The organism is Streptomyces sp. NPDC007346, from assembly GCF_040703535.1.
In the GTDB taxonomy this organism is placed as follows: domain Bacteria; phylum Actinomycetota; class Actinomycetes; order Streptomycetales; family Streptomycetaceae; genus Streptomyces.
The window spans coordinates 1-57,671 of sequence record NZ_JBEYKR010000003.1; the positions used below are offsets into that span (position 1 = coordinate 1).

Annotated in this window: 36 protein-coding genes and 4 pseudogenes (1 of these 40 running past the window's edge); 20 read left to right on the forward strand and 20 right to left on the reverse strand. The window is 69.8% G+C overall.

The window, feature by feature from the left end:
• The first annotated feature begins 89 nt into the window (after positions 1-89).
• The 4 genes from AB0917_RS01525 (at position 90) to AB0917_RS01540 (ending at position 4,710) form a co-directional block, all read left to right on the forward strand.
• Positions 90-2,627, forward strand: coding sequence for a DUF4118 domain-containing protein (locus AB0917_RS01525; RefSeq protein WP_366817515.1), 2,538 nt, complete (start codon positions 90-92; stop codon positions 2,625-2,627).
• A 103-nt stretch (positions 2,628-2,730) separates the two neighbouring features.
• Positions 2,731-3,423, forward strand: coding sequence for a response regulator (locus AB0917_RS01530; RefSeq protein ID WP_366817408.1), 693 nt, complete (start codon positions 2,731-2,733; stop codon positions 3,421-3,423).
• A 75-nt stretch (positions 3,424-3,498) separates the two neighbouring features.
• Entirely contained in the window at positions 3,499-3,915 is a 417-nt protein-coding gene (locus tag AB0917_RS01535; RefSeq protein ID WP_366817409.1) for an OB-fold nucleic acid binding domain-containing protein, read from the forward strand.
• A gap of 3 nt (positions 3,916-3,918) precedes the next feature.
• The gene (locus AB0917_RS01540; protein WP_366817410.1) at positions 3,919-4,710 is read left to right on the forward strand and encodes a DUF3159 domain-containing protein; all 792 of its coding nucleotides are present in this window, start codon (positions 3,919-3,921) and stop codon (positions 4,708-4,710) included.
• Between the two features lie 134 nt (positions 4,711-4,844).
• Here the strand turns inward: AB0917_RS01540 and AB0917_RS01545 are convergent, their stop codons facing one another.
• Both AB0917_RS01545 and AB0917_RS01550 read right to left on the reverse strand, forming a co-directional pair.
• Positions 4,845-5,525: a TrkA family potassium uptake protein gene (locus tag AB0917_RS01545; RefSeq protein WP_366817411.1), complete on the reverse strand. Its 681-nt coding sequence runs from the start codon at positions 5,523-5,525 to the stop codon at positions 4,845-4,847.
• Complete coding sequence (locus AB0917_RS01550; RefSeq protein WP_366817412.1) at positions 5,525-6,193, reverse strand: TrkA family potassium uptake protein; 669 nt, start codon at positions 6,191-6,193, stop codon at positions 5,525-5,527. The genes AB0917_RS01545 and AB0917_RS01550 overlap by 1 nt, the downstream gene beginning before the upstream one ends.
• A gap of 321 nt (positions 6,194-6,514) precedes the next feature.
• Here AB0917_RS01550 and AB0917_RS01555 point away from each other — a divergent pair, with 321 nt between their 5' ends.
• Complete coding sequence (locus tag AB0917_RS01555) at positions 6,515-8,563, forward strand: APC family permease (protein WP_366817413.1); 2,049 nt, start codon at positions 6,515-6,517, stop codon at positions 8,561-8,563.
• Positions 8,564-8,713: 150 nt separating this feature from the next.
• Positions 8,714-10,042: a class I SAM-dependent RNA methyltransferase gene (locus AB0917_RS01560; RefSeq protein ID WP_366817414.1), complete on the forward strand. Its 1,329-nt coding sequence runs from the start codon at positions 8,714-8,716 to the stop codon at positions 10,040-10,042.
• A gap of 556 nt (positions 10,043-10,598) precedes the next feature.
• On the opposite strand, the gene AB0917_RS01565 is transcribed toward AB0917_RS01560, so the two are convergent.
• The 4 genes and pseudogenes from AB0917_RS01565 to AB0917_RS01580 all read right to left on the reverse strand — a co-directional run bounded on the left by AB0917_RS01565 (position 10,599) and on the right by AB0917_RS01580 (position 13,533).
• The gene (locus AB0917_RS01565; RefSeq protein ID WP_366817415.1) at positions 10,599-11,255 is read right to left on the reverse strand and encodes a contact-dependent growth inhibition system immunity protein; all 657 of its coding nucleotides are present in this window, start codon (positions 11,253-11,255) and stop codon (positions 10,599-10,601) included.
• A 16-nt stretch (positions 11,256-11,271) separates the two neighbouring features.
• Positions 11,272-11,572, reverse strand: a pseudogene (locus AB0917_RS01570) (RNase A-like domain-containing protein).
• A 50-nt stretch (positions 11,573-11,622) separates the two neighbouring features.
• Entirely contained in the window at positions 11,623-12,183 is a 561-nt protein-coding gene (locus AB0917_RS01575; RefSeq protein ID WP_366817416.1) for a hypothetical protein, read from the reverse strand.
• Positions 12,184-12,324: 141 nt separating this feature from the next.
• A pseudogene (locus tag AB0917_RS01580) lies at positions 12,325-13,533 on the reverse strand (IS701 family transposase).
• Between the two features lie 475 nt (positions 13,534-14,008).
• Here AB0917_RS01580 and AB0917_RS01585 point away from each other — a divergent pair.
• The 7 genes and pseudogenes from AB0917_RS01585 (at position 14,009) to AB0917_RS01615 (ending at position 29,051) form a co-directional block, all read left to right on the forward strand.
• Positions 14,009-17,680, forward strand: coding sequence for a LamG domain-containing protein (locus AB0917_RS01585; protein ID WP_366817516.1), 3,672 nt, complete (start codon positions 14,009-14,011; stop codon positions 17,678-17,680).
• 363 nt (positions 17,681-18,043) lie between these two features.
• Positions 18,044-24,475 (forward strand): RHS repeat-associated core domain-containing protein, encoded by a 6,432-nt coding sequence (locus tag AB0917_RS01590; RefSeq protein ID WP_366817417.1) that lies wholly within the window; start codon positions 18,044-18,046, stop codon positions 24,473-24,475.
• Positions 24,472-24,894 (forward strand): Imm10 family immunity protein, encoded by a 423-nt coding sequence (locus AB0917_RS01595; protein WP_366817418.1) that lies wholly within the window; start codon positions 24,472-24,474, stop codon positions 24,892-24,894. Before AB0917_RS01590 ends, AB0917_RS01595 begins: the two co-directional genes overlap by 4 nt.
• A 316-nt stretch (positions 24,895-25,210) precedes the next feature.
• On the forward strand, positions 25,211-25,960 hold the full coding sequence (locus tag AB0917_RS01600; protein WP_366817420.1) for a transposase family protein: 750 nt from the start codon (positions 25,211-25,213) through the stop codon (positions 25,958-25,960).
• 153 nt (positions 25,961-26,113) lie between these two features.
• Positions 26,114-26,527 (forward strand): annotated as a pseudogene (locus AB0917_RS01605) (transposase family protein); the annotation flags it as partial.
• Positions 26,528-26,674: 147 nt separating this feature from the next.
• Positions 26,675-27,483 (forward strand): IS5 family transposase gene (locus tag AB0917_RS01610; RefSeq protein ID WP_366817421.1). Its coding sequence is split into 2 segments (ribosomal slippage): positions 26,675-27,008 and positions 27,008-27,483, totalling 810 coding nucleotides; the frame shifts between segments, so codons are not numbered across the junction.
• 819 nt (positions 27,484-28,302) lie between these two features.
• Positions 28,303-29,051: pseudogene (locus AB0917_RS01615) on the forward strand (transposase family protein).
• Positions 29,052-29,375: 324 nt separating this feature from the next.
• Here AB0917_RS01615 and AB0917_RS01620 read toward each other — a convergent pair.
• From AB0917_RS01620 to AB0917_RS01630, 3 genes are all read right to left on the reverse strand, one after another.
• Positions 29,376-29,651, reverse strand: coding sequence for a helix-turn-helix domain-containing protein (locus AB0917_RS01620; RefSeq protein ID WP_366817422.1), 276 nt, complete (start codon positions 29,649-29,651; stop codon positions 29,376-29,378).
• Entirely contained in the window at positions 29,648-30,331 is a 684-nt protein-coding gene (locus AB0917_RS01625; RefSeq protein ID WP_366817423.1) for a hypothetical protein, read from the reverse strand. The genes AB0917_RS01620 and AB0917_RS01625 overlap by 4 nt, the downstream gene beginning before the upstream one ends.
• A gap of 365 nt (positions 30,332-30,696) precedes the next feature.
• Positions 30,697-30,855 carry a hypothetical protein gene (locus tag AB0917_RS01630; RefSeq protein ID WP_366817424.1) on the reverse strand — a complete coding sequence of 53 codons (159 nt, stop codon included), beginning with the start codon at positions 30,853-30,855 and terminating at the stop codon, positions 30,697-30,699.
• Positions 30,856-31,363: 508 nt separating this feature from the next.
• On the opposite strand from AB0917_RS01630, the gene AB0917_RS01635 reads away from it, so the two are divergent.
• Positions 31,364-32,374, forward strand: coding sequence for an AAA family ATPase (locus tag AB0917_RS01635; protein WP_366817425.1), 1,011 nt, complete (start codon positions 31,364-31,366; stop codon positions 32,372-32,374).
• Positions 32,375-33,850 carry a tetratricopeptide repeat protein gene (locus AB0917_RS01640; RefSeq protein WP_366817426.1) on the forward strand — a complete coding sequence of 492 codons (1,476 nt, stop codon included), beginning with the start codon at positions 32,375-32,377 and terminating at the stop codon, positions 33,848-33,850. It begins immediately after the preceding gene.
• 24 nt (positions 33,851-33,874) lie between these two features.
• Here the strand turns inward: AB0917_RS01640 and AB0917_RS01645 are convergent, their stop codons facing one another.
• On the reverse strand, positions 33,875-34,777 hold the full coding sequence (locus tag AB0917_RS01645) for a serine/threonine-protein kinase (protein WP_366817427.1): 903 nt from the start codon (positions 34,775-34,777) through the stop codon (positions 33,875-33,877).
• Between the two features lie 39 nt (positions 34,778-34,816).
• On the opposite strand from AB0917_RS01645, the gene AB0917_RS01650 reads away from it, so the two are divergent.
• Genes AB0917_RS01650 through AB0917_RS01670 form a run of 5 tightly spaced genes read left to right on the forward strand, consistent with a single transcriptional unit; the run spans position 34,817 to position 43,799 of the window.
• A complete protein-coding gene (locus AB0917_RS01650) occupies positions 34,817-36,382 on the forward strand; it encodes a PD-(D/E)XK nuclease family protein (RefSeq protein ID WP_366817428.1) in 1,566 nt (521 codons plus the stop codon).
• Positions 36,379-37,539, forward strand: a complete 1,161-nt coding sequence (locus AB0917_RS01655; protein ID WP_366817429.1) for a hypothetical protein — start codon at positions 36,379-36,381, stop codon at positions 37,537-37,539. Before AB0917_RS01650 ends, AB0917_RS01655 begins: the two co-directional genes overlap by 4 nt.
• A complete protein-coding gene (locus AB0917_RS01660; protein WP_366817430.1) occupies positions 37,532-40,750 on the forward strand; it encodes a hypothetical protein in 3,219 nt (1,072 codons plus the stop codon). Before AB0917_RS01655 ends, AB0917_RS01660 begins: the two co-directional genes overlap by 8 nt.
• Positions 40,751-40,753: 3 nt before the next feature.
• The gene (locus AB0917_RS01665) at positions 40,754-41,041 is read left to right on the forward strand and encodes a hypothetical protein (RefSeq protein WP_366817431.1); all 288 of its coding nucleotides are present in this window, start codon (positions 40,754-40,756) and stop codon (positions 41,039-41,041) included.
• 31 nt (positions 41,042-41,072) lie between these two features.
• The gene (locus AB0917_RS01670; protein ID WP_366817432.1) at positions 41,073-43,799 is read left to right on the forward strand and encodes a DUF3962 domain-containing protein; all 2,727 of its coding nucleotides are present in this window, start codon (positions 41,073-41,075) and stop codon (positions 43,797-43,799) included.
• Positions 43,800-44,485: 686 nt separating this feature from the next.
• Here AB0917_RS01670 and AB0917_RS01675 read toward each other — a convergent pair.
• From AB0917_RS01675 to AB0917_RS01720, 10 genes are all read right to left on the reverse strand, one after another.
• Positions 44,486-45,742 carry an ATP-grasp domain-containing protein gene (locus AB0917_RS01675; RefSeq protein WP_366817433.1) on the reverse strand — a complete coding sequence of 419 codons (1,257 nt, stop codon included), beginning with the start codon at positions 45,740-45,742 and terminating at the stop codon, positions 44,486-44,488.
• A 143-nt stretch (positions 45,743-45,885) separates the two neighbouring features.
• A complete protein-coding gene (locus AB0917_RS01680; protein ID WP_366817434.1) occupies positions 45,886-47,115 on the reverse strand; it encodes a hypothetical protein in 1,230 nt (409 codons plus the stop codon).
• 3 nt (positions 47,116-47,118) lie between these two features.
• Positions 47,119-47,616: a flavin reductase family protein gene (locus tag AB0917_RS01685; RefSeq protein WP_366817435.1), complete on the reverse strand. Its 498-nt coding sequence runs from the start codon at positions 47,614-47,616 to the stop codon at positions 47,119-47,121.
• Positions 47,613-48,965, reverse strand: coding sequence for an LLM class flavin-dependent oxidoreductase (locus tag AB0917_RS01690; RefSeq protein ID WP_366817436.1), 1,353 nt, complete (start codon positions 48,963-48,965; stop codon positions 47,613-47,615). The genes AB0917_RS01685 and AB0917_RS01690 overlap by 4 nt, the downstream gene beginning before the upstream one ends.
• 49 nt (positions 48,966-49,014) lie before the next feature.
• Entirely contained in the window at positions 49,015-49,974 is a 960-nt protein-coding gene (locus AB0917_RS01695) for a D-2-hydroxyacid dehydrogenase family protein (RefSeq protein ID WP_366817437.1), read from the reverse strand.
• Positions 49,971-50,984 (reverse strand): enolase C-terminal domain-like protein, encoded by a 1,014-nt coding sequence (locus tag AB0917_RS01700; protein WP_366817438.1) that lies wholly within the window; start codon positions 50,982-50,984, stop codon positions 49,971-49,973. Before AB0917_RS01700 ends, AB0917_RS01695 begins: the two co-directional genes overlap by 4 nt.
• Positions 50,981-52,357, reverse strand: coding sequence for a DUF6025 family protein (locus AB0917_RS01705; RefSeq protein WP_366817439.1), 1,377 nt, complete (start codon positions 52,355-52,357; stop codon positions 50,981-50,983). The genes AB0917_RS01700 and AB0917_RS01705 overlap by 4 nt, the downstream gene beginning before the upstream one ends.
• Entirely contained in the window at positions 52,354-54,894 is a 2,541-nt protein-coding gene (acnA, locus tag AB0917_RS01710; protein ID WP_366817440.1) for an aconitate hydratase AcnA, read from the reverse strand. The genes AB0917_RS01705 and acnA overlap by 4 nt, the downstream gene beginning before the upstream one ends.
• A complete protein-coding gene (locus AB0917_RS01715; protein WP_366817441.1) occupies positions 54,891-56,351 on the reverse strand; it encodes a citrate/2-methylcitrate synthase in 1,461 nt (486 codons plus the stop codon). Before AB0917_RS01715 ends, acnA begins: the two co-directional genes overlap by 4 nt.
• A gap of 47 nt (positions 56,352-56,398) precedes the next feature.
• On the reverse strand, positions 56,399-57,671 hold the 3' portion of the coding sequence (locus AB0917_RS01720; RefSeq protein WP_366817442.1) for an amino acid adenylation domain-containing protein. Its footprint extends 290 nt past the window's final position; the window shows 1,273 of its 1,563 coding nt (coding positions 291-1,563); its start codon lies beyond the right edge, outside the window; the stop codon is at positions 56,399-56,401.

A 57,671-nucleotide genomic window follows, 5' to 3' on the forward strand; every position in this document is an offset into this window, starting at 1 on the left:
TCAAGTATGACCTGGGCAAGGCCCTGAACCTGGGCGAAAAACAGCTGTACGTCGGTTTCGAATACGACTACTGGAAAGACAAGTACGGTATCAAGACACTCCGGATCTACCTCGGCGCGGCACCGGGCGTCGGCAAGACGTACGCGATGCTCTCCGAGGCCCACCGCAGGGTCGAGCGCGGCACCGACTGCGTGGTGGCCTTCGTGAACCACCACGGCCGGCCGCGCACCGAGGCGCTGCTGGACGGGCTGGAGCAGGTCCGCCGCAGCGAGATCACCTACCGCTCGGCCACCTCCACCGAGATGGACGTCGACGCGGTCCTGGAGCGCGCCCCCGCCGTCGCCCTGGTGGACGAGCTGGCCCACGCCAACGTGCCCGGCTCCCGCAACGCCAAGCGCTGGCAGGACGTCGAGGAGCTCCTGCGGGCCGGGATCGACGTCATATCCACGGTCAACATCCAGCACCTGGAGTCGCTGGGCGACGTCGTCGAGTCGATCACCGGCGTCCGCCAGCAGGAGACCGTCCCCGACGAGGTGGTGCGCCGGGCCGACCAGATCGAGCTGGTCGACATGTCGCCCCAGGCGCTGCGCCGCCGGATGGCGCACGGCAACATCTGCCGGCCCGACGAGCTGGACGCCGCCCTCTCGAACTACTTCCGCCCCGGCAACCTCACCGCCCTGCGCGAGCTGGCCCTCCTGTGGACCGCCGACCGGGTCGACGAGTACCTCCAGCAGTACCGGGGCGAGCACAACATCCGCACCACCTGGCAGGCCCGCGAACGCATCGTCGTCGGCCTCACCGGCGGGCCCGAGGGCCGCACGCTCATCCGCCGCGCCTCCCGGATGGCCGCCAAGGGCTCCGGCAGCGAGATCCTCGCCGTCTACATCGCGCGCAGCGACGGGCTGACCTCCGCCTCGCCCAAGGAACTGGCCGTCCAGCGCACCCTGGTCGAGGACGTCGGCGGTACGTTCCACCACGTCATCGGCGACGACATCCCCGCAGCCCTCCTGGAGTTCGCCCGCGGGGTCAACGCCACCCAGATCGTGCTGGGCTCCAGCCGCCGCAAGACCTGGCAGTACATCTACGGCCCCGGAGTCGGTGCCACCGTCGCCCGAGAGTCCCGGCCCGACCTGGACGTCCACATCGTCACCCACGAAGAGGTCGCCAAGGGCCGCGGACTGCCCATCGCCCGCGGCGCCCGGCTCGGACGGGCCCGGATCATCTGGGGCTGGCTCGTCGGCGTCGCCGGCTCGGTCCTGCTCTCCCTGCTGCTGCGGAGCCTGGAGAGCGGCCCCGGCCTTGCCAACGACGTCCTGCTCTTCCTCTTCCTGACCGTCGCCGCGGCCCTGCTGGGCGGACTGCTGCCCGCCCTCGCCTCGGCCGCCGTCGGCTCCGTGCTCCTGAACTACTGGTTCACCCCGCCGACCCACACCCTGACCGTCCAGGACCCCGAGAACTTCGTCGCCATCGTGATCTTCTTCGCGGTGGCCGTGGCGGTCTCCTCGGTGGTGGACCTGGCGGCCCGGCGCACCCACCAGGCCGCCCGGCTGCGCGCCGAGTCGGAGATCCTCTCCTTCCTGGCGGGCAGCGTGCTGCGCGGCGAGATGGCCCTGGACGCCCTGCTGGAGCGGGTCCGCGAGACCTTCGCGATGGAGTCCGTCGCGCTGCTGGAGCGGGCCAGCGACGTCGACCCGTGGACCTGCGCCGGATTCGTCGGGCCCGCGCCGGTCGCCCGACCCGACGACGCGGACGTGGACATGCCGGTCGGCGACAACATGGCGCTCGCCCTGTCGGGCCGGGTGCTGCCCGCCGAGGACCGCCGGGTGCTCGGCGCTTTCGCCGCCCAGGCGGCCGTCGTCCTGGACCGCCGGCGGCTGGTCTGGGAGGCCGAGCAGGCCCGCAGGCTCGCCGAGGGCAACCGCATCAGGACCGCGCTCCTCGCCGCCGTCAGCCACGACCTGCGCACCCCGCTCGCCGCGATCAAGGCCGCCGTCAGCTCGCTGCGCTCCGACGACGTCGCCTGGTCGCCGCAGGACGAGGCCGAGCTGCTGGCAGGCATCGAGGACGGCGCCGACCGGCTCGACCACCTGGTGGGCAACCTGCTGGACATGTCCCGCCTCCAGACCGGCACCGTGACCCCGCTGATCCGCGAGATCGACCTCGACGAGGTCGTGCCGATGGCGCTCGGCGGGGTCCCCGAGGGCAGCGTCGACCTGGACATCCCCGAGACGCTGCCCATGGTCGCCGTCGACCCGGGGCTGCTGGAGCGGGTCGTCGCCAACATCGTCGAGAACGCCGTCAAGTACAGCCCCGCCGGGGAGCGCGTCGCGGTGGCCGCCAGCGCGCTCGGCGAACGCGTCGAGCTACGGGTCGTCGACCGCGGGTGCGGCGTCCCCGACGAGGCCAAGGAGGGGATCTTCGAACCGTTCCAGCGGTACGGTGACGCCCCGCGCGGCGCCGGCGTGGGCCTCGGCCTGCCCGTCTCCCGGGGCTTCGCCGAGGCCATGGGCGGCACCCTGGACGCCGAGGACACCCCCGGCGGCGGGCTGACCATGGTCCTGACGCTCACCGCGGCACCGGGACGGGACCAGGCCCCGGCGGTCCTCCCGGCCGAGGCCACCTCATGACGGCCCCGCCCCGCGTGCGGCCCACCCACTCCCCGTACGGCCGGAACACCCCGTACAGCCGGCACAACCGGCACAGCCCGTCCAGCAGAAAGGCAGGTCCGCGATGACCCGGGTGCTTGTGGTCGACGACGAGCCGCAGATCGTACGCGCCCTCGTGATCAACCTGAAGGCCCGCCAGTACGAGGTCGACGCCGCGCCCGACGGGGCGACCGCCCTCCAGCTCGCCGCCGCCCTCCACCCCGACGTCGTCGTCCTCGACCTCGGGCTGCCCGACATGGACGGGGTCGAGGTGATCAGGAGCCTGCGCGGCTGGACCCGGGTCCCGATCCTCGTCCTCTCCGCGCGCCACACCTCCGACGAGAAGGTGGAGGCCCTGGACGCGGGCGCCGACGACTACGTCACCAAGCCGTTCGGCATGGACGAGCTGCTGGCCCGGCTGCGCGCCTCCGTACGCCGCTCGGAACCGGTCGGCCAGGACGTCACCGAGGACGTCGCGATCGTGGAGACGGCCGGCTTCACCGTCGACCTGGCGGCCAAGAAGGTGCACCGCGCGGGCCGCGACGTACGGCTCACCCCCACGGAGTGGCACCTGCTGGAGGTGCTCGTCCGCAACGCCGGCCGCCTGGTCGGACAGAAACAGCTCCTCCAGGAGGTCTGGGGGCCCTCCTACGGCACCGAGACCAACTATCTGCGGGTCTACATGGCCCAGCTGCGCCGCAAGCTGGAGACGGACCCCTCGCACCCCCGGCACTTCGTCACCGAGCCGGGCATGGGCTACCGCTTCGAACGCGGCTGACCCCCGTCGGCTCACCCTTTCGAGTGGTCCACCCAGAGCTCCGTACCCGGCCCGCGGGACCGGTACCCTTCGGGTATGAGTGCTGTTCCCCGACGCGAGAAGGCCGGCAGGGCGGAGAGGCCGTCCGGCCGCTTCCGCCGTATGCTCGACCGGCTCTCCAGCTCCCGGGAGGACCTGGATTCCCAGGAGCTGCGGGAGGACACCCGGGCCACCGGCTGCACCCGGATATCCGAGTGCTCCGACCGCCAGATCGTGAAGGTGGCTGGTACGTTGCGGACCGTCACCCTCCGTCCCCGGGCCGGAGTGCCCGCCCTGGAGGCGGAGCTCTTCGACGGCACCGAGCCGCTGGACGTGGTCTGGCTGGGCCGGCGCTCCATCGTCGGCATAGAGCCCGGCCGCAGGATCATCGCCTCGGGCCGGGTCGCCATGAGCCACGGGCGCCGGGTGCTGTTCAACCCCACATACGAACTCCGACCGCTCGGCAAGGAGTAGCCGGTGACGTCTCTCGACAAGCCGACGTCCGATACGGACCAGCCCCACCGCACCGAACAGCAGGACGACGGCGGGAGGCACGCCGCTCAGCAGGACGCCGAGTCGAAGGCGGTCACCGAGGCCGCCCTCTTCGAAGCCTTCGGCGGCGTGCGCGGCATGGTGGAGACAGTCCTGCCCGGACTGCTCTTCGTCACGATCTTCACCATCAACAAGGACCTGCACACCTCGGCCATCGCCGCCCTGGCCGTGTCGCTGGCCCTGGTCGCCGTCCGGCTGATCCGCCGGGACACCGTGAAGCACGCCTTCAGCGGCGTCTTCGGGGTGGCCTTCGGTGTCGTCTTCGCGATGATGACGGGCAACGCCAAGGACTTCTACCTGCCGGGCATGGTCTACACCCTGGGGCTGGCCATCGCCTACCTGGGCACCGCCGCCGCGGGCGTACCGCTGATCGGACTGATCCTGGGCCCGGTCTTCAAGGAGAACCTCTCCTGGCGGACCCGTAACCCGGGCCGGAAGAAGGCGTACACCAAGGCCAGTTACGCCTGGGGCCTCATCCTGCTCGCCAAGTGCGCGATCCTCTTCCCGCTCTACTGGTGGGCCGACACCACCCAGTTCGGCTGGGTGCTGGTCGCGCTGAAGATCCCGCCGTTCCTGCTCGCGGTCTATCTGACCTGGGTCTTCCTCGCGAAGGCGCCGCCGCCCATCGACGTCTTCGCCGAGATGGAGGCCGAGGAACAGGCCGAGAACGACCGCAAGGCGCAGGCCGCGGCAGCGCTCCGCAACCCGGAGGCGTAAGGCACAAAGGAGGGGCCCGGGACCGCTGTCGGTCCCGGGCCCCTCTTTATGCTCACGCGTCAGCCTTTACGTCCACGCGTCAGCCCCTACGTTCACGCGTCGGCTTCCACGTGCACACGTCACACGTTCACACGTCAGCTGTCGGACGTCGGGGTGCGGCGGACCGACAACAGGTCCTCCAACTGCTCCTCGCGCGCCTGGGCCGCCACGAACAGCAGCTCGTCACCGGCCTCCAGGGACTCCTGCGCACTCGGCGTCAGCACCCGCGTCCCACGGATGATGGTGACCAGCGAGGTGTCCTCGGGCCACGCCACGGCACCGACCCGGGTGCCGGCCAGCGCCGACTCCGGCGGCAGGGTCAGCTCCACCAGGTTGGCGTCGCCGTGGCTGAAGCGCAGCAGCCGGACCAGATCGCCGACGCTCACCGCCTCCTCCACCAGGGCCGACATCAGCCGCGGGGTCGAGACCGCGACATCGACGCCCCAGGACTCGTTGAACAGCCACTCGTTCTTCGGGTGGTTGACCCGCGCCACCACCCGCGGCACGCCGTACTCGGTCTTCGCCAGCAGCGAGACGACCAGGTTCACCTTGTCGTCGCCCGTCGCCGCGATCACCACGTTGCACCGCTGCAGCGCCGCCTCGTCCAGCGAGGTGATCTCGCAGGCGTCCGCGAGCAGCCACTCGGCCGAGGGGACCCGCTCCACCGAGATGGCGCTCGGCGCCTTGTCGATGAGCAGCACCTCGTGCCCGTTCTCCAGCAGCTCGGCGGCGATGGAACGGCCCACCGCGCCCGCCCCCGCAATCGCCACACGCATCAGTGACCACCCTCCTCGGGACCGTTGGCGAAGGCCTCCTCGACCTTGGCGATCTCGTCCGTACGCATCATCACGTGGACCAGGTCGCCCTCTTGCAGGACCGTCTGCGAGGTCGGCAGGATCGCCTCGCCCAACCGGGTGAGGAAGGCGACGCGGACGCCGGTCTCCTCCTGGAGCGTGCTGATCCGGTGGCCGATCCAGGACGGCGTCGTGTGCACCTCGGCGAGCTGCACGGCCCCGCTCGGATCGCGCCACAGCGGCTCCGCGCCCGACGGCAGCAGCCGGCGCAGCATCTGGTCCGCCGTCCAGCGCACCGTGGCCACGGTGGGGATGCCGAGCCGCTGGTAGACCTCGGCCCGCTTCGGGTCGTAGATGCGGGCGGCGACGTTCTCGATGGAGAACATCTCGCGGGCCACCCGGGCCGCGATGATGTTGGAGTTGTCGCCGCTGCTGACCGCGGCGAACGCCCCGGCCTCCTCGATGCCCGCCTCGCGGAGGGTGTCCTGATCGAAGCCGACCCCGGTGACCCGGCGGCCGCCGAATCCGGAGCCGAGACGGCGGAAGGCCGTGGGGTCCTGGTCGATCACCGCGACCGTGTGCCCCTGCTGTTCCAGGGTCTGCGCGAGAGCGGCTCCGACGCGCCCGCAGCCCATGATGACGATGTGCACCGTTCGCCTACCCCGCCGTCCTGGTCATCCCGCTGACCTGCGAAAACACGCTGCTCACACTTCTCTCTCGGCTTGCCGGGCAAACAACGGGGCAACCACCTTCGGCGTTGCCCGGAGATGAGCTTAAGCCGCCCTGCGGCCATCCCCTCATACGAGTGTGCGTTCGCCCGGACACCTGGGCAAAGGGGGAGTAAAGGAACAGTGCCGGCCGCAAGGATTCCGTCAAGAATCGCGGCCGGTCCCCGCTCCCACCACGGAAGAGCGGGGGCCACGGCGAACAGGCGTCCACGGCCCGTACGGGCTCGGCTTACGATCCTCAGCGTGTCCAAACTGACCGACCTGCCCAAAAGGATCCTGATCGGCCGGGCGCTGAGCAGCGACAAGCTGGGGGAGACCCTCCTCCCCAAGCGCGTCGCGCTCCCCGTCTTCGCGTCCGACCCGCTGTCCTCGGTGGCGTACGCGCCCGGAGAAGTCCTCCTCGTGCTGTCCGTCGCGGGCGTGTCGGCGTACCACTTCAGCCCGTGGATCGCGCTGGCCGTCGTGGTCCTCATGTTCACGGTCGTCACCTCCTACCGGCAGAACGTCCGCGCCTACCCCAGCGGCGGCGGCGACTACGAGGTCGCCACCACCAACCTCGGCCCCAGGGCCGGACTGACCGTCGCCGGCGCGCTGCTGGTCGACTACATCCTCACCGTGGCCGTGTCGATCTCCGCCGGCGTGGAGAACCTGGGCTCCGCGATCCCCTTCGTCATCGAGCACAAGACCCTCTGCGCCATCGGCGCCATCGTCCTGCTCACCCTGATGAACCTGCGCGGGGTCAGGGAGTCCGGGAGACTGTTCGCCGTCCCCACCTACCTCTTCGTGGCGGGCATCTTCCTGATGCTCGTGTGGGGCGCGTTCCGGGGCCTGGTCCTCGGCGAGACGATGCACGCCCCGACCTCCGAGTTCGAGATCAAGCCCGAGCACCAGGGCCTCGCCGGCTTCGCGCTGGTCTTCCTCCTCCTGCGCGCCTTCTCCTCCGGCTGCGCCGCCCTCACCGGCGTCGAGGCGATCAGCAACGGGGTGCCCGCGTTCCGCAAGCCGAAGAGCAGGAACGCGGCGACCACGCTCGCCATGATGGGCCTGCTCGCCGTCACCATGTTCTGCGGGATCATCGCCCTGGCGATGGCCACCGGCGTCAAGATGGCCGAGAACCCGGCGAAGGACCTGATCCGCGACGGTGTCCCGGTCGGCGACGGCTACACCCAGCACCCGGTGATCGCCCAGGTCGCGGAGGCGGTCTTCGGCCACGGCTCGTTCCTCTTCCTGGTCCTGGCCGTGGCCACCGCGCTGGTCCTCTTCCTGGCCGCGAACACCGCGTACAACGGCTTCCCGCTGCTCGGCTCGATCCTCGCCCAGGACCGCTACCTGCCGCGCCAGCTCCACACCCGCGGCGACCGGCTCGCCTTCTCCAACGGCATCGTGCTGCTGGCCGGCGCCGCCATCCTGCTGGTCTGGGTCTACGGCGCCGACACCACGCGCCTGATCCAGCTCTACATCGTCGGCGTCTTCGTCTCCTTCACCCTCAGCCAGACCGGCATGGTGCGGCACTGGAACCGCCACCTCGCCGCCGAGCGCGACCGGGCCAGGCGCCGCCACATGATCCGCTCGCGCGCCATCAACGCCTTCGGCGCCTTCTTCACCGGCCTGGTCCTGGTCGTGGTCCTGGCCACCAAGTTCACCCATGGCGCGTGGGTCGCCCTGCTCGGCATGGTGATCTTCTACGGCACGATGACCGCGATCCGGAAGCACTACGACCGGGTCGCCGCCGAGATCGCGGCCGACGAGACCCCCGAGGACGAGACAGTCCGCCCCTCCCGGGTCCACGCGATCGTCCTGGTCTCCAAGCTCCACCGCCCGACCCTGCGGGCCCTCGCCTACGCCCAGCTGATCCGCGCCGACCACCTGGAGGCGCTCTCCATCGGCGTCGACCCGGCCGAGACGAAGGCGCTGCGCGCGGACTGGGAGCGGCGCGGCGTCGACGTCCCGCTCAAGATCCTCGACTCGCCCTACCGCGAGGTGACCCGCCCGGTCATCGAGTACGTCAAGGGGCTGCGCCGCCGGAGCCCGCGCGACGTGATCAGCGTCTACATCCCGGAGTACGTGGTCGGCCACTGGTACGAGCACCTGCTGCACAACCAGAGCGCCCTGCGCCTCAAGGGCCGCCTGCTCTTCACGCCGGGCGTCATGGTCACCTCCGTCCCCTACCAGCTCCAGTCCTCCGAGGCCGCGAGGAAGCGGGCCCGGAAGCGGGCGGAGTGGAACGCTCCGGGTTCGGTGCGGCGAGGCCCGGTGGAACGCCGGCACAAGGAGCCCGACCGGAAGGGCTGAGACGCCGGCACCCACGTGGGTCCGGGGCCGACACGGGAGGAACGGCTCGTGGTAACCACCCCGACCGCACCCACGTAGACTGGTGGGCTGTCGTCCGGGCACGCACGCACGCCCGGCTCCCCCCTTTCCTTCTCCCTGGAGCCTCCCCTCATGCAGAACGAACCCACGTCGTCGCTGGTCGGGGAGGAGTACGAGGTCGAGGTCGGTCCCGTCGCACACGGCGGCCACTGCATCGCCCGTACCGCCGAGAACCAGGTCCTCTTCGTACGCCACACGCTCCCCGGCGAGAAGATCATCGCCAAGGTCACCGAGGGCGACGCGGACTCCCGCTTCCTGCGGGCCGACGCCGTACGGATCATCGAGCCGTCCAAGGACCGCGTCGAGGCCCCGTGCCCGTACGCCGGCCCCGGCATGTGCGGCGGCTGCGACTGGCAGCACGCCAAGCCCGGCGCCCAGCGCCGCCTCAAGGGCGAGGTGATCGCCGAGCAGCTCCAGCGCCTGGCGGGCCTGACCCCCGAGGAGGCCGGCTGGGACGGCACGGTCATGCCCGCCGAGGGCGACAAGCTCCCGCCGGGCGAGGTCCCGGCCTGGCGCACCCGCGTCCAGTACGCCGTCGACGCGGACGGCCGGGCGGGCCTGCGCAAGCACCGCTCGCACGACGTCCAGCCGATCGACCGCTGCCTGATCGCCGCACCCGGTGTCTCGGAGCTCGGCGTCGAGAAGCGCGAGTGGCCGCAGCTGGCCGCCGTGGAGGCGATCACCGCCACCGGCTCCAACGACCGCCAGGTCATCCTCACCCCGAAGCCCGGCGGCCGGCTCCCCCTGGTCGAGCTGGACAAGCCGGTCTCCGTACTCCGCGTCGAGGAGCACGACGGCGGCGTCCACCGCGTCCACGGCCGCGCCTTCGTCCGCGAACGCGCCGACGACCGCACGTACCGCGTCGGCTCCGGCGGCTTCTGGCAGGTCCACCCGCAGGCGGCCAACACCCTGGTCCGCGCGGTCATGCAGGGCCTGCTGCCCCGCAAGAACGACACGGCCCTGGACCTCTACTGCGGCGTCGGCCTCTTCGCCGGAGCCATCGGCCAGCGCATCGGCGAGAAGGGCGCGGTGCTCGGCATCGAGTCCGGCAAGCGCGCGGTCGAGGACGCCCGCCACAACCTCAAGGACCTGGACCGGGTCCGCATCGAACAGGGCAAGGTCGACCAGGTCCTGCCCCGCACGGGCATCACCGAATGCGACCTGATCGTCCTGGACCCGCCGCGCGCGGGCGCGGGCAAGCAGGTGGTCAAGCACCTGTCCTCACTGGGCGCCCGCCGCATCGCCTACGTGGCCTGCGACCCGGCGGCACTGGCCCGGGACCTGGCGTACTTCGCGGACGGCGGCTACAGGGTGCGGACGCTGCGGGCGTTCGATCTGTTTCCGATGACGCATCATGTGGAGTGCGTGGCGATTCTGGAGCCTGCGGCAAAGGGGCTCTGACCTGCAGTTTTCCCGGGGTTCTCAGGCACGGCGATGCGCTCGACATGATTTCCACCGGACACGACGTGGAGCGCGCGGCAGTCCCGGCACACTGCTCTGACCTGCGGTTTCACCCGAAAGTGCAGGGGCAAGCAGTCTGCGGGGATCTTCGTCGGGAATGGTGCACGACTGGCTCGACGCTCATCTGACGCTCGTTCTTATGGCGCGTCAGGTAAGCCTCGAACCCACGGCGCAGTACGGGTCGTCGCGTCATCATGGAGGAGAGGTTTCTAGGCCGCCGCGAGCCATCTGGCCGCCCGGGTGGCAGGTCGGTGTAGCCGTCCTGGCCCCGTTCGGTGCGGTCAGGGCGCTGAGATACATCCGCCTTCGGACTGCGGATCGTCTGCGTCTCCTCCGGGTTGTGCTGTTGAGGCCCTGGCGATGTTCTCAAAGGACTGCGGTCACCGGCCGGACGGACCTTCAGGTTGGGTCTCGCGAGGGCTCGGCCCTGAGGTGCTGTGCACGTTCGTGTCATCCTGCGGCTGTGGAGAGCCCGTCCCGCGACCGCTCAGCCGGATCAGACACCGGAGAGCGTCGCCGCCAGCGACTGGAACCAGGCGCCGTGGGAGAACGGTTCCGGCGGGCCGACCTCCATGCCGAGTTCGGCGGCAGCCAGGGCGTAGTCCCCCTCGTCCAGGGGGAGGGCGAGCAACTCGTGCAGTTCACCCACGAGACGGGCGACCAACTGCGGGTTCGTGGTACCGGCGTAGTCGGCGACTGCGGCGTCGTGGCCGCGAAACTCGTCAACGATGTCCTGCGAGAACCAGCCCCCCAGCAGTTGCGCGGTCTCCGGAAAACGGGCGTGCCACTCCCAGTGCGTCTGCGGGGACGATGGCTCGGGGACGTCGCCCTCCTCGATGCTCCTCTTCAGGTGGTCGGCCAGCACTGTCAGCCAGTCACCGATGTCCGACTGGGGCTTTCCGGTGTCCGGGATCGAGTAGAACTCACCCAGCTCCTGCCGGATGCGACCCGGAGGATTGCGGCTGTACTCGCGCAGCTGTCGCTCCGCCTCTGCGATGGCCGAGGGGCGGGTATGCCAGGTATGGCGGAGATACGCGTCCAGGGCGCGACTGCGTCGCTCCGGGGTGTCGTCGGCCGGCTGACCCAGATACGCGCGCAGGACCTGGTCCAGCTCGCCGTACCGCCGGTCGTGTTCGAGGGGCTTCATGGACATGTGCGTGCAACAACCCCTACAGGTAGAACGGGACGGTTGTGTGGACGACGAAGCCGAGAGGACTCATCGCCTCGCGGCGCAGCACTACGCGCGCCGCGCGCACATCGACGGGGCCGCGCCCGGCCAGCAGGTCGCCCTCCAGCTGGACCCGACCCACAGGCTCCTCACGGGACGGCCAGGCTGCCTCGAGAGTGAGGCGGACCCGGGTGCTCTGGGCGAGCCAGCGGTGGATGACCTGTTCGTTGGCGGTCACCACCTGCTGGGTGGCCCACTGGGCGGTCTCCCGGTCGGGATTAGGAGGCGGAACGGGTCAGCATGGGGCATCCTCTCAAATCACCGGGGCAGGGCCTACGCGCATACGGACTCACTAGTCGGCGAAGCTCCAGACCAGGCCCACCTCGGTGTCCGAGACGATGACGAGGCCACAGTCTTCCATGTAGACACTCAGCGGGCTGTACCCGAGGCTCTCCAGAGTGAAGTCGAGCATGCCGGGCAGGCTGCCCTGCTTGTTGACGTTCGTGTAATACCCGGCCGCGTCTCCGTACCGAGCGAGGATCGTGCTCGCCATGGCCCGCAGTTCGTCCGGGGATTCGTCGAAGTACTGGAGGTTGGCAAGGGTGCACCCGGTCTCCGTGAGGGCTTGGAGCAGGTTCTCGGCGCTGCTCCGGTCGATCTCCTTGAGGCGAGACGCGATGTACTCCGGGGGGTGGTCGGCGAATGGGTGCTTGGGGTCGCCCGCACGTTCCGGGCTCTGCGCCGTGTCGTCGACGCCGGCCCAGCCCCTGGGGTCCGGAACCCGGGCCATCACGGTGAGGACGTCGTGGGCCCAGTCCTTGTGGTGGCGGGGTCCAGTGGCGACGTATGCGGACGCATCCCTGTACAGGTGGCGTACTGCGGCTTCCCAGGACGTCTGGTAGACGGGCGACATGTGGTGCGGCCTTTCTCGGCAGACGGCTAGTAGTGCTTGGTCATGTTGGTGCGGGGTCTGGCATGTCGCGGTGACAGGTGGGGCAGGCGCCGGTCCAGGTCGCGAGGAGTATCTGCAGCTCGCGGACGACTCGGTAGAGGCTCAGGCCGACGCCGTCTCTTTTGGGGATCTGTTCAGTCGCTGCAGGGTGCAGAAGGCGTGGGCGACCGAGACGAGAGTGACGTGGTGGTGCCAGCCTGGCCAGGTTCGGCCCTCGAAGTGGGTCAGACCCAGGGCCTGTTTCATCTCGCGGTAGTCGTTCTCGATGCGCCAGCGGAGCTTCGCGGTGCGCACGAGGACAGACAGCGGGGTGGTATCGGCCAGGTTGGAGAGCCAGAACTGCACGGGCTCGTCCTGGTCGGCGGGCCACTCCGCCAGCAGCCGGCGGACCGGAAGCTCGGCGGTGGTCGTGTCCTGGCGGATCTCGCGCCCGGCGGGCCTGATCCGCAGGGCAACGAAGCGGGAGTACATGCGTTTCACCCCGCTGCGGCCGCTGCCCGGCCGTGATCCCTCCCTCCACTGCACCGGCCGTGCGGAGGATTTGCCGGCCGCGATGACCATGTCCTTCACCCGCTGTGCCGACTCGGGATAGGCAGGGACCGGCCGCTGGCCCCTGCCGGGGCAGGTGGGGGTCGACGGCCGTGCGTCCTCGGGTTGTGCGGTGGTTGTTGTCGAGATGCCCACCACGTAGTCGAGTCCGCGTGTCTCCAGGCCGAGCCGGAAGGCGGCGGTGTCCCCGTAGCCCCCGTCGGCGATGACCTGGGGCATGTCGATGCCCCAGGACCGCGTTTCGTCGATCATGTCCAGGGCCAGCTGCCACTTCTCGACATGGCCCACCTGGGCAGGGATGGCGCACCGCTCACGGCCGGCTACCTTGGCCGGATCGGCCTTCGGCGAGGCGGGATCCCAGCTCCCGGGCTGGAACAGACGCCAGTTCACCGCCGCCGAGGCACCGTAGGAAGCCAGGTGCAGCGAGACTCCGGCCTGGCAGTTGGTGACCTTGCCCGCGGTGCCGGTGTACTGCCTGCTCACGCACGCGGACGCGTCCCCGTCCTTGAGGAACCCGGTGTCATCGATGACCAGCGTGGTGGGCTTGATGATCGGCTGCATGCGCTAGGCCAACCGGGCCCGCACATGCGCCGCATCCCACGGGCTGGAGGTGACGAAGTGGGCCAGGGCCTGCCGGTTACCGTCCTCGCCCAGGCGGGCGGCCATCGGCTCCACCGACTTGCGCTAGCCGTCCAGCAGCAGGCCCCGCAGATACACCCCGCCCCACCGGCGCTGATCCGCCCGCGTGAACGGCTCGAACATCTCCGCCGCGAAGTTCTCCAGATCACACCGGACCGCAGCCAACTCCGCACTCAGCACACCCAGTTAACGACACGACCGATCAAGAAGACACGCCATCACAGATCACACATGACCAAGCGCTACTAGTTGGCGTTCACGTTTCGAAACTCGGTGCGCCGAGGTGTGCCCGCAGCGTCGGACGGAGCGCGCGGCCTGTGCCTTGGACTTGGCTCAGGCCGCTATCAGTTCGGGGGATTTTCCGACTGCAAGGTCTGTTTCTCCCTCGAGCGGCGATCTCTCGTCGGGTGAGATTGCCTAGCTTTGCTATCGCCACTCATAGGGTATGTGATTTGGATCACTCTTGACGGGGTTCGTCCAACCCTCGATATTTGGCTGACTTTTGTGAAGGCCATGTGGAAAACGGGGCGGGTTTGTGAGTGGTGGGATGTGGCGTCGTGCGCGTCACGGTGTGTGCACGACGGCTGTGTTGGCCACCATGTTGAGTGTGTCACCTGCGCTGAACCAGCAGGCCATGGCCTCTTCAGCTACTGCTAGGCAACTGGCCTCGCCGGAGCTCCGGGCTTCAGCCGCCGCGGTGGCGACCGGTGAACGTGTGGAGGTCGTGGAAGAACGCACCGAGCGGGAGACGGTCTTTGCCAACCCGGATGGGGCGACTTTCACGCTGGAGAAGTCGATCATTCCGGTTCGTGTGGCCCCTCAGGGGAAGTGGATCGAACCCGACACTACGCTGGTGCGTCATACAGACGGGTCGGTCGGTCCCAAGGCGGCCGCAGTGGAGCTCTCGTTCTCTGCGGGTGGTGACGGAGCGGACCTCGTCACGATTGCTGAGGGACATCAGCCCGTATCGCTCGGCTGGCCCGGAGTTCTTCCGGCGCCCCGGCTCGCCGGGGAGCGCGCGATTTACGAGAATGTGCTCCCGGATGTGAACCTGATCCTCACAGCGACTGTCGAAGGTTTTCGGCAGGTGCTGGAGGTGAAGTCCCCCGAGGCGGCGGCAAACCCGGCTCTCAGATCCATCGAGTACCGGCTCAGTGCGGAGAATCTGACGGTCCAGCCCGGCGTCGGCGGAGGAGTGGACGCATTGGACGGCAACGGCCGGCCGGTGTTCCGCTCACCCGCCGCCCGGATGTGGGACTCCGCAGGCGACAGCCAGGCCCCTGCTCCCGCCGAGCGTTCGCTCTACATGTCCTTGCCCGCTGAGGCCGGTATGGAGCATCCGGTAGCAGCAGGCCCTGCTGAAGAGGGCGATCCGCTGGCTGGCCCGGGTACCGGTGACCAGTCATCGGTGATGGACCTCAAGCTCACCGACTCGGCGGTGACCGTCGAGCCGGATGCCGATCTGCTGGCCAACACCGACGAGAGGAATTTCCCGCTTTACATCGACCCGTCGGTCGAACTGAACGAGTCTGAGCGCACCGTGCTTTCCTCGGACGGTGACGTGTTCTGGAATTTCTCCGGTGGAACCAACGGGATGAGCGTCGGGAAGTGCGGCTCGGCAGTGATCGGCGGGGTCTCGTACTACTGTGGCAATGGCTATGTGAACAGGATGTACTTCGAGTTCGACCCTGGAAAGTTGAAGGGCAAGCACGTCCTGGATGCCACGTTCCGCGTCACGGAGACCTGGTCGTTCTCCTGCGCCGCCCGTGTGGTCGATCTGGAGCGTACGAACAATATTTCCCCATCTTCGAAGTGGCCCGGACCCGCGAAGCTGGACCAGATGGGTGACCGTAGCGTCTCGGCTGGCCGCGGCAGTAACTGCAGCCCTGCCCAGCCTCGTGCCCCCATTGAGTTCCACGACAATCCGGCGGAGCCCGACGAGAATCTGACGCCTACGGTCCGCAGCTTCGCCGATGGCAAGATCGCACGTCTGACACTGATGCTGATGGCCAACAATGAGTCCGACACGGTCGCATGGAAGCGATTCGACGATGATGCGGTGCTGAGCGTCGAGTATGTCGGCAAGCCGGCCAAGCCCAGCAGCATCGGTACAGTCGCGGGCAAGGTCCATGATTGCAACACGGCCGAGTCTGCCCCGGCGATCGTTACCGACCCGACCCCCGATCTGACGGCTACGGCGCAGACAGCGGCCGGCGGAGAGTCCGGAGCCAAGCTCAGAGTTGCCATGGACGTCGACAAGAAGCAGAGTAACGGCACTTGGGTCAATGCCATGAGTGAGATGGTCCGCCCGAGTTCCGGATACGTGGGCGATAACGTCAAAGTCACCGCTACAGCCCCGACGCTGCCCGAGAACGCCCTTTTGCGCATGCGTGCCTGGACACGTTCCTACTACGGCTCGCAGTGGCTGGAAGGACCTTCCAACGGCTCCACCCCAGGCTGGTGTTACTTCAAGATCGACAGCAAAGCGCCTAAGCCTCCCACGATCACCTTTAATCAGGTCGATCCGGATTCCTACACGCCGTGTACAGCCAATGATTGTGTGCCTCGCGGCAAGCCGGGCAAGGCTGGATCCTTCACTCTCGGTCCGGCATCTGGTGACGTGAACACCGGGTACCGCTACCGGCTGGCGGGCGGATCGTTCGACTCGGGCTGGTCCGCCTATAAGTCGGGAGCCACCGCGACCATTAACCCAATCCCGCCGACTTCGGGGACGATGGTTCTCTATGCGGAGGCGAAGGACAACTACGGATCCGGCGCGGCCAATTCTGTCGAGTTTGTGGTCAAGGAAGGCGACGGCCCGGTGGGTCGCTGGACTTTCCACGAGGCAGCTGGTGCAGCTGTCGACTCCTCGACCAATGATCCCGCGCTCAAGGACAACGCCACGCTGGCGGGCGGAGCAGTCCGTACCGACCAGGGGCGTCGCGGTGAAGTGACGATCATGCCCGCCACGAGCACCACCCCGGCAGTAGAGAGCCCCGATAGCGGCCTCAGGCTGAACGGCACCACCGCCTACACGGCCACTGCCGGCCCGGTCATCGACACCCGTGCTTCCTACACCGTGGCTGCATGGGTCCGCATCGACGATCCGACGCGTAACGCCACGGTGGTGGGTCAGGACGGAGTCAACCGCAGCCCCTTCCTGCTGAGTTATGAGCACACCCTCAAGAAATGGTCCTTCCGGGAGGCCAATGCCGACGCACCGGCGGGGGGAACCTGGTCATACAAGAGCGTCGTCTCCAAGAACCCGGCGGTTCCGAAGGTGTGGACGCACCTCGCCGGTGTCTTCAACGCCGTCGACAACACGATCAGCTTCTACGTCAACGGAGGGCTTCAGGGGACTACCGAGTTCACAACACCGTGGGCAGCTAACGGCCCTCTGCAGATCGGGCGTGTGCACTGGTCGGGCACCTACACGGACTACTTCCCCGGAGTGATCGATGAAGCAGCCGTGTGGCAGGAGGCCCTGACCGGAGTGCAGATCGCGCGAGAGAATGCCCTGCTGGACCCCAGTGGCAAGGCCTCGGCGGAGCTGGTCGCCGCATGGAACCCGGCCGGAACACAAGGATCGTCCCTGATCGATGAGGTGTCGGGCTACGGCCGTCCTCTCACCCTGTCCGCAGGCGCCTCAGTGACCGATGATGAGTTGGTGCTCGATGGCACCACCGGGGCGGGGACGACACCCGGTCCGGTGGTCGACGACACGGGTTCCTTTACCGTGACTACGCAGGCCGTGGTCGACGCGGCCAAGATCCTTGCCAAGCCGAACGGTTACAGGGCTCAGGTTCTCGGCCAGCGCACAGCCACTGGATCGTCCTGGAGTCTGTGGTTCGAGAAGACCGGTACCCGTCAGGAACCCGAGTTCGATGAGAACGGTGACCCGGTTATCGACGGGAACGGCAACCCCAAGACGACGACGGTTCCGGTCGGTCGCTGGCACTTCGGCCGCCTGGAGTCTGATGGCAACGGGGCTTCCGTCCAGAGCATCGACGAAGCTCTGGTAGACACCGAGACCCGCCTGACCGGTGTCTACAACGCACAGGACAAGACGATCCAGCTATACCTGACCTCTGACCAGCAGACCAGCGACGGCATCGGCTACACCGCGCAGGTCGGCGTCGGCGAGTTCGCGGTCGGCAAGGGGTACCTCGGGGCCTGGGGCAACTTCCTCCCCGGGCGCCTCAGCGATATCCGCCTATGGGCCGGGGCGCTGAGCGACAGCGAACAGGTCTCCGATGTCGTCGGCACCTGAGACCCCGCGCCTCTGAAATCGAGCGTGGCCCGCACGACTCGGGTGGTCCACGCTCGCCCCCCTGCACCGCCACATTGCCGTCCCGCCCGCTGGTGGGCTGGCCGCTCCTGGAGAGAAGACGTGTCCGTGTCCCGATCCCGTTCCGCGTTCGCGAGGCTCAGCGCAAGACGCCGCTCCGCCTCCGGTGCACGGAGACTCCGTGCCCCTATGGTCGGGGTACTGGCCCTCATTCTCTCCGTACCGACCGGACTCACCCCGCTGGCGATGGCCGCAGACCCGTTGGGGCGCCCCGATGTGCCTGCACCCCGCGTGAGTAAGGTCAAGGCCATCTCAGCGCTCGGGGCCGAGGAGGCCCGCGAAAGGGTGGCGAAGAACAAGGCCCTCAACAGCCAGCAGGCTGCTCAGGCCCGCAGCGAGCAGGCCGCCCGCTGGCCCAAGGCAGCACAAGGCACCCACGAGATATCAGGGAAGCCGGGTGATTCCGGTACGGCCTTCGTCTCTGTTACCGAGCTTCCGCTCGCGAAAACCACGGCACACAACGGTAGACCGGCTGCGCCCGCCAACGGTATGGCTACGGTGAATGTCCTCGATCAGAAGGCTGCCCGCAGCACGGGCATCACCGGCGTCGTATTCACCGCCGCCGCCGAATTTGCGGGGGACGCCGGGCTCACCGTCGACTATTCCTCCTTCGCCGACGCGATCGGTGGCAACTGGGGCTCCCGCCTCGGGCTGGTGTCCCTTCCCGCCTGCGCTCTGACCAGCCCGCAGAAGCGGGAGTGCCGCACCCAAACCCCCGTGCAGTCCCAGAACGATGCCGGTGCGCAGACCGTCTCCGCGCGGGTCGCCGTTCCGCAGACAACCGAGGCCAAGGGGGGCGCGGTCCCGACCAGCGTGTTCGCCGTGACGGCGGGCGTCGCTCCGGCGTCCGCAGCGGGCGACTACAAGGCAACCCCGCTGGCGACCTCCTCCAACTGGGAGGCAGGCGGCTCCTCAGGCTCGTTCACCTGGTCCTACCCCGTCAGCGTTCCGCCCGCAGCCGCAGGACCGGCGACTTCGCTCTCGCTGTCCTACGACTCGGGCAGCATCGACGGCCGAACCGCGAACACCAACAACCAGGGCTCCATGCTGGGTGAGGGATTCGACCTCACCTCGTCCTACATCGAGCGCAAGTACGGCTCGTGCGACGACGACGGCCAGCACGACAAGTCCGACCAGTGCTGGAAGTACGAGAACGCCTCACTCGTCCTCAACGGCAAGGCCACCGAACTTGTCAAGGACGACACCAACGGCACCTGGCGGCTGAAGAACGATGACGCCTCCCAGGTCACCCACGGGACCGGAGCTGACAACGGCGACGACGGCGACAACATCGTCAAGGGCAAGGGCAAGGGCAAGGGCAAGGGCAAGGGCGACGGCAAGGGCGAGTACTGGAAGGTCACCACTGGTGACGGCACCACCTACACCTTCGGCCTGAACAAGCTTTCCGGCGCCGGCACCGAGCGCACCAACTCCGTCTGGACGGTCCCGGTGTTCGGCGACGACGCCGGCGAACCGGGCCACTCCTCGGGCACCAGCTTCTCCGGCCGCTCCAAGAACCAGGCATGGCGCTGGAACCTCGACCTCGTCACAGACGTACACGGCAACGCCTCCACCTACTGGTACAAGGCAGACACCAACCACTATGCCAAGAACGGCGACAAGACCAAGCTTGCCGCCTACACCCGCGGCGGCTACCTCACGGAGATCAAGTACGGCCAGCGCGCGGATACCCTGTTCACCGGCACCACCTCTGGCAAGGTGACCTTCAGCTACAGCGAACGTTGCACCGCCGACAACTGCTCCTCGTTGACGGAGGACACTGCCAAGAGATGGCCGGACGTACCCTTCGACGCACTCTGCACCGCGAGTGAGACGGACTGCATGCCGACCGGTCCCGCCTTCTTCACCCGCAAGATGCTCACCGGCATCAGCACAAGCGTCTGGTCCACGGCTGCCGAGCCCGCCGCCTACAAGGCGGTTGACAACTACGCGCTCACCTATCAGTTCCTGGACGGCGCGGATATCGGCAACCCGTCCGACAAGACCCTGGTCCTCAAGTCACTCCAGCGCATCGGCAAGAACGGTGGTTCCATCTCTGTACCACCGGTGGAATTCGGCTACCACATGCGGCCCAACCGCGTCGACGCCCCGGGCGACAACATCGTCCCGCTGACACGGCCTCGCATCAACACCATCACCACCGAGACCGGCGCCATCACCACGGTCACCCTCTCCGACCCGCAGTGCGTCCGCGGCAGCAAGATGCCCAAGGCAGAGGACGACAACAACCTCTCCTGCTACCCCGTCTACTGGCCCATCAACGGCGGCGACCCGAAACTGGACTGGTTCCACAAGTACAACGTCACCGCCGTCACCACCTCCGACCCGGCCGGCCAGAACCCCGCAGTGGAAAACTCCTACACTTACGAAAGCCCTGGCTGGCACCGCAACGACGACCCCTTCACCCCCGAGGACGAGCGAACCTGGTCCACCTGGCGCGGCTACCAGAAGGTCACCACCTACACCGGGGACACCAGCCACCCGCAGTCCAAGACGGTCCGCCTGTACATGCAGGGCATGCACGGAGACAAGCGCCTCGACGGGACCACTCGCAGCGTCCAGATTCTTGGGATTGATATCGCGGGGCTGAATGTCACCGATGCCACGGACCTAGACGTCTACGCGGGATTCCTTCGCCAGGAGATCACCTACAACGCCGCAGAGCCCGTCTCCGTCACCTGGCACAACATCTGGTACAAGCAGACTGCGAGTCAGCAGCGCTCATACGCGAACACCAAGGCGAACTATGTTCGTACTGCCCGGACCTACCTGAACACCTATCTACCCGTCAGTAATACCTGGCGGCGTAGCAGCACGACGTATACGTACGACGCCACCTACGGCATGGCTACTCAGGCCGAGTCAAGTGGCGACATGGCGAAGACCGGCGACGAGACATGCAGCCGTACCTGGTACGCCCGCAACCCAGCCAAGGGCCTGACCAGTCTGGTTTCCCGTACCCGCGTTGTCGGCTCCGCCTGCCTGGACTCCGCTGGCGCGACTTTGACCGACGACAAGTTGGACCTCCCCGCGACGTCCAAGACCCGCGGCGATGTCCTCTCCGACACTGCAGCGGTCTACGACAATCTGTCCGCCACCGGCTGGTCCGCCTCACAGACGCCGACCCGTGGTCTTGTCACCTGGTCCGGCAGAGCCAAGGCCTACCCGGCTGCCGCCGGTACCGTCGACCGCCCCCCCAACGTCAACGGCGGCTGGCAGACCGCTGCCAAGACGACCTACGACTCCCTCGGCCGACCGCTCACCGTCACTGACGCCAAGGGATATGTCACTTCCACTGCGTACTACCCCGCTGCTGCCGGCCCGCTGACCGCCATTATTGTCTCCGCGCCCAAGCTCACTTCCTCCAACGGCCAGATCCACAAGACGTACACCTACGTCGACCCGGCACGCGGATCTGTGACGAGCACGCTCGACGCCAACCTCAAGAAGACCGAGAATATCTACGACGCCCTTGGCCGCATCACAGGCACCTGGGCACCCAATCGCACCAAGGGCATCGACACACCCACGGCGAAGTACGATTACAACTTCGCCCGCGGCACTCAGCCCTGGACCTCGGTCGCCACCCTCAAGGCCGACGGCCAGAGCTACAACACCAGCTACGCCATCACCGACGCCCTGCTCCGCCCGCTCCAGACACAGACCGCATCGCCCCTCGGCGGCCGGGTTCTCACCGACACCCGCTACGACTCGCGTGGCCTGGCCTACGAGACGTACGTCGACATCTACGACAACCTCAAGGTGCCGGAAGGCACGTACGCTCGGGCCTCCTACGCCCACACCCCGGCCCTAACCCGGACGGCGTACGACGCGGCGGCCCGGCCCACGAAGACCACGCTTACCGTGTTCGGCGAGGACCGCTGGTCGACCACTACGAGCTACACAGGTGATTCGACGGCCACCACAGCCGTCAATGGCGGCAATGCCATGCGCACCATCACCGACGCGCTGGGACGCACCACGGAGACGCGTACCTACGGTGGCACGGCACCTACCGACACGGCCTACGGCGCTACGACCGGCACCCCCTACACTCGCGTCAAGTACGACTACACCCGTGACGGCAAGCAGTCGGTCATCACCGGCATTGACGACGCCAAGTGGACCTACTCCTACGACCTGTTCGGCCGTCAGACCGGCACGACCGACCCGGACAAGGGCGCCTCCACCACCGAGTACACCGACCTCGACCAGGTCAGCCTTACCACGGACGCACGTAACGCCAAGCTGCTGTACGAGTATGACGAGCTCGGCCGTAAGATCGGCCTGTGGCAGACGGCGAAGGCCGACGCGAACAAGCTCGCCGACTGGACCTACGACACCATTCTCAAGGGCCAGCCCAGCGCCTCCACCCGCTACGTCGGTGGCACCACCGGTAAGAGGTTCACCAAGCGGATCACGGAGCACGACACGCTCGGCCGCCCCATTAGCACTGACCTCGAGCTTCCGGCCGACGACCCGCTGGTCACCTCCGGCGCGGTCACGTCCCCCCTCACCTTCGGAACGGCGTATCTCGCCGACGGGAGCATCGCCAACACCAAGGAACCGGCCGCCGGTGGTCTCCCCAAGGAGATCATCTCGCCCAAGTACAACTCGCTCGGACTGACGACCGAACTCTCCGGCACCAGCACCTACCTCCTCGGTGTCACCTACTCCGCACTCGGCCAGGTCGAACAGCTCACCCTGGGCGCAGGCGCCAAGAACACCTACATCACCAACAAGTACGAGGCGGGCACCGGCCGCCTCACCCGCAGCCACGTCACCAACCAGACGCACCCGTACATGCTGCAGGACCTCAACTTCACCCGGGACGACGCCGGCAACGTCCAGTCGATCCTCGACCCCACCACACTCGGCGGCACCACCAAGGCCGACAACCAGTGCTTCACCTACGACGCGCACCGCCGCCTCACCGAAGCCTGGACCCCCAAGACCGCCGACTGCGCCACCACGGGCCGCTCCACAGCCAACCTGGATGGGGCGGCACCGTACTGGATGAGCTACACGTACAACAACGCCGGCCAGCGCAGCACCGAGACCACCCACACGACCACGGGTGACGCGACCACCGGCTATGAGTACAAGACCCCGGCCAGCCAGCCGCACCCACTCGTCAAGACCACTGGAGCCAGAACCGCGACATACGGCTACGACCTCGCGGGCAACACCACTAGCCGCCCCGGCACTCAAGCCACCCAGACCCTGCTCTGGAACACCGAAGGCCAACTGTCCTCCACCACCGAACCGGCCGTCGGCGCCAGACCCGCCCTCGGCACCACCTACCTGTACGACGCCGACGGGGAACTCCTGATCCGCCGCGCGAGCGGCGACGGCGACACGATCCTCTACCTCGGCTCGACGGAGGTACGCCTCAAGACTAAGGGGACGGCGAAGACGGTCTCCGGCACCCGCTACTACAGCGCGGCCGGCCAGACCATTGCCGTGCGCACGGCCATTCTCGGCACTGCGGGCAGCAAACTCAACTTCCTGGCAGGCGACCACCATGGCACCAGCAGCATCGCCACTGACGCCACCACCCAGGTCGTCACCAAGCGTTTCAGCACCCCCTTCGGAGGAACGCGCGGAATCCAGCCAGCGACCTGGCCCGACGACAAGGCATTCCTCGGTAAGCCAGCTAATTCAGCAACGGGCCTGACCCACATCGGCGCCCGTGAATACGACCCGGCGACCGGTCAGTTCATCAGCGTCGACCCCATCCTCGAACTCGACAAACACCAGACCCTCAACGGCTACAGCTACGGCGGCCAAGCCCCCGCAACTAACTCCGACCCCACAGGTACACGCCTTGACCCGGGCAACGGCCGACCCGGTAACAACAGTGCGGCGCCGGTTCCTCCTGCAGGGCTCAACTGGGATGCGCCGCCTGGGACTGGCTTCACTGGCGGTACGGCTACGGCCGGCAGCGGCGGCAAGGGCGGCTCCAGAGGTGGTGGTAGCGGAGGATCCGGTAGTTGTTCCGTTCTGCAGGGAAACTGCACCCGCGATGCAATGAGCGGAGCGGTAGAGAAGGGTCCTGGACCACTCGAGGCAGCCATTACTGGCCTTGTATCCAACGTTGTCTACGCCATCGATGGGGCTGGCTGGCTCTGGGATGATGGATGCTGGGGCGATGGCGGGTGGGGACAACCCGGTTGCGGGTTCGGTCCCGGATACGACGAACAGATGGCCGAATCGGGGGTGGACACGGCAAGCGGCTACTATCTGGTTCCTGGGGTCCTGGCCTCAGTATTCGCTCACAAGCCAATGGCCAAGTCCGGAAAGCCTACCTATGGAGATAGGAAGGCGCGTGACCGAAAAGGTTCAATAACGGGCAAGACTACCACGAAGACTCATTGGGCCAGGGTTGAGGTGACTCGCGACGGCCAGATGGTAGTCACCTACAGCCTGAGAAGTGGCAGCATGGCCGGCGGGGAGAGTCAATCGAAGTCCCACACGGAGACTCGGGTGATCCGAATGTCCGGCACGACCAGTATGGACATTAACGGCGATCCCTACTCAAATCTGGCGCCCATCAAGTCGGGCGACACAGTTACCATTCATGGGCTGAAGCCGCCGTGCCAGAATTGTCAGGCGCGCATGCAGCAGGCGGCGGAGGAACTGGGGGCGACCTTCGTGTACAGGCAAGGCAAGAGGGAATGGAGTTGGGGTAGGTGACTCAACCATCCACGTACTGGGCGATCACTGCGCTGGTCATCGGAGAAGCGGTGCCAGGTGCAACTTTCACCGTTTTCATTGGGGACGGAGAAGATGCAGAGAGTGATGGCTTTTACTTTGACTTCCAGCGTCCCCTAAGGGACGAGGTGAAAGAGCAAGACGTGCGGAACGAGACCGACAGTTATTGCGTCGTGAACGAGAGCGACGGGGTGCACTACGGCGGCCTTGAGGAAGTTTCTATCCTGCATGGGATACTGCGCCTCCGCTTCGATGACGATGCTGTTGAGGCACTCGAACTGCCGGCCAATGACGTCCCATTGGCCATCTCGCCCGATCTCGACATCCGCAAGCTGGGGGTTGGTCTGAAAAGGGTCTTGTCCTACGGAAACCCTGCCAGGCAACCCAGAATCAACCTCTAGCTTCGCCTTCTGCTCAGGCAGAGAGCTTCGGGCGAAGGGTGAAAATGCCCGCCTGGCAGGCGGGGTCCTTCAATAGGGTTCCCTGGCCCTGACCCGAAGTAAGTAAATGTGCTTCGGGTCAGAGCCGGTCGTTCAGCTATCGGTCTTCGGCCCCACGGTTTCGCCGACGGAACTGGCTATCTCACCGGCCTGATTTTCAGTGAGCTTCTTCGAGTTGGCCACTGATCGGGTTATGGGTCGTGAGGCGCAACGAGCGAGACCCCTGGGCTGTTGATCGAGATGTCTGACGTCTCCATCACGTTGCTCGGGGGCCTCGTTGGTCATCCATCCTGCCGCACTCGACCTGCCGCACGCACTCGTGGAGTGGGTCACTATGCTGATCGTCACCCGTGAGGGCGACCGACGCTGCAAACTCCGCCCGTCACAGCGCGCGATGGTGGCACTGGCGTACCTGCGCGAACACACCACTCCGGCGAAGATCGCCGCCGGGTTCGGGATCAGCGAGTCCACGGCCCATGCCTACACCAGCGCGGTTGTCGACCTGCTCGCCGAACGTGCACCAGGTCTGCTGAAGACGCTGCGCGAGCACGAACCCGAGTTCGTCCTGCTCGACGGCACCCTCGCCGAGTGCGACCGGGTCGGCGACGGCCGGGCCGACTACTCCCACAAACACCGGCGCCACGGTGTGAACGTGCAGGTCGTCACCGATCCCGGCGGCCGGCTGCTGTGGCTGTCACCCGCCCTGCCAGGCCGCACCCACGACCTGACCGCTGCCCGCACCCACCGGATCATCCGGATGTGCGAACGCCAGGGCGTTCCCATTCTGGCCGATCTCGCCTACCAGGGCGCCGGCCCGTGGCTGACCACCGGCATCAAACACAGGCCCCTGCAGGAACTCACCTCCGCCGAGAAGACCATCAACCGGGCCCTGGCCGAAGCGCGGGCGCCGGTCGAGCGCGGTGTCGCGCGACTGAAGTCCTGGCGCATCTTTCGCAGGTCCCGATGCAGCCCCAACCGCATGACGTCAATCGCCAAAGCTGTCCTCACTCTGGAGCGTCACCGCTGAAGAAGCTCAGTGAGCTGTTCTCATCCTGTGACGTGAGGGTGATGGCCGGTGGTGATCGGGGTTCGCAACGAGGCGAGGCTCCTGGTCGTTGCGGTGGTCTTCTCTACGCACCCACGCCACGTCCGAGGAGCCTCGTTGGTCCCGTACTCTGCCATGCTCGATGTCCAGCACGAGGTCGTGGAGCACGTTTCCTGGCTGATCTACGCCCGAAGGCGTGAATTGAACTCCCGGTGGAGCAGGCTGGGTTGCTTTCAGCAGGCTCTGCTCACGCTGGTCCATCTGCGGAAGAACGAGACGCTGGCCCAGGACGGTGCCGGGTTCGGGGTCTCCACTGCGACCGCCGGCCGGTACGTCAACGAGACGGTCGAGATCCTCGCCGACTAGGCGCCTGGCCTCCATGACGCCCTGGCCGCGGTGAAGCCGTGGGAGCACGTCATCGTCGACGGCACCTTGATCCCTGCCGGCCGTGTGGCCGCCGGCGAGCCGTACTACTCGCAGAAGCACAAGCGGCACGGGATGAATGTGCAGGTCATCGCCACCGCGAACGGCACACCGCTGTGGTTCTCCCTGAGGTTCCCCCGAGATGTGGTGGGTGGTGACAGCAGGTCAGATGGATCTCATGAGAGGAACTCTGGCTATGAGCTTGTAACACGATCTTGTTGATGTGGGCTGGTCGAGCGTTACCGGTGTGACGATTCGGCCGTTCGTGATGGTGTGGGTACTCGACCGTGGATCGTGGACGATGAGTTGTGGGCGTTGATCGAGCCGTTGCTGCCGCCGTGGCCGGAGCGGTCGCCGGGGCCTCGGCCGGTGTCGGACCGGCTCTGTCTGCAGGGCATTCTGTTCGTCCTGTACAACGACATAGCCTGGCAACTCCTGCCGCTGGAGCTGGACTTCGGATCGGGGCAGACGTGCTGGCGCCGGCTGGACCGGTGGCAGAAGGCAGGAGCTTTCGACCGGCTGCACCAGGTCCTGCTCGCCGAGCTGAACGCGGCCGGCGAGCTCGACTGGTCGCGGGCCTGCGTGGATGGTTCTCACATCCGCGCGAAAAGGGGGGCGCCGACACCGGTCCGTCGCCGGTCGACCGGCGGAAGGCGGGCAGCAAGCACCACCTGATCTGCGACGGACGCGGCATCCCACTGAAGGTCATCACGACTGCGGCGAACGTCAACGACGTCACCCAGACCCTCGCCCTGGTCGACGGCATCCCGCCCGTCGCAGGACGCCCCGGCCGTCCCCGCCGCCGACCTGAATCCCTGCTCGGTGACAAGGGCTACGACTCCAACGCCCACCGGGACGCACTGCGGAACCGACGAATCCCGCCCGTCATCTCCCGCAAGGGTTCACCGAACATCAAGGGCATCGGCAAGCTCCGCCACGTCGTCGAGCAGACCTTCGCCCTGCTCCACCAGTTCAAGCGGCTCGCCGTGCGCTGGGAACGCCGCACCGAACTCCACGACGCCTTCGTCTCCCTCGCCTGCAGCCTGATCTGCTTCAGACGCCTCAAGAAGACACGATCATGATCGTGTTACGAGCTCTATGACGCATCATGTGGAGTGCGTGGCGATCCTGGAGCCTGTTGCAAAGCGCGTCTGACCTGTGGCTTTCTGTATCAGGGTCGCCTCTCGACCTGTTTCGCCTGTGTAACAGGTCGGTCGGCCCGAACCGCTGTGACCTGCGCTTTTGGAGTGAGGGCAGTATTGAAGGTTGTTGCGGTGGCTGTCTTGCGAACGCTCTTGACGTTCAAGTGACGCTGGCTTGATGGCCCGTTGAGCCTATGGGCGCACCGAAAACGCGGTCGCCCAGGCGCGTTCGAAGCGCTCCCGGACGGTCTCTGTCGCCCCCGCCGCACCGCGCACCCCAAGCGGGAATCACCCGACACCACACGGCGGCTCCGGAGCAGGGCGAACGCGACGTCGCCGACCTCCGCCACCCACTCGTGGGCGCGCGTACGCCGGGGCTGAGGGGCGCGATGCGCTCGTGGGTCCTCACAATCGGGACTGGCTGCCGGGCAGGTGTTCATCGGCACGTAAATCCCCTGCGTGCAGGCAAAGGCCAGTGACTTTTCGCGGCGGGTGCCTTCAGCGTCATCCTTCGTCGGAGTCACCGGTGTCCGGCTCAGTGGTCGGAGGGGCTGGGCGGAGCCTGGGTCGGCTCCGGTCGGCTGCCGACGGGCCTGTAGCCCCTCTTCCCGTTGGGATCCAATCGCGGTCGAGTTTTGGTCACTGAGCTCTTTCAGAGTGGCCACTGATGGGTGACTGCGCGACTGGCCACAACGCACGAGGCACCCGCGCTGTTGAGGGAGGTGTTCGACGTCTCAACTCATCAGCGCAGGTGCCTCGTTGGGTCCTCATCCTGCCGCACTCGACCTGCCCCACGCGTTGGTCGAGTGGCTCACCATGCTCATCGTCACCCGCGAGGGTGACCGCCGCTGCAAGCTCCCGCCGTACCAACGTGCGCTCGTCGCTCTGGTGTACCTGCGCAAGCACGACACCCTGGCCCAGATCGCGGCCGGCTTCGGCATCTCAGTTGGCACCGCCCACGCATACACCACCGCTGTGATCAACCTTCTCGCCGGTCAGGCGCCTGGCCTGCTGAAGGTCCTGCGCAAGAGCGAACCGGAGTACGCCCTGCTCGACGGAACACTCGCCGAGTGCGACCGCGTGGGCGACAGCCAGGCCGACTACTCGCACAAGCACCGCCGCCACGGCGTGAACGTGCAAGTCCTGACCGACTCGACCGGGCACATGCTGTGAATCTCACCGGCCTTGCCGGGCCGGTGCCACGACCTGACCGCGGCACGCACTCACCAGATCATCCGGATCTGCGAACGCCAAGGCGTCCCATACTGGCCGACCGCGCCTACACGGGCGCCGGACCCTGGGTCACCACCGGGCGCAGACGCCCGCCCGGCGGCCATCTGACCCCGACAGAACGGACGGTCAACCGTGCACCGGCCACGTCCCGAGCACCCGTCGAGCGTGAGATGGCACGACTCAAGTCCTGGCGGATCTTCCGAAGATCACGATGCAGCCCGAATCGAATGACGTCAATCGCCAAGGCCGCCCTCACCCTGGAGAGGCAGGGCTGAAAACGCTCACTGTTTGTTGTGGCCAATGAAGCACCGATCATGATTGTGTTACGAGCTCTACGGCTGCCTTGCCTTCGAACCTCCGTCGGGCATACGTGGCCTCCCTCCCGCCTAAGGAACCTGACCCAGTGCCGAAACCGGATGCCGAGCTTTCTCCTCAGGCCGATCAGGATCCTCTGCCATAGAGCACGATCATCCGCCCGGTGTCGACTCAGCGGGGCCGCCACCGGGTTACGGATGGGTGGGAGCATGGAGCAGCAGGGGCGGTGTGGCCCCGGGGGCGAAGTGACGGGGCCACACCGTGGGGACACAAGGCTCTTCTGGTCAGAACCCTGTTTCCCGGCAGTCCGGGTCCAGTTCCGGGTCCACGCTGTAAAGGGATCGGTTGTCGATCCCCAGGGCGCGCATCAGATCGGTAGTCGGAATCCGGTACCGTCTTCCGACGCGGATGACCGGGCAGGGGAACTGGCCTTCACGGATCAGCCGGTACGCGGTCGTTGAGCCGATGCCGAGGGCTTTGGCCGCCGTCCTCAGGTCCACCGCGACGGGCAGGTCGAACATCTCGGTGAAGCTGAGCCGGCCCGGCGCCGGGCCCTTCATGCTCGCCTCCCTGTGGGGCGGACCGGCAGGGTGCCCACGCGTCGACCGGACTGTCGCTTCCGGGGGCGGTGGCGTGTCGAACGGTCCCTTGCACCGTCGTCGGTGGCGACGACAGTGCCCCTGCGCAGATGCTCCGGACGCACCCGGAACCGCAGCGGTGCGCGCAGCCCGGCCGGGGTGTCCGGACGGTCGACCCGCACGTCCAGGCACTCCTCCACGGGGGCGTCCGCTGCCCCGTCGGACGCAGTGAGCGCGTGGTCCTGGGTGATGTGCTCGATCTGTGTGGAGGGAAGCTCCCGCAGGCCGTCACGGGCGAAGCGCCAGGCCCTGGTGCGGGCTGAGCGGATCAGGGACGAGTCGCAGAGGTGGCTCGCGGCGTCCGGGGCCGCCAGCTCCTCCAGGAGGGCCAGGGCCATCTCGGCCTCGACGTCGGATCGATCGGCGCGCAGGCGTGTGCAAACGCGGTAGACCGTTCCGGTCAGCCGGGGGAGTGCCAGCCAGATCACCAGGAGTTTCCCGGTGCCGTGCGGAGTGCGGTCACTCAGCGCGGAGCGGAGTAGCTCCTTCCAGACCGCGGCGGCGAACTGCGGGTCGGAGTCCGGCCCGTACAGGGCGTCGTGCGTCTCGGTGGCGGTCAGCCGGACCGGCTCCGCTCCGTCGCTGTCCGCAGGAACGGTCACGAGGACCGCTCCGTCGGCTCGGAGTTCGTCGAAGTGCCGCCTCACCGAGGTGAACGTGCTACTGGAGTATCCATACATCAGGAAATATCCTCTCTCTGAGCTCAGGGTGCTGGACGTTCCGGATGGTTTGGAGCGCTGCGGGGTGGCTATATCGCCGCAGACCGGGATGGAGTGGGAAGTAGCCCCAGGTGCCCCACTTTGATGCGTACGTATGCGGTGCTGGTCTCTTCGACCGGGAATTGCCGTCTTCGACCACGAGCGTGTGACAGATGCGGAAGGGCGGCGAGTTCACCGGAAGGTGAGTACCGGAGGGGGCGAGGGGGTGGGTGCCCGTCCCGGGACGGGCACCCACGAACCTGTGGAACTCAGGCGGTCTCGGAGGGCGAGGAGTCCGGCGCCTCGGTGCGCGGAGTCGTGGGCGTGGTGCCCTCGGTCCGGTCGCCCGCCCGCCGGCGGCGGCTCGGCGGCCAGTCGGGGGACTGGCGCAGACGACTCGCCCGACGGTTTCGCTGGCGGTTGTTCATGAGGTTGATGTGTCCTTCCTGTTGGGTCGATGGCTGGCTACACCGCCGTCTCGAGCTTCTGCGAGCGGCTGGTGCCATCGTGCCCGGGTACGGGAGAAGGCTGCTGGGCGGAAACTGAGGGAAAACTGAGCCCTGGGGGCGTGAAGGAGCACGCGTGTGTGAAGTGGTACAGCGCAACGCACAGATGAAGGGGGTGCCGTCGAGGGGCCCGGATCACGGCTTCCGGTGCGGAGAAGGGAACGGCCATGAAGGGGTACGTGCTGGGCCCGGTCAGTGCGGAGGGGGACGGCGGCGGGAGGGTCTTCGGGAGGTCGAGGGCCGCCGCGCTGTTCGCACTGCTGGTGACATCGCCGGGCTGCCGGTGCACCAGGGAGGAGATCGCCGAAGCCATCTGGCCGGGTAACGAGAAGACGGCCGAGCTGGTCGACCGCGCCATCTCCGACCTGCGGAAAAATTGGGCCGTGAGGTCGTGCCGCACGGCGGCAGGTCGGGCTACTGCACGCTCCGTGTGCCGGAGGGAGATGTCGACCTGCTCCGCTTCCGCGACGAGGTGGCGAAGGCCGAGGGGCTCAGCCACCCGGAGCGGTTCGAGCGGCTCGGCGCGGCTCTACAGGAGTGGGACGGCGGCGAACCGCTGTGCGGGCTGCCCCAGAGCGGCTTCCAGCTGCGCCGGGAGGAACTGCGGGCGGAGCTGATGACCGCCGTGTACGCCCGGCTCGACGCCGCCTGGAAGTCCAGGAAGACGAAGTGGCTCCGTGAGGAGACGGAGAAATGGTACGAACGCGCACCCCAACTGCCCCAGATCTTCCGGTTCTATCTGCTCGCCCATGACGACCTGCCGAAGCGTCGGCGTGAACAGCTCATCACCGGGTGGAGGGGGCGCAACGGAAATCCGGACCCCGACCTGCAGAACGCCATCGATCTGGTCCGAGGAGTCTCCCACCGGCAGGGCGGGACGCTCCTGCCGCCCGTGCCGAACCAGTTGCCGGGCAGTGGACGCAGGCCTGTCGGACAGGAGCAGCTGATCCACGGCCTCGCCGACGCCGTGTGCGCGCAGCAGGACGCCGGGAATCTGGCGCTGGTCCTCATCAGCGGCATGGCGGGTGTCGGCAAGACAACGGTGGCCCACGAACTCGCCCGCTCGCTGCGGGAGCGCTTCCCCGACGGGGTGCTGCACGCCGGACTGAACGGGTTCGCCGGCGGAGACGTACGGCCCGCCGAACCGGCCGAGATCCTGGACGGGTTCCTGGCCACGCTCCCGCCCTACACCACGGTCACCGGAACGGAGAGCAGGAGCAACGCGCTGCGCTCGGCCCTCGCCCACCGCTCGGTGCTCATCGTTCTGGACGACGCGCTCAACGCTCAGCAGGTGCTGCCGCTGCTTCCCGGGGACGGCACCTGCGCCGTGATCATCACCAGCCGCAACGACCTCCTGCGCCTGCAATCCGAGAGAAAGGTGCTGTTCCGCAAAATGGAGCCGCTGTGTGAGGCGGACGCGCTGGAGGTGCTCCAGGAGTAGGTGTCGCCGAAGGACCGGCAGACGTACGACCGTCCCTTCCGTGAACTGGTCGACCTCTGCGGCCGGTTGCCGCTGGCCCTCACGGTGGTGGCCCGGCTCCTGGAGAACGGCGCGCGTCCGCTGCGTACCATCTCCGCCCTGGTACGGGAGATGAGGGGGGAGCGGGCGAAGCTGGACGCCCTGGACCTGCCGGAGGACGTGCTGTCGGTCCGCGCCGCGCTGAACTGCTCCGTACGCGTGCTCGGTGAAGAGGCCCGGCTGCTGCTGTGGCAGCTCGCCCTCCACCCCGGACCCACCGCCTCCTGGGAGGCGGTGATGGACCTCGGGAGGGCGGCGGGCGAAGGAGCGCGCACCGACCGGGCCCTGGCCGAGCTGGTGGCGGCGAACCTGGTGGAGCTCCAGGGCGACCGCTACGGGCTGCACGACCTGGTGCGGGCCTTCGCTCGCCACGACGTGCGGCCGGGACCGGACGGAGTGAGGGGGGACATCGAGCGGGCGACCGTACGGCAAGTGCTGGAGCACCAGCTGCACAACGTCCGCGCCTGCGACCAGGTGCTCGACCATGAGCGCACCCTGCCTATCGGCGAGCCCGACGGGGTCACGGTCATCGACCCCGTGGAACCCGGGCAGGCGATGACGTATCTGGACGAGGAGTACGACGCCGTCCAGCGCGGCATCCGATTAGCCGTCGACCGGAGCATCGAACGGTACGCATGGCTCCTGCCGATGGCCCTGGGCACCTACCAGTGGCGCCGCCACCGCCTCGACGACGCGCTGAAGAACCTCCGGTACGCCGTCGACGCGGCGGAATCCGTCGCCGCCCCGGTCGACTGCGCCATGGTCCACCGGATGTTGGCGGGGACGCAGTGGCGGCTCGGCAGGTACGACGCGGCCGTGGGCAACCTGCGCGTGGCCGTCCGGCTCAGCACAGAGGACCGCAGCGAGGAGGGCCGGCTGAGTCTGGCCCGATCGCTGCACCGGCTCGGCATCACCCTGCGCAAGCAGGAGGACTGGACAGGGGCGGAGGAAGCGCTGTGCCAGGCCCTGGAGTTGTGCCGGACGGTGTCCGACCCGGTCGGGGAGGCCGCCGCCCTGAACGCCCTGGGGGCGCTCCACCACGACCGGGGCGACCATGAGCAGGCGCTCCGCCGGTGCGCGGACGCCCTCGTGGCGGTGGAGCGCACCGTGGAGCGCAGCGGCCTGGCCGACGTGCTCTTCACCCTGGCCAAGGTCCACCTCTCCCGTTCCGAGCGGGCGGAGGCCGTGGCTCTGTACCGGAAGGCCTGCGACATCTACCGCGAACAGGGCAACTGGCCCTACGAGGTCAAGGCGCGGCGGCTCTTCGCGGACGTCCTGGTGTCCGCCGGTGAGACGGGAGCAGCGGTACGGGAGCTGGAGAAGGTCATCGTGCTGCGCGAGCAGATGGGCGGCGAAGGCGTACGGGAGATCCGCGAGCTGCTGGAAGGGCTGAGGTGACCCGCCCCAGCCGCCGGGCCACCGTCACAGCTGGGGCGGGTACGTGCGGTAGTACTCGGTCGGGTCGGGGCGCAGCCGCTTCGACGGGCGCCGCGAGCCCGGCCGGGGCAGGTACGGGCGGAGTTGGTCGAACATTTCACGGACATCCGACGGGCGCTCCTCCGCTTCCCACCGGACCATCCGCAGCGCGAGGGAGGAGAACTCCCGGGGGAGCTTGGCGAGCCGGTCGGCCGGCAGCACCGGGCCGCCCCGTTCCGCCCGTTCCTCCAGTCCGCCGTAGGGCAGCCGCATGACGGTCATCTCCAGCAGGATGCAGCCGAGCCCGAAGATGTCCGCCTGCCGCGTCAGCCCCGTATCGCATGCGTCGGACTGCTCGGGGGAGGCCCAGCCACGCGTGCCGCGCTCGTGGGATGTCCGCTCGCCCGCCATGATCGCGTGGCCCATGTCGATGAGACGGAGACGGCCGTCCGGCTGCACGATGACGTTCTCGGGTTTGAGATCGCAGTGCACCAGATGCCGGTCGTGCACCTCCCACAGAATTTCGCACAGCTGGCCGATGACCGATGCGACGGTCCCGGGATTCCTGACCGGCCGGGCCGCTAACAGGACGTTCTGCAGTTGGCGCCCCTCGACGAATTCCATGACCAGGCAGCGGCGCCCCCGGTGCGTCCCGGTGGTGATGATTTCAGGGATCGCCTGAATTCCCGCCAGCATCATCATGCGGGAGCCCTCTTTGAGGAGGTTTCTGCCGGCCCAGTGGAAGTCGCTCTCGGGTCCGAGATCCCGGGCCTTCTGGAGTTTCAGAGCCACCCTCTCCCCGCTTCGGCGGTCACGGGCGAGGAAAAGGTCGCCCTGGCCGCCGTCACCGACCATGTCCAGCACTTCGTAATGCTCCTCCACATTGCCGATCTCCTCGATCTCTCTCATGACCACCCTTCTTTCCTCCGTACAGAAAAGGAGCAGGAAATGTCACAGCCATGGCTGCCCCCCGACGGGGTGACCCGCACCTCCGAAGTCATCACGGTATCCGCCGGAATGTTCAAGGGAGGCGAATTCCGATGCCCCGCCGCCGATGCCCTCAAGACTCGCGGCTACCACACCGCCGATCCCGCACCGCGCCGCCGCGAGCGGCTGGAGCACTTCACCCTCGGCCCCTTCATGGCTGCCTGCGACGCCCGCTTCCGGCCCTCCGGCGGCCCGCCCCGGGCCCGTACCGCACCCCCGCACGACGGCCTGAGGAACTGGTCGGACCATGGCGTGAAGGCATACGAGGCGGCCTTCCCCACCGACCCGGAACGCCCCCTGACCGAGGTCCCCGAGCCGTGGGCGTACCGCTACCGGCCCTCGGGCCCGGACCCACGGAACGCCGGGGAGTACCGCTTCACGGTGTGGGGCCGCTGCCTGGCCTCCGCCGACGGTGCCCACCGTGAACTCCGCCTGCCCGTGCACCGCCTGAACCGGGACCTGCCGCCCGACGGGTTCACCGCCGCCGTCGCCCTCGTACTGGCCGAAGGGACCCCCGGCCCGCCACCGGAGCACGTACGGGTCGTGGAGTTCGCGCTGTCCGACGGCCGGACGCGGGAACTCTTCGCCGGCAGCCGGGCGCAGGCGCTCGCCCGGTACCGTGAGCACGGCCCTGATGCCCTGGCCGGCCTGCTCGACGGGCAGGAGTACCGCCCCGGTTCGGCCTGCGGGGGATGCCCCTACCTGTCGGTCTGCCCGGCCCTGCGCCGGGCGCCCGGACTGCTGGGGGTCGAGGCGCGGGACCGGCCGCGCCGCACCTGGTCGGTGACCAACGGACGCAACTACCGGGCCTGCCCGGCCCGCGACCACCTGCGACGGCTGCACCTGCCCGCGGCGGACTCCGTCGAGCGCGAGGTGACGGCCGAGCGCGGCCGGGCCCTGCACGCCTACCTCGCCGACCGGCATGGCCACGGAAAGCCCCGCCCGTGCACGGTCGAGGTGCCCGAGGAGTGGGTGCCGGACGGGTACGACCTGCCCGACCACGAACGTACGCTCGGGGCCCTTCTGCTGCGGCGGCACGCCGCGGTCTGCCCGCTGCGCTGCGTCGGGGACGGCACAGACGTGCGGACCGAACCCCGGGTGGTGCGGCACGACACCGCCGCCGACGTGGTGGTGATCGCCGCACCCGACCTGCTCTACCGGGACGCCGACTCGTGGGTGTGGCGCGAGACCAAGACCTCGGCCACCGACCGGCGGTCGAACCGCCCCCTGCTGGAGACCTACCCCCAACTGGCCCTGGCGGTCGTGCTGGTCGCCCGTGGCGACCTGGGCGGCGCCCCGTCCCGCGCCCGGGTCGAGCTGGAGGTGCTGCGCCCCGGCGGCGCCGATCTGGAGATCATCGACCCCTTCGCCCCCGCCAACCGGGCCGCGGCCGAAGGAGTCCTGCTGGAGATGGTGGCCGACTGGCACGGGGACGACCTCTACGCGGCGGTCCCCGGGCGCTCCTGCGAGCGGTGCGAAGTGGCCCGCTGGTGCTCGGCGTCGGCCGCCGCCCAAGTGGCGGCATGACGGCGGGGGCGGCGGCCCGCCGCACCGGCCGAGCGGCGACCGGGGAGGCGCCGGAGGGCATGGGCACCGAACTCTTCCTGGAACTCGCCCGTATGGTGGCGGCCCTGGCCGAGGTCCAGGGTCTCCGCTCGTTTGCCCTGCCCCATCCTGGCCTCGCCCAGCGTGCGCTGGACCGCACGGTGCTGCACTGCCTCGACGTCGGGGAGACACCGCCGAAGAGCCTGCCGGAGCTGTGGGAGTGGTGCCGGACCCGGCCGGCCGACGACCCGCTCTTCGCGGTCCCCGCCGCGCTGCTCACCCCCGGCACGACGCTGGTCCATCCGGTCGGCCGGATGCCGACCCGGTCGTGCCTCGAAGTCGCCTCGTACGGGCCGGACGGCGGTGTGGCGGGCCACGCCGGCGCGCTCCTGGACGACCTGGAGGCGCGGTGCGGAACGGGCGAGCGCTACCGGCGGTGCCGGAGGTTCCTGGCCCGCCACCCCGTGGTCCACCAGCAGGACCGCTTCGGACCGGGCTGGAGCAAGGCCGTCTGGAGCCAGGTCAAGGACCTCTACGGGCCGCTGCCCGAATCCCTGCTCGCCGACGGTGTCTTCCTGCGCTGCCCCGTGTGCGGGCTCCCCGCGCTGCCCCGGGAACGGGACCGGCTCGTACCCGGACCGCCGGCCACCGGGGAGGACCTCTGGTGCGAGGGCGAGGAATGCCCGCGCGACGACGCCCCGCAACTGATCCGCGAACCGGAACAGGCCTGGATCCTGCGGAGTCCGCTGCGGATGTTCCTCGCGCTGCCGCACCGGACCGAGGAGGCCGCCCGGGAGGCACTGGACCGCGCCGGGATCGGCCACGCGGCCCTGCCAGGGCCCCTGTGCGCCTACCGGCTGACGGACACCGGTCCCAACACCAGTCCCGACACCGTGGACATCCAGGTGTACGACCGCCTGCAGCCGGCTCTCCTCGCCGCCCATCTCGCCGGCAGCGCGGCCCCCGCGGACCGCACTCTCGTCGTGGTCCCCGAGGCGCTCGCCGGCCGGGACGGCTACCGGGAGACCTTCATCGACGCCCTTCCCGCGTTCCTGCGGGACCGGCTGGTGCTCACCACACCCGTGGACCTCGTACCCGATCTGGGACGGGTCCGGGGAGAGAAGGAGAACGATGCGTAGCATCACCCCGCCCCTGACCGACGTACTCCGCGCCCTGGGAGCCTTCCTGGGGGAGTCCGAGCGCAAGCCCGCGCTGGAAGCCCTCTGCCAGGTGGAACTCGGCCTGTACCTCCAGCAGAAGCTGATGCCGGGCAGCTCCGCGGGCAGCGCATGGGTGCTGTTCAGCGGATACGGCTTCGCCGAGGCGTACGGAGCACCGCTTCCGCCGGACACCGGGCAGACCTTGCGCACCGCCCGGTACTCGCTGTGGACGCTGCGCAGGAGCCGCACCTGGCGCGAGGCGCTGGAGAGCTACCAGCTGTTCGATCCCCGGGTGCGCGGCTACGACGTACCGGACACCGAGGAGCCCGCCACCCGCCGTCAGCTCTCCGTCGCCGCCGACCGCTTCTCCGTGTACGAGCAACTGCTGCGCACCGCACCGCCGCTGGAGGGCAAACGCATCCCGGTCGCGGGCCAGGGCCCGCACGCCTTCCCCGTCAGCCGCACCATGGCTGTCGTCGATCTGCCGTCCGTCCCCCACACCCCCGTCGTCGCGCACAACATGGACCTGGAGCCGGCCGGGGGCGGGGAGCCCCTGGTCTTCACGAGGAAGAGCCTGGAGCGCACCGCGGCGGAGATGGACGCCACGCACGCCCGCGCCGGTGGGGGGCGGCCGCCGCGCTGGCTGGAGCGGCTGCGGGCCTTCGATCTGTCCACCAGGGAGAACGGGGCGTTCCACAAGGCCGGCAGGGACGAGGACTTCACGTTCACGGTCGACGGGATCCAGCACCTGCTCGGCATCGTCGGCGCGGGCAAGAGCACGCTCCGCGACATCATCGCCGTCCACCTCGCGAAGCTCGGCAGGCGCACCACCATCGTGGTCACCGATGTCGCGGAGGTGCTGAAGCTCGTCCGGCTCTACAACCTCCACACCGGTGGCGCCGCCGCACCCGTGCTCGGCTCCTCCGGCCGGGAGCGGCACGCCCAGCGGTTGCACCGCCGGCTCGCGGGCCGGGGCGAGCACCGGCTGCTCGCCCACGACGACCCCGCCTTCGCCTACCTCGGGACCTCCTGCGTGCTCAACATCAGGCGGCAGGGGGCGACTTCGTCCACCGAGCAGCTCGCCTTCGGCGAGGCGCCCTGCTCCCGGCTCCGGCCGCCGTCGGATTCCCGGCGGGACAAGGGGGACGGACGGGCCTCCGAATGGCAGAAGAAGGCCAAGACCTGCCCGTACTGGTCCGTCTGCCCCCGGCACCACGGAGCCCGTACGCTGGTCGGCGCCCTGATCTGGGTGGCCACACCGGCCGGGCTGATCGACGCCTCCCCGCCCCGGCCGCAGAACGGCGAGCGCATCCGCTACCTCGAACTCGCCTGCCGGCGCAGCGATCTCGTGATCATCGACGAGGCCGACCGCGTGCAGATGCAGCTCGACCAGGTCTTCGCGCCCGCCCTTGTCCTCGCCAGCGACGAGGACAAGGGCTTCATCGACCAGCTGAGCCGGCACAAGATCCGGGAACTGGCGGCGAGCGGACGCACCCAGCTCTCCGAACGCGAAGTGGAGACCTTCGCCGCCGCCCTCAACACCGCCGGAGCGGCCACCGACCGGCTGTACGCGATGCTCGTCGCCGGGTACGAGCTGCGCAAGTGGGTGCGTACGGGCTACTTCAGCGCCTGGACGCTCCAGCTCCAACTGCTCGACGAGCGCTACGAACTGCCCAGGGGCAGTGGGCCGGAGCACGAGAACCACGCCCCCAGGCAGGCACTCGGCAAGCTCCTCGACGCCTTCCGTGACAACCCCTTCGGCGACCGCCGCCGCAGGACGGAGGAGGACTTCGGCCGACTGACTGCCCTGCTCAACGAACTGCTGCACACCGGCAACCCGGAGAACACCCGGCGCCGCCTGGCCGAGGTCATGGACGACGTCTTCAAGATCACCCCGCAGTACATGGCCGTCCGGAAGAAGGAGTACAAGAAGGAGTACGAGGAGTGGCAGCGGGAGGAGGAGGAACGGCAGCGGAAGCGCGGGCGCCGCAAGAAGCCCAGGCAGCCGCCCGCGACCCCCGAGCAGTGGCGGCAGAAGCTTGCCGAACGCTTCGAATTCACGCTGCTGCGCAGCGCCCTGGAACCCCGGCTCGCCATGATCAACGCCATGTGGCCCCGCGTCGAGGCCGCCCTCAGCCTCGGCTACAACACGATGTACCGCCGGCCGCTCGACTACGGCCCGATGGTGCCCGAGGCCCCGATGGGCAATGTGCTCGGCTTCCAGTTCCGGGTCTCCGGCGAGGACGAGGGCGGGGTCCGCAGCGGCGAGCTGACCTTCTTCCGCTGCAGCGGCGTCGGCCGCGAACTGCTGAGAGCCATGCCCCACCTCGCCTCCGTCGACGGCAGGCCCGGCGCTCATCTGCTGCTCATGTCCGGCAGCAGCTGGGCGGGGGCGTCCAGCCGCTATCACGTCTGCGTCCCGGTCGGCGTGATCATCGAACCGCCGGCCGAAGTGACCGAACGCATCGCGGACGAGAGCCTGATGCGCTTCGAGTTCATCGACGACGGGGACGAGATGCTGCGGCTGTCGGGAACCCACCCGGACGACCGCCCCGAGAAGCTGCGCCGCATCGCCACCCATCTCGGAGCGGGGGAGTACGAAGCCCTCGAAGGCGGCCCGCTGGAGCGGGAACTGCTCTCCCTGCCCCCGGGGCGCGACCAGATCCTCCTGCTGGTCGGCAGTTACGCCGAGGCGCGCACCGTGGCCGACACCCTGCACAACCTCAACTCCCGCTGGCGCGACAGCGTGCTCTGCCTGGTCTCGGACGACGAGGAGATCGCCCCGGAGGACGAGGCGCCGTCCGCCTACCGCGCCCGGTCGCTGCGCCGGGGTGACGTCGAGCATCTCAAGGACCTTGAGGCGGACATCCTCGTGGCGCCGCTGCTGGCCGTGGAGCGGGGCCACAACATCCTCAACGACGACGCCGAGGCGGCCATCGGCACGGTCTACTTCCTGGCACGGCCCAATCCGCACCCCGAGGACCTGCACCTGGCCGTCCACGCCGTCAACGACTGGATCGTCCGCGCCGTCACCGGCGGCGATTTCGCCACCTGGGTACAGGCAGGAGCCACCGTCGAGGAGGGCGCGGACGAGGTACGCGGCCTCGCCCGGTCGCACTGGTACACGGTGCTCGCCCGCCCGATGGCATGGAGCAGCCTCGGCGACGAGGTACGGGAACAGGTCACCTAGGACATGCTCGTCCTGATGTGGCAGGTGATCGGCCGGCTGGTGCGCGGCGGCGTACCGGCCCGGGTGGTCTTCGTCGACGCCGCCTTCGCCCCCAACCTCGCGGCCGCGACCCCACGCCCCGACACCCCTGCCTCCAGCCTGCTGCACAGCGTGCTCGACGTGCTGGACCCGTACTTCGACGGCGGCACGAAGAGCGTGGAGGAGCAGTTCATCGCCCACGCCCTGTACGGACCGCTCCGGAGCATGCTCACCCGTCTGCTCTCCCCGACTCCCGTCCCGGCCCGCCCGTAGGCCCGGACTCCAGCTGCCAGGAGGCAATTTCGTGTATCACACCATTCGTGTCACGGCGTACGAACCCGACCTGCTCCACGGACCGTGGCGGGAGGAGCTGAGGGTCCTGCGGCTCGGCGAGGAGCTGCACACCGAACTCACCCGGATGAACGCCGAGGCCACAAAGGAGTCGGTGCGCCCCGACCGGCTCCCCGTACGCAGGCTCAACTCCCTGCTCCAGGCGATGGCCCCCGGTGTCATCGCGACCGGCCGCAAAGCGGGAACGGACGGCCGGCTGCCATGGCTCTACGCGCGGGAAACCGTTCCGCCGGAGGTGCTGGCCCCCGTGATCGGCACCTGGGCGGCGGGCATGAACCGGGAGGACGACGACGGCGAGGGCGCCGAGCTGGAGGACAGGCTCCGCTCCGCCGACCCGGCCGATACCGTCCAACTCCCGGAATGGGAGGACGAATCTGTCGACCTGGCCGAGACCGTGACGTCGGCGGGCGGTACCGCCGAACCCGTCGCACGACTCTACAGCCTGCTGCCCGAGTGGATCGCCTTCCGGCTGGCGGCCCGGTCGCTGCGCACCGGGGGCGCCACGCTCCACTTCCGCGTCGAGAGTTCCGGCAACGGTGCGCGACTCGTCTCGTGGCCGCCCCAGCGGTACGAGCGCGGCGGCCAGACCTGGTACTACTCGGCCTGCCTCAACATCACCGTCCACACCGTGCCGTTCGCCCCACGGTTCCGCGTCCATGTGTCCACGCAGGTACGCAGGTGGGCCACCCGGCTGGAGGTACGCCCCCACCGGCTCGGCGGCACGACGGTCCTGCTCGACGCTCCGCTGCCGTGGCCGGGAGGGCCCGACCGGAGCCACCGGTTGATGGTCAACACCCTCGGCTACGACCGGCGGTCGAAGGAGCTGGCCTGGCGCCACCACAGCCCCGCACCGCTCATGCCCGAACTGGACATCGTACGCAACTACCCGCAACCCGCGGAACTCTTCGATGACCCCGAACGCTGGATCAACGGGGCGGGGGACGTGGCCGCCGGCATCGTCTACCACCCGTCGATCGGCCCCCACAAGGTCGGACCCGGGCTGATGCCACGAGAGCGGTCGGACCTGGACGCCTGGGTCGAGGAGGGGCTGCGCCCCATGCTGACCCGCATCCCCGACCTCACACGGGTCACCCGGAGCAACACCCCCTCACTGCTGCCCCGTTCGGGCGCCGGGAACGGTCCGGGTGTCCGGGACGTGCGGCTGGCCCTGCAGCGCAGGGCGGCGCTGGCGCGTGCGCTGGACGGGCGCCCTCTGGAGGTCGATGTCTTCTGGCAGTCCCCGGAGACCCGGGCCGCACTCCTCGCGGAGCTGCCCAAGCTCATCGGTCTCCCGGCCGGGGAACGGGTGGGGCCGGCCGACGACGACACCTGGCGGTGGCGGGGCGAAGGCGTCGAGATCCGGGTACGTGCCAGGCCCGCGGGGCCGCTGGCCGACGCCCTGCCGGTCTCCCGGGAACGCCGGCGGCCCAGGGCCGTCCGGCTGGCCGAAGCGGTGGAAGGGCGCTGCCGGCTCGTGGCCGACCAGGCAGACCCGTGCCCCGAAGGGGCTGGTGCGGTGATCGCGGAGATCGCCGGCAAGGAGCGCTTCGCCGCCGTGCCCGACTCCGACCCCAAGCACGCGTTGCGCATCGCCTGGGCCCGGCAGGGCCGGCTGAGCCAGTTCGTCAACCTGCCCGACGACACCGACAGCGGCCTGGAGCACCGGGCCAGGTGGACCTGGCTGGACGCCTTTCGGCAGCTCGGCGCGATCAGCCCGCCGGCCCACCGGGTGGGAGCCGGAATCCCCGGCGACCTGCAGTACGCGGCGCTCTGGCTCGTCCGCCACACCAGGAAGGGACCCACCCGGTGCCCCGTCCGGCGACTGGTCGCGGTGCGGGTGCGCCCCGGGGAAGGGCCGGGCGCCATCGAGGGGTGGGACGCCGAGCGGGCCGCGTGGGTGCCGTACCCGAAGCTGTTGCTACTGCTCTCCCGGACCACGGAACCGGCGGCGGAACCGGCCGTGGATGCCGCCGGGAAGCCGGTCACGGAACCGGCCGCGACCCGGGCGGCGGATTCCGTCGAGCGGCAGATTCGCGCGCTGCTCTTCCAGCTCCGCGACCGCCCGACGCTCCTGCTCGCGGACGCCGGCAACCTCCGCCGGTGCTGGCCCGGCCTGCGCAACGGTCAGCTGGCCCGCGACATGCTCGGCTTCGGCACCGGCCCCGCCCAGCGCCACACCCTCTACGGGGACGACCTGCGGGTGCTGCTCGTCCGGGACGCCAACGCGCGGGAGGAAGTGGCGGAGTGGTACGCCCACGACGGCAAGGACAAAGTCGGCTTCGCCGAAGGGGTGTGGGGAACGGCGGACACGGAGAGCCGCGTCTTCGCGAGTACGGCGTCGACCCCGCACACGGTGGCCAAGCTGCCGAAGGGGCTCATGAAGCTGGTGCCGACGGCGCAGGGCCGGACGGCGCCGGGGAAGACCGCGTGGAACCCCGGGCAGTTGGAGATCACCGTGCTCAGCTGCCTGTCGGAGAAGGCGCTGGCGGACTCGGGGCGCGGAGGCGGCCGGCCCGACCGGCCGGCGGAATGGGCGACGCTGGCACACCAGTTGCGCTACCACGACGACTACCCGCCCCTTTCCCGGCCGCTCCCTCTGCACTTGGCGCGTCTCGCCGGTGAGTATGTGCTTCCCGTGGCCGGAAGGAATGAAGATACGGATACGTCATCCGCTCCATGAGCTAGGCGCCGCCCGCATGGGGCATTCCAACGATCAACACTGCGCTGAATCATTGTTCCGTTGTGGGTGCCACAGACAGAACATGGCCATGGGTACCGACGCCTGGGGGGGCTCCGCAGGGATCACTGGACAGATTGCTTCCTCTGCCTTGGCGCTCGTGTGACGCTCTGCGCCTGATGGCCTTAGACGGAAGGGAAGGATCGTCTTGACCTGCTGTTTCTCCTAGTGCATCCGGATGACATGCGTCCGATGACGCATCACGTGGAGTGCGTCGCCATTCTGAAACCAGTTCGAGAGGGGCCTCTGACCTGGCCCTTATGAACCTGGCCCGTCAGCTCGACCTGATTCCTCTCGCGCCACGGGTGGAATCGGGGCAACCTGTCCGATCTGTGGCTTCCGGGGTCTCGGGGGCGCGGTGAGCTCGCCAGGGCCGGTGGCGGTGGCTCTTGACGCACCAATGACGCACGTCCTGAAGGCCCACGTCCTGAAGGCTCGTCAGCTGGTGTTGCGCAGGCGTGTGTACGCGGCAGGGCCGCTACGCGGAGCGGTCCGCGCGGGGTCGCCATATGGCATGCAGAGTGCCAGAGCGACTCAAGGCTGATGACGGAGAGTTTCGTCCTGTCAAGGGCGCACAGCACAAGCCCCCTCCCTCGGGAGGGGGCTCTTCGCCGGTCGCGGGCCGTGGGTCAGATGGGCCGGCCTCGGTGGGCGGGGACCTTCAGGGTGAACTCCAGGTGCTCCACCGCCTCCCGCGCCGCGCGTGCGGCCTCCTCGGGGGTGTCCGCCAGGGCTCGGGCGAAGGCGACCCGGGAGTCGGAGGAGGACAGGCCGCCCACCTCCGCCCCAGGGTCGGCGAGGAGGCGTACCTCCGTGACGCCGGGGAGCGACCGGGCCTCGTCGAGGCGGCCGACGTGGTCCAGGACGCCGGTGACCTCCAGGGCCGCGAACCAGACGGCCGAGCAGAGCGCCGGGCGGTCCTCGGCCAGCGTGGCGCGGACGCCCGGCAGGACGCTCTCGCCCAGGGTCTGGCGGGCCGCGCACTCGTCCACGTCGACGCCGGTCGCGTCCCGGACGAGCGCCGGGATCTCGTCGCCGCCCATGCGGACGTGCGTCTCGATCAGCCGGGGGCCCTTCTCGGTGAGGCAGATCTCGGAGTGGGTCGGGCCGAAGTCCACGCCGAGGGCGTCGAGTACGGCGCCGACGTAGGCGTGGACCTGGTCGCGGACCTCGTCGGTGAGCCGTGCGGGTGTGACGTGCCCGAGTTCGACGAAGGAGGCCGGGTCGGAGAACTTCGCGGTGATGGCGACGACCTGGTGCTCGCCCGCCTCCGAGACGGCCTCGACGCTGAACTGGGGGCCGTCGAGGAACTCCTCGGCGAGGACGCCCGCATGGGTCAGGTCTCCGTAGCTGCCGTCGGCGCGGGCGAAGGCCTCGGCCAGTTCGCTCTCGCCGGTCACCTTCGTCACGCCGGCGCTACCGGAGTTGGAGACGGGCTTCACCACGCAGGGCAGGCCGTACCGGCGGACGAAGGCGCGCAGTTCGTCGAGGTCGGCGACGCGGACGCCGGCGGTGGAGTCCACGCCCGCCTCGCTCAGCCGGGCCCGCATGGCCTGCTTGTCGTGCACCAGGTGGACGGTGTCCGGGCTGTGCGCGGTGAGCCCCAGCGCCTCGGCTATGCGGGCGTAGTGGTTCTGGTTGCGCTCGCCGAAGGTGCCGATTCCGGTGAAGGGGTCCCGGGCGTGGACGGCCGCCGCCAGATCGACCCACTCCTGCTCGGGGGCGTCGTCGCGGAGCCCCAGGACACGGGCGTTGGCGCCGGGGGCGCGGACCCGGCCGACGGAGTCGAGACGGCAGAACACCGTGGTGCGGGCACCCGGGTGGGCGGCGCGGATGCGGGCGGGGAAGTCGCGGCCGGTGCCGACGATCAGGACGTGCTCGGACAAGGCGGCTTGTCCCTTCCGGGTGAGAGGAAGACGGTGGGCGGAGGGCGGAGGGCGGAGGGCGGAGGGCGGAGGGCCGAAGACGGAAGGCGGTGGGTGGAAGACGGTGAGTGGAAGGAGGAAGGTGGTGGTGGGCTCTGGGTGTCTCATTCCCAGCGGGTGTGCCGGTTCCACCACTCCATCGCTTCGGCGAGCCGGGACTCCACGGTGTCGGTGGCGTCGGCTTCGGCGAAGACGCGGGCCGCCGCGTCGGCGGCGTTCTCCACGCCCTGGCAGTGCGCCCCGGCCTCGCGCATCAGGGTCAGCTCCACGTGGGGGACCGGGCACGGGTCGGCCGGGGGGACGAAGACGCCGTGGCCGGGGGGCAGCAGGATGTGGCCGATGGCCCGGGACGGGGCGGCCGGCTGCGTGGTGAGGGTGAGGGGGAGCCCGCACTGCGCACGGAGCCCTTCGCGCGCCAGATGGACGCCGAAGGCCCGTACGTACTGGTCTCCGATCAGGGAACCTCCGGCGCGGCTGGCGATCTCGCACAGCACGGGGACGCCGTCCGGCCCGACCCACGCCTCCAGGTGGAAGGCGAGGGGGTGCGGCGCCGGGGGCAGGGCGGCGACGACGTCGGCGGTCATGCGCTGGAGGGCGTGGGTGACGGCGTCGTCCGGGGCGAGCAGGACGCTGCCGGCGTGGAGGTTCTCACGGACGCGTTCGGCCAGGCCGCCGGTGTAGCGGGCGGGCCAGGAGTGGACGACCCGGCCGTCCCGCATGATGCCGTCCACGTGGTGGAAGTCGCCGTGGGCGAGGCTCTCCACCATCCACTGGCCGGGCAGGTACGGCACCTCGGAGCCGCGTTCGCGCGCGAAGAAGGCCGTGATGTCCGCGGGCTCCCGCAGGAACGCCACTCCTTCGGCGCCCGCGCCGGCGCGCGGCTTGACGACGACGGGCAGGCCGTGGGCGTCGACGAAGTCGAGCAGGTCCCGCGGGCTGTCCACGGCGGCGAACGCCGGAACCCGTACGCCCGCGGCCCGCACGAGCTCCTTCATGACCACCTTGTCGCGGTAGGCGGTGGCCGAGGCGACGTCCTGTCCGGGCAGGCCGAGCCGGGCCCGCAGCCGGGCGGCCCGCAGCACGTCGCTCTCGCTGGTGCTGGCCACCAGGTCCACCCCGTACTCACGGGCGGCCGCCTCCGCGACCTCCTCGGTCGCCCAGCCGTGGTAGTCGTCGACGAGCCGGTGACGGGGGAAGGAGGCGGCCAGGACGTCCTCGGCGCCGTCGACCGCCTTGGGCGTGGTGATCAGGACGGCGTCCTGAGGGCGGTCGAGCCACTGCTGGAGCGGGCGGCCGGTGAGCGGCTGGCGCGAGAACAACAGAACGGTGGGCATGTGTCAGGTCCTTGCTGGAAGAGGAGTCGTGACCGGCTGCAGGTCCCCGTGGCGGTGGACGAGGCCGTCCCCCCGCTCGCCGTGCTCGACCTGCTCGACGGCGCCCACCAGCAGGTGGTGGTCGCCCAGCCGTACGGTGCTGTGGCGCGAGCACAGCAGCCTGCCCAGGCAGGCCGCCAGGTACGGCACGCCGTACGGGTCGAGGTGCCAGGCGGTCGGCGGGGCGAAGCGGTCGACACCCGGCGTGGCGAAGCGCGTGGCCATGGCCGCCTGGCCCGCGCCGAGCAGGTGGATCGCGAAGTGCTCGCTGCGCGCCATCTTCGCCCACGTGGTGGAGGTGTCCGCGAGGGCGACGGCGACGAGAGCGGGTTCGGCGCTGATCGAGGCGAAGGAGGTGACGGTCACCCCCACCGGACCGCGGGGCCCGGCGGCGGTCAGGACCGTGACCCCCGAGGGGTGGGCGCGCAGGACGGAGCGCAGGGCCCTCGCGTCGACGGTCATGCTCCGCTCGCCGGGGCCGGGGGGAAGGCGGGCCGGGGCAGTTCGAGGTTCTCCCGCAGAGTGGTGCCCTCGTAGGACGTGCGTACCAGGCCCCGGCGCTGCAACTCGGGGACGAGGAGATCGACGATGGCGTCCAGGCCGCCGGGGTGGTAGTCGGGCATGATGTTGAAGCCGTCGGCGGCGTCGTTGACGAACCAGTCCTCCAGCTCGTCCGCGATGGTCTCCGGGGTGCCGAGCAGGAAGCGGTGCCCGCGTCCGGCGGCGACGGCCAGGTAGAGCTCACGGATGGTCAGGCCCTGCCGGCGGGCCTGTGCGTAGATGACCTGCTGCTTGCCGGTGCTGCCCTCGATGGCGGGCAGTTCCGGCAGAGGGCCGTCCAGCGGGTGTCCGGTGAGGTCGACGTTGCCGAGCTGGTACGAGAGCATCCCGAGGCCGACCACCGGGTCGACGAGGGACTGGAGGGTGGCGTACTTGTCCTCGGCCTCCGCCAGGGTACGGCCCACCACGATGAAGGCGCCGGGCAGGATCTTGACGTGGTCGGGGTCGCGGCCGTGGTCGGCGGCCTGCTTCTTCAGACCGCGGTAGTAGACCTGCGCCTGGTCCAGGGTCTGCTGGACGGTGAAGACGACCTCGGCCCAGCGGGCGGCGAAGTCCTGTCCGTCCGGGGAGGAGCCCGCCTGGACGATGACGGGGTGGCCCTGCGGCGGGCGGGCGACGTTCAGCGGGCCCTGTACGGAGAAGTGCTCGCCCTTGTGCCCGAGGATGTGCAGCTTCTCCGGGTCGAAGAAGCGGCCGGACTCCTTGTCGTGGAGGAAGGCGTCGTCCTCCCAGCTGTCCCACAGCCCGGTGACGACCTGCATGAACTCCCGTGCGCGGTGGTAGCGGGCCGCGTGCTCGGGCTGCTTGTCCAGGTTGTAGTTGCGCGCCTCGGCGTCCGTCGCGGAGGTCACGACGTTCCAGCCCGAGCGGCCGGCGCTGAGGTGGTCGAGGGAGGCGAACTGCCGCGCCAGGGTGAAGGGTTCGTTGTAGGTGGTGGACGCGGTCGCGGTGAGGCCGATGTGCCGGGTGTGCACGGCGAGCGCGGACAGCAGGGTCAGCGGCTCGAAGTGGACCATGCGGCCCTGGCGGCTCAGCTCGTCGGCGTCCTTGTACCTGGTCCGCACTCCGGCCCCGTCGGACAGGAAGACCATGTCGAACATGCCGCGCTCGGCGGTCTGCACCAGGGAACGGTAGTAGTCGAAGTCCAGGCCGCCGTCGGGGCGGGCCTCGGGGTGCCGCCAGGCGGCTATGTGGTGGCCGGGCGCGGGAAGGAAGGCGCCGAGCTTCATCATGCGGCGGTGCGGGCTCACCGGGGATCTCCAAGGTCGGGGGAGGGCGGGGCGGAAGGCGGTGGTGGGTTCAGCCGAGGAGGCGGACGGGTGCGCCTGCGAGGTACGCCTGGATGTCCTCGACGGCGTGCGTGTAGTAGGTGCGGTAGTTGTTCCGGGAGACGTAGCCCAGGTGCGGGGTGGCCAGGAGGCGGGGCGCGGTGCGCACCGGGTGGTCGGCGGGCAGCGGCTCGACGTCGTACACGTCCAGGCCGGCGCCGGCGATGCGCCCCTCCCGCAGGGCGTCCAGGAGGGCATCCTGGTCGATCAGGCCGGCCCGGGAGGTGTTGACCAGATAGGCGGTCGGCTTCAGGAGCGCCAGTTCGGCGGGGCCGAGGAGGCCGCGGGTGCGGTCGCCGAGGACCAGATGCAGGGAGACGAAGTCGCTGGTGGCGAGAAGCTCCTCCTTGCCGGCGGCCCGCCGGACGCCGACCTCGGCGGCGCGCTCGTCGGTGAGGTTCTGGCTCCAGGCCTGGACGTCCATGCCGAAGGCGAGCGCGACCTGGGCGACCCGGCTGCCGATCTTGCCCAGGCCGAGGAGGCCCAGGGTCCGGCCGTGGAGGTCGGCGCCGACGGTGGACTGCCAGGGACCGCCGGTGCGCAGCGCCGTGTTCTCGGTGACGATGCCCCGGGCCAGGCCCAGCAGCAGGGCCCAGGTCAGCTCGACGGGCGGGGTGGAGGTGCTGGCGGTGCCGCAGACGGTGACGCCGTTGCGCTCGGCCGCCGCGTGGTCGATGACGCTGTTGCGCATGCCGGAGGCGATGAGCAGGCGCAGGCGGGGCAGCCGGTCGAGGAGGGAGGCGGGGAAGGAGACGCGTTCGCGCAGCGTCACGACGATGTCGAAGTCGGCCAGGGCGGCGGCGAGTTCGTCCTCGGCGGCGAAGTGTTCGGGGAAGCTGACGATCTCCACCTGGTCCTTGAGGGGGCTCCAGTCGGCGGAGGCGGTGGCCACCTGCTGGAAGTCGTCGAGTACGGCGCAGCGAAGGCTCATGTCAGTCCTTGTCCCAGGTGGGTCGGGGTCCGGTGGAGGGGAGTGGCGCCGATGCCGGGGCCGGTGGGCAGGGAGAGGGCGCCGTCGTCGATCCGTACGCCGGTGAACGGGTCGTCGCGCAGGCCGACGGGCCCGTCCAGGTCGAGGTGGTCGGCGAGCGGGGCGAGCTGCGCCATGGCGCAGACGCCCAGCGCGCTCTCCACCTTGCAGCCGAGCATGGTCCGCAGGCCGCAGGCACGGGCCAGCAGGATCATGCGGTGGGCCTCGGCCAGGCCGCCGCAGGTGACGAGTTTGATGTTGACGCCGCTGACGTGTCCGCGCAGCCGCAGGACGTCCTCGGACGTGGCGCAGTCCTCGTCGGCGAAGACCGGGACGGGGGAGTGCTCGTGGACGTGGCGCAGGTCGTCGAGGTGGCCGGGGGCGACGGGCTGCTCCAGGAGTTCGACGTCATGGCGGTGGAGCTCCTCCGCGACCCTGAGGGCCTGCGCGCGGTCCCACGAGCCGTTCCCGTCGACGCGGATGCGGCCGGGGTAGACGGCGCGGAGGACCCCGGCGCGGCTGCCGTCGTCCTGCGGGGTGAGCTTGAGCTTGAGGACCGGCCAGTGGGCGAGCGCCCGGCCCCGGCGGACCAGCTCGTCGTCGGGGCAGGCGCCGATGGACAGGGCGGTGGGCGGTACGGGCAGGCCGTCGAGCCCCAGCAACTGGCGCAGCGGGCGGCCGGTGGCCTTGCCGAGCAGGTCGTGCAGGGCCATGTCGACGGCCGACCGGGTCGCCGCGCCGACGTCGGGGAGCGCGTCGAGCGCCGCGCGCAGCCCGTACGGGGAGGCTCCGGCGAGCACGGGCGCGCAGGCGTCGAGGCCGGCGGGGTCGGCGTCGCGGGCGGTGCCGAGGCCGCGCAGGTCACGCCAGGTCAGCTCGACGACGCGCTGGCGCACCCGGGTGGTGACGCCGGTGTTGCTCACGAAGGGTTCGCGCAGGGCGATGACGATCTCGCGGTGGGCGAGCTTCATCCGAGGACCTCCTCGAACGCGGCGACCGCCCCGCACGCCTGGCGGAAGGTGAGCGCGCGGAACCCGTCCGGTTCGACGGGTACGGCGGGCTCCCGCACGGTGCCGTCGGCCGGGACCCCGCTGCCGCCGGCGAACCGGCCGCGCAGGTACGGCGAGAGCAGTTCGGCGTGGCCCTCCAGCCAGCGCAGGGCCGTGTCGTGGGCGGCTTCCGGGGCGGCGGCCCCGAGCCGGGCGAACAGGCCGGCCAGCAGGTCGGTGTCGCGGGGCGAGGTGCTGGGCGGGCACAGCATGAAGGTCTGGGCGGGCAGCAGGACGAACGCCACCGGGCGGGCGGCCTCGAAGTGCCCGACCAGCGGGTCGGTGATCGCGCGCAGGGAGCGCACGGTGGAGCGCCGGGTCAGGTAGCCGTTGCGCCGGGGCGGGCAGCCGGCCATGGCACGCGCGCCCCAGTGCAGGTGGGTGATGAAGGGCTGCTCCGGAGGGCCGGCCGGGGCGTCGGGGTGGTGCATGTCCAGGAGCGCGAACAGGACGTTGGTGAGCTGGAGCGACATCACCGGGAGCAGCGGCGGCAGTTCGGGCAGGCGGGCGATGAACGTGGCCGGGTCCACCAGCGCGTGGACCGTCACCATGACCGCCTCGGCCAGGGAGCGCGCCGAGGGGTAGTGCTGGTCCTCCAGCAGGTAGCCGGAGCCTTCCGGGCGCACCCGGCAGCGGGCCACCTCGCCGTCCAGGCGTACCGCCTGGCTGATCAGTTCGGCGAACGCCTGGTTGCGGCCCTGGGCGGCGGCCTGCTCCAGGAGCAGGGTGAGCATGTCGGTGACGAGGCCGGCGCGGTCGGTCAGGGCGGTGGCCCAGTGCCGGAAGCGGTAGCCGGGCAGGGCCGCCATCCGCTGCTTGTGCAGGTCGACCAGGGGGACGAGCTGCCCGTCGACCTCGGCCTGGACCAGGGGGCAGAACAGCGGTGCGGCGCGGTCGCGGCGTACGAAGCGGGAGCCGTCCCAGGTGTGCAGCGGCAGGACGTGCCGCTTGCCCTGGTCGATGAGGGAGCCGGGCTGGTACGCCTCGTCGCCGCCCTCGGTGTCGGCCTCGGTGCGGGTGAAGCCGTAGATCAGCGGGTAGCCGTGGCCGCCGCCGCAGACGGCGGTGTTGAAGTCCATCGGCCCGGCCCGTCCGGCCGCGATGTCCTCCCAGTTCCCCAGGTGGCCGGTGCGCGGCGGCAGCAGCGAGGGGTCCTCGGCCAGGGCGTCCAGGAGGGTGCCGACGGGCAGGTCGTGGGTGCCGGTGTGGACGGGGACGAAGGTCTTCGCGCCCGCGGCCAGGGCGTCGGCCTCGGCAGCCGTACGCAGGCCCAGGGTGTCCAGGATGTGGGTCATGCCGGGTCCTCCTGGCGTGTGCCCATGGCCCGCAGCAGGTAGGGCAGGGTGCCGCCGGCCAGCAGGACGTCCCACTCACCGGCCGACCGCACGTCCGCCCTTGCGGTGAACCCGATGCCGTCGGCCGTGACGTGGGCCTCGCCGCTCTCGCGCACCTGCGACAGGTCGACGTCGAACTCCTCGCGGCCCGTCAGACCGAGGTCGCTCCAGCTCCGCCCGGCGGGCAGGAGCAGCGGCAGGATGCCCATGGCGCACAGGTTGGCCCGGTGGATGCGCTCGAAGTCCTCGGCGAGGACCGCGCGGACGCCGAGCAGCCAGGGGCCCTTGGCCGCCCAGTCGCGGGACGAGCCCATGCCGTAGCCGCGCCCCGCCAGGACGATCAGGGGGGTGCCGCTCCCGGTGTAGCGCCGGGCGGCGTCGTAGACGGGCAGCCGCTCCCCGCTGGGCAGGTGCAGGGTGGTGCCGCCGCTGTCGCCGTCGCCCACCAGCAGGTTGCGCAGGCGCGGGTTGCTGAACGTGCCGCGGGCCATCACCTCGTGGTTGCCCCGGCGGGAGCCGTAGGAGTTGAAGTCCGCCACGCCCCTCTCCCGCAGGTACTCCCCGGCCGGGGAGTCGGCCGAGACGGCGCCGACGGGAGAGATGTGGTCGGTGCTGACGTGGTCGCCGAGGGCCACCAGGGCGCGGGCCCCGTTCAGGACGGGAAGCCCGCCCTCGGAGTCCACGTACGCGGGCGGACGGATGTAGGTGGAGGCCTCGTCCCACGCGTACACCTCGGTGTCGGGGGCGGTGATCGCCTCCCACGCGGGCTGCGGGGTGCGGTCGGGCGCGAACACCTCGGGGGTGACGTACCGCTCCTCCAGCTCGCGCAGCTCGCCGGCGTGCGGCCACAGGTCCCGCAGGTGGACGGGGTCGCCGTCGTGGCCGATGCCCAGCGGCCGGCTCTCCAGGTCGGTGCGGACGTCGCCGACCAGGGCGAGCGCCACGACCAGGGCGGGTGAGGCGAGGTAGCCGGCGCGGACCTGGCTGTGGACCCGGGAGGCGAAGTTGCGGTTGCCGCTCAGTACGGCGGCCACGGTCAGGTCCCCGCGGTCGACGGCCTCGCCGACGCCCTCGTTGAGGGGGCCGCTGCCGCCGTTGCAGGTCATGCAGCCGTACCCGGCGACGTGGAAGCCGAGCGTCTCCAGGTCGGTGAGGAGCCCGGCGTCGGCCAGGTAGCGGGTGACCGCCCGGGAGCCGGGCGACAGGCTGGTCTTGACGTGGGCGGGAACGCGCAGGCCCCGCTCGACGGCGCGCCTGGCGAGCAGGCCGGCGGCGAGCATGGCCTTGGGGTTGGAGGTCGTGGTGCAGGAGGTGATGGCGGCGACGACGAGGTCACCGTCCTGGACACCGGCCTCGCTCCGCAGGCCCCGCGGGCAGAGTTCGGCCAGCGAGTCGGGCAGTTGGCCCAGCGAGATGCGCTGGTCGGGGCGGCTGGGGCCGGCGAGGCCGGGGCCCACCTCGCCCAGGTCGAAGGTGAGGGTCCGCCCGAAGACGGGTTCGGCGCCCTCCCGGAGCAGGCGCTGCTCCCGGCAGAACTCCCGTACGCGGGACACCGCCGCCTCGTCGCGTCCCGTGCGCCGCAGGTAGTCCAGGGTCTCCTCGTCCACCGGGAAGAACGCCGACATGGCTCCGTACTCGGGGGCCATGTTGGCCACGGTGCAGCGGTCGGGCGCGGAGAGTTCGTCGACGCCGGGGCCGGTGAACTCCACCATCAGGCCCTGGACGTTCTCCTCGCGCAGGCGGCGGGTCAGGGCCAGGACCACGTCGGTGGGCGAGGCCCCGGGGCTGACGGTGCCGGTCAGCCGCACCCCGACGATCGGGGGGATGCGGATCGCCTGCGCCAGGCCCAGCATCTGCGCCTCGGCCTCCAGGCCGCCGACGCCCCAGCCGAGCACGCCCAGGCCGTTGACCATGGTGGTGTGGCTGTCGGTGCCCAGGACGGTGTCGGGCAGAAGGGAGCCGTCGGGGCCCTCGGCGACGACGGTGGCCAGCTGCTCCAGGTTGATCTGGTGGACGATGCCGCGCCCCGGCGGGATCACCCGCACCCCGTCGAAGACGCCTTCGGCCCACTTGAGGAACGCGTAGCGCTCGCGGTTGCGGGACATCTCCAGCGCTTCGTTCAGGCCCAGGGCGTCGGGGCGGCCCGCCCAGTCGGTCTGCACCGAGTGGTCGACGACCACGTCGACGGGGAGGGCCGGGTTGACGCGGCCGGGCTCGGCGGCCCGGTCGCGCAGCACGGCCAGGTCGACCAGGAGCGGGATGCCCGTGTAGTCCTGCACCAGGATGCGGGCGGGGCGGAACGGCATCTCCAGGGCCGGGTCCTCGCCGAGCGCCAGGCGCTTGCCCAGGACCGAGGCCTGCGCGGGATCTCCGTCCCGCAGCAGCGACTCCAGCAGGACGCGACCGGTGTAGGGGAGGGCGCCGAGGTCGAAGCCGTGCTCCGCGGCGAAGTCCGGCAGCCGCGCCGGGAGGGAGGACGGGACGGAAGCGGTGCTCATCGTGCGGCTCCCTGGGGGTAGGTCAGGCCGCGCGGGCCCGCGTAGGCGAGCAGCGGGCGGATCAGGACGTTGTTGGCGTGCTGCTCCAGTGCCTGCGCCACCCAGCCGGGCGCCCGTCCGACGACGAACAGGGCGACGGCCAGGTCGTCCGGCAGGCCCAGGAGGCGGTAGGAGAGGCCGGCGTAGAGGTCGACGTTGGCGGCGACGCCGTGCCGCTGCCGGGGCCGCATCGCGGCGGCGACCGCGTCCAGGATGTCGAGGCCGGAGCGGTCGCCGCGCTCCTCGCTCAGCTCGACGACGCTGGCGCGCAGGTGACGCACGCGCGGGTCCTCGGTGCGGTAGACGCGGTGGCCGAAGCCCATGACGGGCTCGCCCCGCCCGTGGAGGGCGGCGACGTGGGCCTCGGCGTTCTCGGGGGCGCCGACCTCGTCGACGAGTCCGATGACCCGTTCGGCGGCGCCGCCGTGCACCGAACCGGAGAAGGCGGCGATGGCGGCGGTGAGCGCCGCGGTCATGTCGGCGCGGCAGCCGATGGCGACGCGGGCGGTGAACGCGGAGGCGTTGGACCCGTGGTCGGCGTGGACGACGAAGCCCTTGTCGATGACGCGGACGGCGGCCGGGGTGGGCTCCTCGCCCAGCAGCACGGTGAGGAACGCCTCGGCGTGGCCGGCGTCCTCGCGGGGCCACAGCGGTTCGCGGCCGCTGCGGAAGGCGTGGTGCGCCGCGACGATCATCGGGATGCGGGCGATGAGCTCGATCCCGGCCTCGCGGGCCTCCGCGTAGCTCTCGTCGGCTCCCGCCGCCCGGCGGGCGCCGAACGCGCCGAGCGCCGAGACGCAGGTGCGCAGTGCCTCCATCGGGTGGGCGTGCGCGAGGGACCGGACGAGGTCCTGGACCGGCGCGGGCAGGGCGCGGGCCGCGCGCAGCTGCTTGGTGAAGACCTCGAGGGCGGCCGCGTCGGGGAGGTGGCCGTGGACCAGCAGGTGGGCCACCTCCTCGAAGGAGGCGTGCTCGGCCAGGTCGTGGATGCTGTAGCCCCGGTACTCCAGGGTGCCCTCGGCGCCGTCGATGAGGGTGACGGCGGAGTGGTCGAAGGTGACGCCCTCCAGACCCCGGTGGACGGTGGAGCCGGGCGGCGGCGCGTCGGGGGCCCCGGAGGCCGTACGGGTTCCGGGGGCTGCGGAGCCTGCTGTGGGCGTGGAGCCCGCGGGGGCTGTGGCCGCGGTGGCCGTGGGGTCGCTCAGGCCGTCGGCGAAGGCGCGCAGCGCACCGAGCGTGCGCAGCTCCAGCAGCAGGTCGTCGTCGACCTCGACGCCGTACTCCTGCTCCAGGGCGACCATGAGCGTGACGTGGCCGAGCGAGTCCCACTCGCGGACGGACTGGTAGGCGAGATCGGCGGTGAGACGGTCCTCGGTGATTCCCAGGGTGCGGGCGACGAGCTGGTCGACTGTGCTCACGATGGCCTCTCTTCGGGGCGCGTCGGGGGAGGGGGACGGGGTGGTGGTCACAGGCCGGTCCGGAGGCGGTCGCGCAGCGCGCCCCGGTCGGTCTTGCCGTTGCCGTTGACGGGCATCTCGGTCACCAGGTGGATCTGGGCGGGCGTCATGTAGGGCGGCAGCGCGGCCTCGCAGGCCGCGGTGAGCGTCGCGGGGGTGACGTCGCCGCAGACGACGGCGGTCACGGTGTGGGCGTCGGGCCACTGAAGGGCGACAGCCTCCACGGCGCCGGCCCGCCGCAGGACGGCCTCGATCTCGCCCAGTTCGACGCGGTAGCCGCCGATCTTGACCTGCTGGTCGTTGCGGCCCAGGCAGACGTAGGCATCGTCCTGCCGGGACACCAGGTCGCCGGTGCGGTAGTAGGTGCGGCCCTCGTACGGGAAGAACCGCTCGGCGGTGAGTCCGGGCGCCTGCCAGTAGCCGGGGGTGGTCTGCGGGCCCGCCACGCACAGTTCCCCCACCTGACCGTCCGCCACCGGGGCCCCGTCCTCGCCGATCACCAGCGGGTGCAGGCCCGGGTAGGGGCGGCCGATCGGTACGTTGTCGTGGACGCAGGCCGCCGGCCCGGTCACCGGGTCCCAGCGGTGCACCGTGCAGGCGATGGTCAGCTCCGTGGGCCCGTACAGGTTCTCCACCACCGACCGCGGCGCGGCCGCCTGCCAGGCCTCGGCGGTCTCGCGGGGCAGCGCCTCGCCGCAGAACAGGCTCCAGCGCAGCGTGGGCATCGTCCCGGGGCGCAGCACCCCGCGTCGCCGCAGGACGGCGGCGACGGACGGCACGGAGAACCAGAGCGTGATCCCGTTGCGCTCCAGGTACTTGAACGGCGACAGCAGCTCGATGGGGTCCATCGAGCACAGCCGGGCACCGTTCTCCCAGGCCATGAAGAGGTCGAAGACCGACAGGTCGAAGGTCTGGTCGAAGGTCTGCGTCAGCCGGTCCTCGGGGGTGAGGCGGTAGCGCTCCTGGTTGGCGTCGAGGAACGCGCGGACGTTGCCGTGGGTGACGGGCACGCCCTTGGGCGTGCCGGTGCTGCCCGAGGTGAACAGCAGATAGGCGATGTCCTCGGGCGCGACCGGGGGCAGCTCCTCCAGCGGCGCGGCGGCGGCCAGATCCTGGGCGTCCAGGACCCGTACGTCGCCCAGCTCCCCGGCCTGGGCCCGCTCGACGTCGGGGAGCAGCACGACCGGCTTGCGCGGCAGGCCCCGCAGCAGGCCGGCGAGGCCGGGCAGGGAGGCGGCGTCCACGATGATCGCGTCGACGTCGGCGCGCTCCAGCATCCAG

Excerpts from the sequence above, each read along its gene's own strand:
- AB0917_RS01645 (WP_366817427.1), bottom strand. The coding sequence starts at position 34,777 with ATGAGAGAGATCGAGGAGATCGGCAATGTGGAGGAGCATTACGAAGTG.
- AB0917_RS01665 (WP_366817431.1), top strand. The coding sequence starts at position 40,754 with ATGCTCGTCCTGATGTGGCAGGTGATCGGCCGGCTGGTGCGCGGCGGC.
- AB0917_RS01650 (WP_366817428.1), top strand. The coding sequence starts at position 34,817 with ATGTCACAGCCATGGCTGCCCCCCGACGGGGTGACCCGCACCTCCGAA.
- AB0917_RS01705 (WP_366817439.1), bottom strand. The coding sequence starts at position 52,357 with ATGACCCACATCCTGGACACCCTGGGCCTGCGTACGGCTGCCGAGGCC.
- AB0917_RS01660 (WP_366817430.1), top strand. The coding sequence starts at position 37,532 with ATGCGTAGCATCACCCCGCCCCTGACCGACGTACTCCGCGCCCTGGGA.
- AB0917_RS01685 (WP_366817435.1), bottom strand. The coding sequence starts at position 47,616 with ATGACCGTCGACGCGAGGGCCCTGCGCTCCGTCCTGCGCGCCCACCCC.
- AB0917_RS01575 (WP_366817416.1), bottom strand. The coding sequence starts at position 12,183 with ATGTCGCCCGTCTACCAGACGTCCTGGGAAGCCGCAGTACGCCACCTG.
- AB0917_RS01695 (WP_366817437.1), bottom strand. The coding sequence starts at position 49,974 with ATGAGCCTTCGCTGCGCCGTACTCGACGACTTCCAGCAGGTGGCCACC.
- AB0917_RS01535 (WP_366817409.1), top strand. The coding sequence starts at position 3,499 with ATGAGTGCTGTTCCCCGACGCGAGAAGGCCGGCAGGGCGGAGAGGCCG.
- AB0917_RS01560 (WP_366817414.1), top strand. The coding sequence starts at position 8,714 with ATGCAGAACGAACCCACGTCGTCGCTGGTCGGGGAGGAGTACGAGGTC.
- acnA (WP_366817440.1), bottom strand. The coding sequence starts at position 54,894 with ATGAGCACCGCTTCCGTCCCGTCCTCCCTCCCGGCGCGGCTGCCGGAC.
- AB0917_RS01585 (WP_366817516.1), top strand. The coding sequence starts at position 14,009 with ATGTTGAGTGTGTCACCTGCGCTGAACCAGCAGGCCATGGCCTCTTCA.
- AB0917_RS01530 (WP_366817408.1), top strand. The coding sequence starts at position 2,731 with ATGACCCGGGTGCTTGTGGTCGACGACGAGCCGCAGATCGTACGCGCC.
- AB0917_RS01565 (WP_366817415.1), bottom strand. The coding sequence starts at position 11,255 with ATGTCCATGAAGCCCCTCGAACACGACCGGCGGTACGGCGAGCTGGAC.
- AB0917_RS01630 (WP_366817424.1), bottom strand. The coding sequence starts at position 30,855 with ATGAACAACCGCCAGCGAAACCGTCGGGCGAGTCGTCTGCGCCAGTCC.
- AB0917_RS01680 (WP_366817434.1), bottom strand. The coding sequence starts at position 47,115 with ATGCCCACCGTTCTGTTGTTCTCGCGCCAGCCGCTCACCGGCCGCCCG.
- AB0917_RS01545 (WP_366817411.1), bottom strand. The coding sequence starts at position 5,525 with ATGCGTGTGGCGATTGCGGGGGCGGGCGCGGTGGGCCGTTCCATCGCC.
- AB0917_RS01620 (WP_366817422.1), bottom strand. The coding sequence starts at position 29,651 with ATGAAGGGCCCGGCGCCGGGCCGGCTCAGCTTCACCGAGATGTTCGAC.
- AB0917_RS01655 (WP_366817429.1), top strand. The coding sequence starts at position 36,379 with ATGACGGCGGGGGCGGCGGCCCGCCGCACCGGCCGAGCGGCGACCGGG.
- AB0917_RS01700 (WP_366817438.1), bottom strand. The coding sequence starts at position 50,984 with ATGAAGCTCGCCCACCGCGAGATCGTCATCGCCCTGCGCGAACCCTTC.